General features: G+C 55.6%; 51 protein-coding genes. 31 read left to right on the top strand and 20 right to left on the bottom strand.

Translation table 11 applies throughout. The features are described from left to right. Window positions 1-379: 379 nt before the first annotated feature. A complete protein-coding gene (gene yoaE / locus JTA15_RS08855) occupies window positions 380-1,939 on the top strand; it encodes a CNNM family cation transport protein YoaE (protein WP_219373131.1) in 1,560 nt (519 codons plus the stop codon). 6 nt (window positions 1,940-1,945) lie between these two features. Here the strand turns inward: yoaE and JTA15_RS08850 are convergent, their stop codons facing one another. The 4 genes from JTA15_RS08850 to pabB all read right to left on the bottom strand — a co-directional run bounded on the left by JTA15_RS08850 (window position 1,946) and on the right by pabB (window position 7,165). After that, on the bottom strand, window positions 1,946-3,544 hold the full coding sequence (locus JTA15_RS08850) for an EAL domain-containing protein (protein WP_219373130.1): 1,599 nt from the start codon (window positions 3,542-3,544) through the stop codon (window positions 1,946-1,948). 140 nt (window positions 3,545-3,684) lie between these two features. Continuing rightward, the gene (gene sdaA, locus JTA15_RS08845; RefSeq protein WP_219373129.1) at window positions 3,685-5,049 is read right to left on the bottom strand and encodes an L-serine ammonia-lyase; all 1,365 of its coding nucleotides are present in this window, start codon (window positions 5,047-5,049) and stop codon (window positions 3,685-3,687) included. A 184-nt stretch (window positions 5,050-5,233) separates the two neighbouring features. After that, entirely contained in the window at window positions 5,234-5,812 is a 579-nt protein-coding gene (locus tag JTA15_RS08840) for a CoA pyrophosphatase (RefSeq protein ID WP_219373128.1), read from the bottom strand. 6 nt (window positions 5,813-5,818) lie between these two features. After that, on the bottom strand, window positions 5,819-7,165 hold the full coding sequence (gene pabB / locus JTA15_RS08835; RefSeq protein WP_219373127.1) for an aminodeoxychorismate synthase component 1: 1,347 nt from the start codon (window positions 7,163-7,165) through the stop codon (window positions 5,819-5,821). A gap of 61 nt (window positions 7,166-7,226) precedes the next feature. Between pabB and JTA15_RS08830 the strand changes: the two genes are divergently transcribed. Then, complete coding sequence (locus JTA15_RS08830; RefSeq protein WP_020883426.1) at window positions 7,227-7,409, top strand: YoaH family protein; 183 nt, start codon at window positions 7,227-7,229, stop codon at window positions 7,407-7,409. 6 nt (window positions 7,410-7,415) lie between these two features. Here JTA15_RS08830 and JTA15_RS08825 read toward each other — a convergent pair whose 3' ends face one another. Then, window positions 7,416-7,760, bottom strand: coding sequence for a RidA family protein (locus JTA15_RS08825; protein ID WP_047356847.1), 345 nt, complete (start codon window positions 7,758-7,760; stop codon window positions 7,416-7,418). 131 nt (window positions 7,761-7,891) lie between these two features. On the opposite strand from JTA15_RS08825, the gene JTA15_RS08820 reads away from it, so the two are divergent. The 5 genes from JTA15_RS08820 to rnd all read left to right on the top strand — a co-directional run bounded on the left by JTA15_RS08820 (window position 7,892) and on the right by rnd (window position 14,270). Further along, window positions 7,892-9,802, top strand: a complete 1,911-nt coding sequence (locus JTA15_RS08820) for an ATP-dependent DNA helicase (protein ID WP_044858395.1) — start codon at window positions 7,892-7,894, stop codon at window positions 9,800-9,802. A 66-nt stretch (window positions 9,803-9,868) separates the two neighbouring features. After that, window positions 9,869-10,564 (top strand): tRNA (adenosine(37)-N6)-threonylcarbamoyltransferase complex dimerization subunit type 1 TsaB, encoded by a 696-nt coding sequence (gene tsaB, locus JTA15_RS08815; protein WP_219373126.1) that lies wholly within the window; start codon window positions 9,869-9,871, stop codon window positions 10,562-10,564. Window positions 10,565-10,601: 37 nt separating this feature from the next. Next, window positions 10,602-11,183 carry a Slp family lipoprotein gene (locus tag JTA15_RS08810; protein ID WP_020883430.1) on the top strand — a complete coding sequence of 194 codons (582 nt, stop codon included), beginning with the start codon at window positions 10,602-10,604 and terminating at the stop codon, window positions 11,181-11,183. A gap of 202 nt (window positions 11,184-11,385) precedes the next feature. Continuing rightward, a complete protein-coding gene (gene fadD, locus JTA15_RS08805) occupies window positions 11,386-13,071 on the top strand; it encodes a long-chain-fatty-acid--CoA ligase FadD (RefSeq protein ID WP_032669980.1) in 1,686 nt (561 codons plus the stop codon). 83 nt (window positions 13,072-13,154) lie between these two features. Further along, window positions 13,155-14,270 (top strand): ribonuclease D, encoded by a 1,116-nt coding sequence (gene rnd / locus JTA15_RS08800; protein WP_219373243.1) that lies wholly within the window; start codon window positions 13,155-13,157, stop codon window positions 14,268-14,270. 78 nt (window positions 14,271-14,348) lie between these two features. Here rnd and minE read toward each other — a convergent pair whose 3' ends face one another. The 3 genes from minE to minC are packed head-to-tail and all read right to left on the bottom strand — an operon-like array spanning window position 14,349 to window position 16,165. Next, entirely contained in the window at window positions 14,349-14,618 is a 270-nt protein-coding gene (gene minE, locus JTA15_RS08795) for a cell division topological specificity factor MinE (RefSeq protein WP_008500504.1), read from the bottom strand. A gap of 3 nt (window positions 14,619-14,621) precedes the next feature. Then, the gene (gene minD / locus JTA15_RS08790) at window positions 14,622-15,434 is read right to left on the bottom strand and encodes a septum site-determining protein MinD (RefSeq protein ID WP_014170584.1); all 813 of its coding nucleotides are present in this window, start codon (window positions 15,432-15,434) and stop codon (window positions 14,622-14,624) included. A 23-nt stretch (window positions 15,435-15,457) separates the two neighbouring features. Continuing rightward, window positions 15,458-16,165: a septum site-determining protein MinC gene (minC, locus tag JTA15_RS08785; RefSeq protein ID WP_219373125.1), complete on the bottom strand. Its 708-nt coding sequence runs from the start codon at window positions 16,163-16,165 to the stop codon at window positions 15,458-15,460. Between the two features lie 124 nt (window positions 16,166-16,289). Between minC and JTA15_RS08780 the strand changes: the two genes are divergently transcribed. The 3 genes from JTA15_RS08780 (at window position 16,290) to JTA15_RS08770 (ending at window position 17,809) form a co-directional block, all read left to right on the top strand. Beyond that, the gene (locus JTA15_RS08780; RefSeq protein ID WP_020883434.1) at window positions 16,290-16,565 is read left to right on the top strand and encodes a YcgL domain-containing protein; all 276 of its coding nucleotides are present in this window, start codon (window positions 16,290-16,292) and stop codon (window positions 16,563-16,565) included. 47 nt (window positions 16,566-16,612) lie between these two features. Beyond that, entirely contained in the window at window positions 16,613-17,272 is a 660-nt protein-coding gene (locus tag JTA15_RS08775; protein ID WP_020883435.1) for a fumarylacetoacetate hydrolase family protein, read from the top strand. A 93-nt stretch (window positions 17,273-17,365) separates the two neighbouring features. Further along, on the top strand, window positions 17,366-17,809 hold the full coding sequence (locus tag JTA15_RS08770) for a YcgN family cysteine cluster protein (protein ID WP_219373124.1): 444 nt from the start codon (window positions 17,366-17,368) through the stop codon (window positions 17,807-17,809). 27 nt (window positions 17,810-17,836) lie between these two features. Here JTA15_RS08770 and dsbB read toward each other — a convergent pair whose 3' ends face one another. Both dsbB and nhaB read right to left on the bottom strand, forming a co-directional pair. After that, window positions 17,837-18,367 (bottom strand): disulfide bond formation protein DsbB, encoded by a 531-nt coding sequence (dsbB, locus tag JTA15_RS08765; protein WP_020883437.1) that lies wholly within the window; start codon window positions 18,365-18,367, stop codon window positions 17,837-17,839. Between the two features lie 143 nt (window positions 18,368-18,510). Then, window positions 18,511-20,049 (bottom strand): Na(+)/H(+) antiporter NhaB, encoded by a 1,539-nt coding sequence (nhaB, locus tag JTA15_RS08760; RefSeq protein ID WP_020883438.1) that lies wholly within the window; start codon window positions 20,047-20,049, stop codon window positions 18,511-18,513. 201 nt (window positions 20,050-20,250) lie between these two features. On the opposite strand from nhaB, the gene fadR reads away from it, so the two are divergent. Further along, window positions 20,251-20,970, top strand: coding sequence for a fatty acid metabolism transcriptional regulator FadR (gene fadR / locus JTA15_RS08755; RefSeq protein WP_025203875.1), 720 nt, complete (start codon window positions 20,251-20,253; stop codon window positions 20,968-20,970). Window positions 20,971-21,037: 67 nt separating this feature from the next. Here fadR and JTA15_RS08750 read toward each other — a convergent pair whose 3' ends face one another. Next, a complete protein-coding gene (locus JTA15_RS08750) occupies window positions 21,038-22,570 on the bottom strand; it encodes a SpoVR family protein (protein ID WP_020883440.1) in 1,533 nt (510 codons plus the stop codon). A gap of 321 nt (window positions 22,571-22,891) precedes the next feature. On the opposite strand from JTA15_RS08750, the gene JTA15_RS08745 reads away from it, so the two are divergent. Then, window positions 22,892-24,190 (top strand): D-amino acid dehydrogenase, encoded by a 1,299-nt coding sequence (locus JTA15_RS08745; protein ID WP_134178686.1) that lies wholly within the window; start codon window positions 22,892-22,894, stop codon window positions 24,188-24,190. Window positions 24,191-24,199: 9 nt separating this feature from the next. Next, window positions 24,200-25,270 (top strand): catabolic alanine racemase DadX, encoded by a 1,071-nt coding sequence (gene dadX / locus JTA15_RS08740; RefSeq protein ID WP_040017760.1) that lies wholly within the window; start codon window positions 24,200-24,202, stop codon window positions 25,268-25,270. A 61-nt stretch (window positions 25,271-25,331) separates the two neighbouring features. Here dadX and JTA15_RS08735 read toward each other — a convergent pair whose 3' ends face one another. Both JTA15_RS08735 and ldcA read right to left on the bottom strand, forming a co-directional pair. Continuing rightward, a complete protein-coding gene (locus JTA15_RS08735) occupies window positions 25,332-27,065 on the bottom strand; it encodes a potassium/proton antiporter (protein ID WP_014170573.1) in 1,734 nt (577 codons plus the stop codon). Window positions 27,066-27,161: 96 nt separating this feature from the next. Next, the gene (ldcA, locus tag JTA15_RS08730; protein ID WP_014170572.1) at window positions 27,162-28,076 is read right to left on the bottom strand and encodes a muramoyltetrapeptide carboxypeptidase; all 915 of its coding nucleotides are present in this window, start codon (window positions 28,074-28,076) and stop codon (window positions 27,162-27,164) included. Window positions 28,077-28,183: 107 nt separating this feature from the next. Here ldcA and emtA point away from each other — a divergent pair, with 107 nt between their 5' ends. Next, window positions 28,184-28,795 carry a membrane-bound lytic murein transglycosylase EmtA gene (gene emtA, locus JTA15_RS08725; RefSeq protein WP_014170571.1) on the top strand — a complete coding sequence of 204 codons (612 nt, stop codon included), beginning with the start codon at window positions 28,184-28,186 and terminating at the stop codon, window positions 28,793-28,795. 37 nt (window positions 28,796-28,832) lie between these two features. On the opposite strand, the gene JTA15_RS08720 is transcribed toward emtA, so the two are convergent. Further along, window positions 28,833-29,564: a flagellar brake protein gene (locus JTA15_RS08720; RefSeq protein ID WP_219373123.1), complete on the bottom strand. Its 732-nt coding sequence runs from the start codon at window positions 29,562-29,564 to the stop codon at window positions 28,833-28,835. A gap of 207 nt (window positions 29,565-29,771) precedes the next feature. Between JTA15_RS08720 and JTA15_RS08715 the strand changes: the two genes are divergently transcribed. Beyond that, window positions 29,772-30,026 carry a GlsB/YeaQ/YmgE family stress response membrane protein gene (locus JTA15_RS08715; protein ID WP_010432765.1) on the top strand — a complete coding sequence of 85 codons (255 nt, stop codon included), beginning with the start codon at window positions 29,772-29,774 and terminating at the stop codon, window positions 30,024-30,026. A 111-nt stretch (window positions 30,027-30,137) separates the two neighbouring features. Beyond that, window positions 30,138-32,240 (top strand): TonB-dependent siderophore receptor, encoded by a 2,103-nt coding sequence (locus tag JTA15_RS08710; protein WP_063924847.1) that lies wholly within the window; start codon window positions 30,138-30,140, stop codon window positions 32,238-32,240. Window positions 32,241-32,312: 72 nt separating this feature from the next. Here JTA15_RS08710 and JTA15_RS08705 read toward each other — a convergent pair whose 3' ends face one another. Then, the gene (locus tag JTA15_RS08705) at window positions 32,313-33,998 is read right to left on the bottom strand and encodes an alpha,alpha-trehalase (protein ID WP_219373122.1); all 1,686 of its coding nucleotides are present in this window, start codon (window positions 33,996-33,998) and stop codon (window positions 32,313-32,315) included. A gap of 362 nt (window positions 33,999-34,360) precedes the next feature. Continuing rightward, window positions 34,361-35,317 carry an AraC family transcriptional regulator gene (locus tag JTA15_RS08700; protein ID WP_219373121.1) on the bottom strand — a complete coding sequence of 319 codons (957 nt, stop codon included), beginning with the start codon at window positions 35,315-35,317 and terminating at the stop codon, window positions 34,361-34,363. Between the two features lie 115 nt (window positions 35,318-35,432). Between JTA15_RS08700 and JTA15_RS08695 the strand changes: the two genes are divergently transcribed. Next, complete coding sequence (locus JTA15_RS08695; RefSeq protein WP_106504240.1) at window positions 35,433-36,620, top strand: MFS transporter; 1,188 nt, start codon at window positions 35,433-35,435, stop codon at window positions 36,618-36,620. Between the two features lie 70 nt (window positions 36,621-36,690). On the opposite strand, the gene gap is transcribed toward JTA15_RS08695, so the two are convergent. Together gap and JTA15_RS08685 are read right to left on the bottom strand one after the other, a co-directional pair. Further along, on the bottom strand, window positions 36,691-37,701 hold the full coding sequence (gap, locus tag JTA15_RS08690; RefSeq protein ID WP_219373120.1) for a type I glyceraldehyde-3-phosphate dehydrogenase: 1,011 nt from the start codon (window positions 37,699-37,701) through the stop codon (window positions 36,691-36,693). A gap of 78 nt (window positions 37,702-37,779) precedes the next feature. Continuing rightward, window positions 37,780-38,760 carry a GlxA family transcriptional regulator gene (locus tag JTA15_RS08685; RefSeq protein WP_014170563.1) on the bottom strand — a complete coding sequence of 327 codons (981 nt, stop codon included), beginning with the start codon at window positions 38,758-38,760 and terminating at the stop codon, window positions 37,780-37,782. Between the two features lie 165 nt (window positions 38,761-38,925). Here JTA15_RS08685 and JTA15_RS08680 point away from each other — a divergent pair, with 165 nt between their 5' ends. Further along, on the top strand, window positions 38,926-39,897 hold the full coding sequence (locus JTA15_RS08680) for a fatty acid desaturase (protein ID WP_219373119.1): 972 nt from the start codon (window positions 38,926-38,928) through the stop codon (window positions 39,895-39,897). Continuing rightward, window positions 39,890-40,642: a phosphate/phosphite/phosphonate ABC transporter substrate-binding protein gene (locus JTA15_RS08675; RefSeq protein WP_063215232.1), complete on the top strand. Its 753-nt coding sequence runs from the start codon at window positions 39,890-39,892 to the stop codon at window positions 40,640-40,642. The genes JTA15_RS08680 and JTA15_RS08675 overlap by 8 nt, the downstream gene beginning before the upstream one ends. Before the next feature lie 17 nt (window positions 40,643-40,659). Here the strand turns inward: JTA15_RS08675 and JTA15_RS08670 are convergent, their stop codons facing one another. Together JTA15_RS08670 and JTA15_RS08665 are read right to left on the bottom strand one after the other, a co-directional pair. Further along, entirely contained in the window at window positions 40,660-41,562 is a 903-nt protein-coding gene (locus JTA15_RS08670; protein WP_020883452.1) for a LysR family transcriptional regulator, read from the bottom strand. Between the two features lie 23 nt (window positions 41,563-41,585). After that, a complete protein-coding gene (locus JTA15_RS08665) occupies window positions 41,586-43,874 on the bottom strand; it encodes an FdhF/YdeP family oxidoreductase (RefSeq protein WP_121339481.1) in 2,289 nt (762 codons plus the stop codon). 1,002 nt (window positions 43,875-44,876) lie between these two features. On the opposite strand from JTA15_RS08665, the gene JTA15_RS08660 reads away from it, so the two are divergent. The 12 genes from JTA15_RS08660 (at window position 44,877) to JTA15_RS08605 (ending at window position 57,670) form a co-directional block, all read left to right on the top strand. Continuing rightward, complete coding sequence (locus tag JTA15_RS08660; protein ID WP_014170557.1) at window positions 44,877-45,371, top strand: hypothetical protein; 495 nt, start codon at window positions 44,877-44,879, stop codon at window positions 45,369-45,371. Between the two features lie 23 nt (window positions 45,372-45,394). Continuing rightward, window positions 45,395-45,898, top strand: coding sequence for a type VI secretion system lipoprotein TssJ (gene tssJ / locus JTA15_RS08655; protein WP_014170556.1), 504 nt, complete (start codon window positions 45,395-45,397; stop codon window positions 45,896-45,898). A 28-nt stretch (window positions 45,899-45,926) separates the two neighbouring features. Beyond that, entirely contained in the window at window positions 45,927-47,270 is a 1,344-nt protein-coding gene (gene tssK / locus JTA15_RS08650) for a type VI secretion system baseplate subunit TssK (protein ID WP_020883454.1), read from the top strand. A 17-nt stretch (window positions 47,271-47,287) separates the two neighbouring features. Next, window positions 47,288-48,526 carry a DotU family type VI secretion system protein gene (locus JTA15_RS08645; protein WP_014170554.1) on the top strand — a complete coding sequence of 413 codons (1,239 nt, stop codon included), beginning with the start codon at window positions 47,288-47,290 and terminating at the stop codon, window positions 48,524-48,526. Window positions 48,527-48,528: 2 nt separating this feature from the next. After that, complete coding sequence (gene tssM, locus JTA15_RS08640) at window positions 48,529-52,149, top strand: type VI secretion system membrane subunit TssM (protein WP_014170553.1); 3,621 nt, start codon at window positions 48,529-48,531, stop codon at window positions 52,147-52,149. A gap of 16 nt (window positions 52,150-52,165) precedes the next feature. Continuing rightward, window positions 52,166-52,882, top strand: coding sequence for a type VI secretion system-associated protein TagF (gene tagF / locus JTA15_RS08635; protein WP_020883457.1), 717 nt, complete (start codon window positions 52,166-52,168; stop codon window positions 52,880-52,882). 11 nt (window positions 52,883-52,893) lie between these two features. Then, on the top strand, window positions 52,894-53,910 hold the full coding sequence (gene tssA, locus JTA15_RS08630; RefSeq protein ID WP_020883458.1) for a type VI secretion system protein TssA: 1,017 nt from the start codon (window positions 52,894-52,896) through the stop codon (window positions 53,908-53,910). A 75-nt stretch (window positions 53,911-53,985) separates the two neighbouring features. Continuing rightward, entirely contained in the window at window positions 53,986-54,510 is a 525-nt protein-coding gene (gene tssB, locus JTA15_RS08625) for a type VI secretion system contractile sheath small subunit (protein WP_008502644.1), read from the top strand. Window positions 54,511-54,513: 3 nt separating this feature from the next. Beyond that, entirely contained in the window at window positions 54,514-56,013 is a 1,500-nt protein-coding gene (tssC, locus tag JTA15_RS08620) for a type VI secretion system contractile sheath large subunit (RefSeq protein WP_014170549.1), read from the top strand. 65 nt (window positions 56,014-56,078) lie between these two features. Next, window positions 56,079-56,585, top strand: a complete 507-nt coding sequence (locus tag JTA15_RS08615) for a type VI secretion system amidase effector protein Tae4 (RefSeq protein ID WP_020883459.1) — start codon at window positions 56,079-56,081, stop codon at window positions 56,583-56,585. Beyond that, window positions 56,582-57,007 carry a T6SS amidase immunity protein Tai4 family protein gene (locus JTA15_RS08610; protein WP_047744820.1) on the top strand — a complete coding sequence of 142 codons (426 nt, stop codon included), beginning with the start codon at window positions 56,582-56,584 and terminating at the stop codon, window positions 57,005-57,007. The genes JTA15_RS08615 and JTA15_RS08610 overlap by 4 nt, the downstream gene beginning before the upstream one ends. A gap of 180 nt (window positions 57,008-57,187) precedes the next feature. Further along, entirely contained in the window at window positions 57,188-57,670 is a 483-nt protein-coding gene (locus JTA15_RS08605) for a type VI secretion system tube protein Hcp (RefSeq protein ID WP_014884229.1), read from the top strand. Window position 57,671: the final 1 nt, after the last annotated feature.

Genomic DNA, 57,671 nt, shown 5'->3' with positions numbered 1-57,671 from the left:
AAAGGGTTAGAGTTAAAAAACTAAGACTTCCGCGAATTATTTTAGATAGTGAAAAAATAATTTATGTGATGAAGATCCGTAATTTAGCTATGGGTTACAGAATTATCTGTAAGGTAAAGCAGCTGTGTTACAGATCTTTGCAAAGGAACGTAAATCTTTGCTAAAAACGCATTGTCTCTGATATGTTTAGCCTCCGTTTAATTATTCAGGAGTATAGGGCTACAGCCCACTATATGGACCGTCACCGACGTCAGTCATCCTCCAGGCCATTCCGCGCCTGTTTTACCGGCGATCCTCGCCACGTATCGACTCTGTCTGCCTCTGTTTTGCCCACGTTGAGTGGGGCACCGTTTGGTCATTCCGTTAGCAGGAGCGTTTCATGGAATTCTTAATGGACCCGTCAATCTGGGTGGGATTGCTCACGCTGGTCGTGCTTGAGATTGTTCTCGGCATTGATAACCTGGTGTTTATTGCCATCCTTGCGGACAAACTGCCGCCAAAACAACGTGATAAAGCGCGTTTGATCGGCCTCTCTCTGGCACTGGTCATGCGTCTGGCACTGCTGTCCGTGATTTCGTGGATGGTTACGCTGACGAAACCGCTTTTTTCCGTCATGGATTTCACCTTCTCCGGCCGTGATTTGATCATGCTGCTCGGGGGGATATTCCTGCTTTTCAAAGCGACGACAGAGCTTCACGAGCGGCTGGAAAATCGCCAGCACGATGATGGACACGGTAAAGGCTATGCCAGCTTTTGGGTCGTGGTACTGCAGATCGTGGTGCTTGATGCGGTCTTCTCACTGGATGCGGTGATCACGGCTGTCGGCATGGTGAACCACCTCCCGGTGATGATGGCTGCGGTGGTTATCGCGATGGCGGTGATGCTGCTGGCGTCTAAGCCACTGACGCGCTTTGTGAATCAGCATCCGACGGTCGTGGTGCTCTGCCTTAGCTTCCTGCTGATGATTGGTCTGAGCCTGGTGGCGGAAGGTTTTGGCTTCCATATACCAAAAGGCTACCTGTACGCAGCCATTGGCTTCTCGATCCTCATCGAGCTGTTTAACCAGATTGCACGACATAACTTTATCAAGCAGCAGTCTACCCAGCCGCTGCGTGCGCGTACGGCTGATGCGATTCTGCGTCTGATGGGCGGTCGCCGCCAGGTCAACGTGCAGAATGACAATGAAAGCCGTAACCCGGTTCCCGTCCCGGAAGGGGCATTTGTGGAAGAAGAGCGCTATATGATTAACGGCGTGCTCTCCCTGGCCTCCCGCTCGCTACGCGGCATCATGACCCCGCGCGGTGAAATCAGCTGGGTCGATTCCCGCCTGAGCGTTGATGAGATTCGCCAGCAGTTGCTCTCTTCACCGCATAGCCTGTTCCCGGTATGCCGGGGTGAACTGGACGAGATCATCGGCGTGGTGCGTGCGAAAGAGATGCTGGTGGCGCTGGAAGAGGGGATTAACGTCGAAGCCGTCGCCGCCGCATCACCGGCGATTGTGGTGCCGGAAACACTGGATCCTATCAACCTGCTTGGCGTCCTGCGCCGCGCACGCGGTAGCTTTGTTATCGTCACCAATGAATTTGGGGTGGTGCAGGGTCTGGTGACGCCGCTCGACGTGCTTGAAGCCATTGCCGGTGAATTCCCGGATGCGGATGAAACCCCGGAAATTGTCTCCGACGGTGACGGCTGGCTGGTGAAAGGCACCACCGATCTGCACGCGCTACAGCACACGCTGGGTCTGGAAAACATCATCAACGATGAAGAGGACATTGCGACCGTGGCTGGGCTGGTTATTGCCGTTAACGGACAAATCCCGCGGACCGGCGATATCATTGAACTGCCTCCGCTGCAGATCACGATAATCGAAGCGAATGACTATCGCGTCGATATGGTGCGCATTGTTAAAGAGCAGGCGGCCCACGACGAAGAAGAGTAACTGAGCCTAGCGTAACGGCATCAGCGGAACGATATGCCCGTTACGCGGTGCTGGCGGAGACGAACTCTCCGCCAGCCATTGCGGAAATTCCCTCAGCGGCATAGGCTGCGCAAACAAAAATCCCTGCAGTACCTCTACCCCGTGATGACGCAAATACCGCGCCTGCTCGGGCGTTTCTACCCCTTCAGCCACCAGCTCAATGCTAAGCCGTTGTCCGAGCGCAATGATGATGTCCGTCACCGTGGAGTTCACGGCATCAGTGCCGATAGCGCTGGTAAAGGACTTATCAATTTTCAGGACGTCCGGATGCAGCTTTTCCAGCCACGAGAGTGAGCTATTGCCGGTGCCAAAATCATCAATGGCCAGCTTCACGCCCTGACGGTGTAACTCTCTTACAATGCGATAATCCACGTCCTGCAGCGCGTCACGCTCCGTCAGCTCCACAATCAGCTGCTGGGTGGGATGCGCGCTGAACCAGTAGCGGTTCAGGTCCTGAATGAGCGTTCCATGTCGGAAATGGCTGGCGGCGGCGTTGATGCCAATGTGGAAGCCGGGCGTTGCCGGAAAATAGCCAATCTGACTCACCGTCTCGGTAATGACGTAACGTGTGAGAGGGATAATCAGGTTGTGCTCTTCGGCGAGCGGAATAAAAACGTCCGGGGAGATCCATCCCTGACGGGGGTTGTTCCAGCGCAGCAGGATCTCCACCCCCACGCATTTCTGCGTGCGGGCATTCAGCAGCGGCTGGCAAAACAGCTCGAATTCACGCGCGGCCAGGCCAAGGTTAATTTCCCAGGTAAAGCTCATGCGGTTCGCGGTCGCAAGCCAGGCGACGTAACCCATCAGGAGACTGAGCATCAGCGCCAGCGGCAGCTGAGAGGGCAAATATATCAACGCCAGCTCGCTGGCTCCCGGGCCACTAACGGTAATGGTGAACGGGAAATGGCTGGATTGCTGGCGCAGAACCCTCTCATCATCGTTTATTGTCAGCGAGTCGGAGACATTTTCACCGTAGCGCAGGTATTTATCCCCTACGGTCAGGGCCACGTCGGTGATAAGCGGGCGCTGTGGCTCCAGCATCAGGCGAGTGATGAGATCGATATTCACAATCTGCATCACCCCATCTTCTCCGCTATCAGAAACCGGATACCACTGGATCAGGATCGGGCTTCCCTTAAGCAAGGATTTGTCGGTGGAGAGCACCAGCTTTGTTTCGGCGGACGGCAGGGCAGGCTGAATCTCTCGCAACGGGACGTCGCGATTGCCGAAAATACTTGAACAGTAAAGGATACCGTCTTTGACCAGTGCAATTGAGCGCACCGTTTGCAGTGAGGCCGCCTGTTTTCGTAACACTAAATGCGCCTGAGAGCAGGGCGCTCCGACCAGCGCCAGAAGCGGACTGCGCCCTTTTTCCAGCGGCAATAAGACGTTATCAAGCACGTTGACGGAGTGCGCCGCAAAGTTCAGGGTGTTTTGCTGATTTACGTTACGCTGTGAAATAAAGCGTATACCCAGCGTAATGATGAGCGTAAGAAGCGCAACCATCACGCAGACGATGACGCGTTTTCGGCGATACTTTTTTATGATCCTCTGTGCTGTTTGCATGGGAGGCCGCCCAATACGCCTTCAGCACCAAAAGCCGAGGCAACACAGCAAGTGTAGTGGGGAAATAATAAGTCGACGAGAAAGGGATAAAAATTCGCCCATCGTGGAAGATGGGCGAGAGAGGCGTTGAGGCGAAACGGTTAGTCGCACTGCACCTTTATCGCCAGACCGCCGCGGGAGGTCTCACGATATTTGGCGTTCATGTCTTTACCGGTTTCGTACATGGTCTCGATAACCTTGTCCAGCGAAACGCGTGGCTCGCTGGTACGGCGCATGGCCATACGCGTGGCGTTGATCGCTTTTACCGACGCGATAGCGTTACGTTCAATGCACGGTACCTGCACCTGACCCGCAACCGGATCACAGGTGAGACCGAGGTTATGTTCCATACCGATTTCAGCCGCCACACAGACCTGCTCCGGGCTGGCGCCCAGCAGTTCTGCAAGACCGGCCGCGGCCATAGAACAGGCCACGCCCACTTCACCCTGACAGCCCACTTCAGCGCCAGAGATAGACGCATTCATCTTGTACAGCGCACCAATCGCCCCTGCTGCCAGGAAGTAGCGAATGTAGATATCAGGCGTTACGGGTTCAATAAAGTGATCGTAGTAGGCCAGTACCGCCGGAACGATACCGCACGCGCCGTTCGTTGGTGCAGTCACCACCCGGCCACCCGCGGCGTTTTCTTCGTTCACCGCCAGCGCAAACATGTTCACCCAGTCGACCACGTTCATCGGGTCGTTAGAGAATTTGTCTGTGGTGACCAGCATACGGCGCAGCGCAGAGGCGCGACGCGGTACGCGCAGTGGCCCAGGCAGTACGCCTTCGGTGTTCATGCCGCGATCGATACAGGCCTGCATGGTTTGCCACACGTTCGCAAAATAGTCTTCAATTTCTTTTTTGCTGTGCAGCGCCAGTTCGTTCTGCATCACCATGCCGGAAAGTGACAGACCGGTTTCATGGCAGTAGTCCAGCATCTCTTTGGCGGACTTGAACGGGTAAGGTACGTTCACATCACCCGTTGTATCTTTGCCGAAGTGTTCCTCATCAACGATAAAACCACCGCCAATGGAGTAATAGGTTTTGCTGTAGATCACTTTGTCGCCGCTAAAGGCGTGGATCTGCATACCGTTTTCATGCAGGGAGAGGTTATCGCTACGAAAACGCATGCCGTCATCATGCAGGAAATCCACTTCATGCTGACCGTTTGCCAGCAGCAGGCGGCCGCGCGCTTCCACGTCGCGGATAAATGCCGGAATGGCATCAATATCTACGGTATCCGGCATATTGCCCGCCAGACCCATAATAATGGCGATATCGGTGTGGTGGCCTTTACCCGTTAATGACAGTGAGCCGTAAACATCCACGGCGACACGGGTAACGCTTTCCAGTAATCCTTTTTCGACCAGATCATCGACGAACTGTTTACCGGCCTTCATCGGGCCAACAGTATGGGAAGACGAAGGGCCAATTCCCACTTTGAACATGTCGAATATACTAATCACTTTCACACTCCTGACAGGGTTACCGGGGTTCCAGTAACGATGTTATAACTGCGCATAGTGTAAGAGGGAAGACCGACCTCGGCTTAACTATTCACATGAATTAAACTAATGGTTAACGATGGTTTTGCTAATAGCGCGACGCCGATCGCAAACCTGGCAGAAGAGGGTGGAATGTAAAGTATAGTCAAGGCTTCAGGCCGATTTGCAGCGCCAGTTCACGAATGATGCCCGCCGTCATGCCCCAGACAAAATAATGCTGATACCAGGACAACCACACCCGGTGCGCATGACCCCGACGCTGGATATCCAGCGGATGATAACGCCCGAGCCGAAGGGCCTCTTCCAGCGGCATCTCAAACACCGCAGACACTTCATCGACGCTGGCGTGATATTGCAGATCCGGCGGGATAATGCCGACCACCGGTGTGACCTGAAAACCGGTCACGCTGTCGACCGGCGGCAGCACGCCAATGATCTCAACCGCTTCAGGCGGAATGGCGACCTCTTCCTGGGCTTCGCGCAGCGCGGCGGCAATCAGCGAGGCGTCAGAACTGTCCACGGCACCGCCCGGAAAGGCGACCTGACCGGCGTGCTTACGTAAATGTGGCGAACGCTGGGTGAGCAGCAGGCCCGGCTGCTCACGACGGACCACCGGGATCAACACCGCTGCCTGACGTTGATTGAGGGCTTCGCGGCTCACGTTGGGCCGCAAAAGCTGAAAGCGCGACAGAAAATCATCCAGCTTCAGGTTCTCTTTTTCCACCCGTCATTACTCCAGTTGTTTCAGGATACGGTTAACTTTATCAAAGGTTTCCTGATATTCCGCATCGACCTGGCTATCCGCAACAATTCCGCCCCCTGCAGAACAGTACAGATTCCCGTTACAGGCGGTCAGCGTTCGAATGGTGATGCTGGTATCCAGCGTACCGCAGAGACTGATATAGCCAATGCTGCCGCACCAGGCGTTTCGACGATGCGGTTCCAGCTCATCGATTATTTCCATTGCCCGCACTTTAGGCGCGCCGGTTATCGAGCCCCCCGGGAACGCGGCGCGAAGCAGATCGCAGGCCGTGCGCGAGGCGGGCAGTTGCGCGGTAATGGTGCTGACCAGGTGATGCACCGCGGGGAACGGCTCGACGACAAACAGTTCAGGGACACGCACGCTTCCCGGTACAGCGACCCGGCCAATGTCGTTACGCATGAGGTCGACAATCATCAGGTTTTCAGCGCGATCTTTTAACGAGGCCGCCAGTTTTTCCGCCTGCTGGCGGTCGGCAACAGGATCGGCCAGCCGGGGAAGCGTGCCTTTAATCGGTCGCGTCTGAATAGTGCCATCGGCAAGATGAATAAAACGCTCGGGCGAGAGGCTCAGGATAGCGCCCTGTTCCAGGCGCAGAAATGCACTGAACGGTGCCCGGTTACTGGCGTTGAGGCGGGTAAATGCCTGCCACTCATCGCCTTCACAGGTTGCCTGAAAACGCTGGGCAAGGTTGACCTGATAGCAATCACCGCTCTGCAGATAGCCCTGAACCCGCTCAAACTTCGCGGCGTACTCCTGCACGGTCATGTTGGCGCGCCACGCAGAGGTCAGGTGGAAATCCGCTGTTGCGACGGGGACCTGTGCCTCAAGCCAGGCAAGCCGGGCGGACACATCCTGATGGCTGAGCAGAGAGACCGCCTGCTTGTGGTGATCGACGATTATTGCCCAGTCATAAAGCCCCACCGCCATATCCGGCAGCGGAATGTCGTCCTGTGCAGTCTCCGGCAAGGTTTCGAAGCGGCGACCTAAATCATAGCCGAACAAGCCCAGCGCACCTCCCTGGAAGGGAAGGTCGGGATTTTGCGGGACGGTTAAGTCCAGCGCGTCCAGCGCCTGCTGAAGTAATGACAGCGGATCGTCCGTTGACTGCGTTTTGCCTGTCGTAGTCACATTCCCTTGTGTTATCAGGGTCTGCAGAGGGTCGGCAACCAGAATATCAAAGCGGCTATAGGGATGATCCGCATATCCGGAGTGCAGCAACATCGCAAAAGGAAGATGGCTGAGGCGGGCAAACCAGAATTCCGCGGCGTCTGAACGCCAGGGTAATGAAATGACTGTAGGGGGTAACGGGTTCATGTGTGGCATACTACCGGGCAGCGTGAAATAATTAGCGCGGATAATTTAGCAGGAGTTGACAATGTTTGCAGGTTTACCTTCTCTGAGCCATGACCAGCAGCAGAAAGCGGTTGAGCGTATTCAGGAACTGATGTCCCAGGGGATGAGCAGCGGACAGGCGATCACGCAAGTTGCTAATGAACTTCGCGCCACCCACACCGGCGAGCGGATCGTGGCGCGTTTCGAGGATGATGAAGAGGAGTAATCCGGCTTAAACCGCCGCGATAATCTTAATTTCGACTTTGTATTCCGGCTTCATCAGCGTCGCCTGCACGGTACACCGTACGGGCGCATGTCCCGCCACAACCCAGGCATCCCAGGCTTTATTCATCGCCGCAAAATCGTCTTTACTGGCAAGAAAAATGGTCGCATCCAGAATGCGTGATTTGTCGCTGCCTTGCTTTTTCAGCACGGCGTCAATCTGCGCCAGCGTATTCGCCGTCTGTTCGAAGGCATCTGCGTCGAGATTTTCCGGTACACCGGTGTAGTAAAGCGTCTGGTTATGGATGACCACATCAGACCAGCGTGCTTCGGCATCAATGCGCACAATTGTCATAAACGTTTCCTCGTTATTTTCATGTCAGTCGGCAAGACTGCCATATTGTGTTCCCCTCGTCACTATTTGGGGTGGCACTGGAGAGGATGGGCTGACATAATCCCTGTGCAAAAATACAGTGAGAGAGCAACGTGGCAGACGATTTTTCCCCAGAAGGTCAGTTAGCACAGGCGATTCCCGGTTTTAAACCGCGTGAACCCCAGCGGCAGATGGCGCATGCCGTGGCCCGCGCAATCGACACCGCGCAGCCGCTGGTGGTGGAAGCCGGTACCGGCACGGGCAAAACCTATGCCTACCTGGCGCCAGCGCTGCGGGCTAAAAAGAAAGTGATCATCTCCACCGGGTCTAAAGCGCTGCAGGACCAGCTTTACAGCCGCGATCTGCCCACGGTTGCCAACGCCCTGAAGTATAAAGGCCGCCTGGCGTTGCTGAAAGGCCGCTCCAACTACCTCTGCCTTGAACGGCTTGAGCAGCAGGCGCTGGCAGGCGGCGATCTGCCGGTGCAGACGCTCAGCGATGTCATTATTCTTCGCGCCTGGGCCAATCAGACGGAGGAGGGGGATATCAGCACCTGCGCGAGCGTGCCGGAAGACTCTCCCGCCTGGCCGCTGGTCACCAGTACCAACGACAACTGCCTGGGGAGCGACTGCCCGCTGTATAAAGATTGTTTTGTGGTGAAAGCGCGTAAAACCGCCATGGATGCGGATGTCGTGGTGGTCAACCACCATCTCTTCCTTGCCGATATGGTGGTTAAAGATAGCGGCTTTGGCGAACTGATCCCGGAAGCGGACGTGATGATCTTCGATGAAGCCCACCAGCTTCCTGACATCGCCAGCCAGTATTTTGGCCAGTCGCTCTCCAGCCGCCAGCTGCAGGACTTAGCGAAAGATTTCACCATTGCCTACCGCACCGAGTTAAAAGATACCCAACAGCTGCAGAAGTGTGCTGACCGCCTGGCGCAAAGTGCGCAGGATTTTCGCCTGCAACTGGGTGAGCCGGGCTATCGCGGTAATCTGCGTGAGCTGCTGGCAGACAAAAATATCCAGCGCGCGCTGTTGCTGCTCGATGATGCCCTTGAGCTTTGTTACGACGTGGCGAAACTATCGCTCGGCCGTTCCGCACTGCTGGATGCCGCCTTCGAGCGCGCCACGCTCTATCGGGCACGCCTCAAACGGCTGAAAGAGATAAACCAGCCGGGGTTCAGTTACTGGTATGAATGTACCTCCCGCCATTTCACACTGGCCCTGACGCCGCTGACGGTGGCGGATAAATTCAAAGAGGTGATGGCGCAAAAACCGGGAAGCTGGATCTTCACGTCGGCAACCCTTTCGGTGAATGACGATCTACACCACTTTACCTGGCGTCTGGGGATTGAACAGGCGGAGTCGCTGCTGCTGCCCAGTCCGTTTGATTATGAAAAACAGGCGTTGCTCTGCGTTCCGCGTAATCTGCCTCTGCCTAACCAGCCCGGCGCGGCGCGCCTGCTGGCGGCAATGCTCAGGCCGATGATCGAGGCCAACAACGGCCGCTGTTTTATGCTCTGCACCTCCCACGCGATGATGCGCGATCTGGCGGAGCAGTTCCGCGCCACCATGACTTTGCCGGTTCTGCTTCAGGGCGAGACCAGCAAAGGGCAACTGTTACAGCAGTTTGTCAGTGCCGGTAACGCCCTGCTGGTAGCCACCAGCAGCTTCTGGGAAGGGGTGGACGTGCGGGGAGATACCCTGTCGCTGGTGATCATCGATAAACTGCCGTTTACTTCGCCGGACGATCCGCTGCTGAAGGCACGTATGGAAGATTGCCGTTTGCGCGGCGGCGATCCTTTTGATGAGGTCCAGCTACCGGACGCGGTGATCACCCTTAAACAAGGGGTAGGACGCCTGATTCGCGACACAGACGACCGCGGCGTGCTGGTCATATGCGATAACCGGCTGGTGATGCGCCCTTACGGTGCGACCTTCCTTGCCAGCTTGCCGCCCGCGCCGCGCACGCGGGACATTAAACGCGCGGTTCGCTTCCTGGCAAACCCAACGGCGGAGTAATTTGCCCGTGAGTATGCTAAGATGCGCGCCATTTTGTGACTGACCATTGCGAGAGCGCGACGACTGATGCGAATTCTGGCTATTGATACCGCGACAGAGGCCTGTTCTGTTGCTCTGTTGAACGACGGTGCTATCTCTGCTCATTTCGAAGAGTGCCCACGAGAACACACCCAACGCATTCTGCCTCTGGTTAAAGAGATTTTAACCCGGGGCAACACCACCTTAACCGACCTCGACGCACTGGCCTTTGGCCGTGGCCCCGGCAGCTTTACGGGCGTACGCATTGGAATTGGTATTGCGCAGGGGCTGGCGCTGGGCGCAGAACTGCCGATGATTGGTGTTTCCACGCTGGCAACCATGGCGCAGGGCGCATGGCGCATGACCGGTGCAACGCGCGTTCTGGCGGCCATTGACGCCCGAATGGGAGAAGTTTACTGGGCAGAATACACCCGCGATGAAAACGGCATCTGGCACGGTGAAGAGACCGAGGCAGTCCTCAAGCCGGAAGCGGTGACCGAGCGGCTGAAACAGCTGTCCGGCGAGTGGGCGACAGTAGGCACCGGCTGGCCGGCATGGCCTGAGATGGCTAACGGCACCGGGATCACGCTGGCAGACGGCAACATGCTTCTGCCCGCCGCAGAGGATATGCTTCCCATCGCCTGTCAACTGCTTGAGGCGGGCAAAACCGTGGCCGTTGAACATGCGGAGCCGGTTTATTTGCGAAACACCGTCGCGTGGAAGAAACTTCCGGGCCGGGAATGAATCTCAGTAACAGGAACTGAGAAAAAGGAGTCGCATCATGGCGGTTCAGACTAAAGTTGTACGCCTTTTTATGGCAGGCGCAGTGGCCATAGCACTGAGCGGATGCGTTTCCGTTCCTGATGCGATTAAGGGCAGCAGCCCCACGCCACAGCAGGATCTGGTTCGCGTGATGAATGCGCCTGAGCTTTACGTCGGCCAGGAAGCGCGCTTCGGCGGCAAGGTTATCGAGGTGCAAAACCAGCAGGGGAAAACCCGCCTGGAGATTGCCACCGTTCCGCTGGATAGCGGTGCGCGGCCGATCCTTGGCGAACCTTCCCGCGGGCGTATTTATGCCGACGTTGGCGGTTTTCTCGACCCGGTCGATTTTCGCGGACAGCTGGTCACCGTCGTCGGCCCGATTACCGGTTCGGTAGAGGGCAAAGTCGGCAACACGCCGTATAAATTTATGACCATGCAGGTCAACGGGTATAAGCGCTGGCGGCTGACACAGCAGGTCATCATGCCACCTCAGCCGATGGATCCGTGGATGTGGGGTCCACATCCTTATCGGTATGGCTACCCGGGCTGGGGCTGGTATAACCCGGGGCCTGCACAGGTTCAGACAATCGTTACTGAGTAACTCCCTGTAATTGTTAGAAAAGAGACAGCGGCTCAGCCGCTGTCTCTGTTTTTTACGAATAAAACGAAAAAAAAGAGTGACGCGCTTCGCAACCTTAAATCTGAACAATTAATAAACTGGTACGCTGAGTTAATATAATGTTAACAAACTGTTTATTATCGGGGTTGTGATGACGACGAACACTCATTTCAGAGGTGATGCATTGAAGAAGGTTTGGCTTAACCGTTATCCCGCAGATGTTCCTGCCGAGATCAATCCTGACCGTTATCAATCCCTGGTTGAATTGTTTGAACACTCGGTGAGGCGTTACGCAGACCAGCCTGCTTTTGTGAATATGGGCGAGGTCATGACGTTCCGTAAACTTGAGGAGCGTAGTCGGGCGTTCGCCGCCTATCTGCAGGAAGGGCTGGGGCTGCAAAAAGGGGACCGCGTCGCGCTGATGATGCCGAACCTGCTGCAATACCCGGTGGCGCTGTTCGGTGTCCTGCGTGCCGGGATGATTGTTGTCAACGTTAACCCGCTGTATACGCCGCGGGAGCTGGAGCATCAGCTCAACGACAGCGGTGCCGCCGCCATTGTGATTGTCTCTAACTTTGCCCACACGCTGGAAAAAGTGGTCGACAAAACCCAGGTTAAACACGTCATCCTGACGCGCATGGGGGATCAACTCTCAACCGCCAAAGGGACACTGGTTAACTTTGTCGTCAAATACATCAAACGTCTGGTGCCGAAATACCACCTGCCGGACGCGATCTCCTTCCGCAGTGCGCTGCAGGCGGGCTACCGCATGCAATACGTTAAACCGGAAGTGGTATCAGAAGACCTCGCGTTTCTGCAGTACACCGGCGGCACAACGGGTGTGGCTAAAGGCGCCATGCTGACCCACCGTAACATGCTGGCAAACCTTGAACAGGTGAATGCCACCTACGGACCGTTGCTGCACCACGGAAAAGAGCTGGTGATCACCGCGCTTCCGCTTTATCACATCTTCGCGCTGACCATGAACTGTCTGCTGTTTATTGAGCTGGGTGGTCAAAACGTATTGATCACAAACCCGCGCGATATTCCGGGGCTGGTGAAAGAGCTGGCGAAATATCCGTTCACCGCCATGACTGGGGTGAATACGCTGTTTAACGCGCTGCTCAACAACAAAGAGTTCCAGAAGCTCGATTTCTCCACGCTGCACCTCTCTGCGGGTGGCGGTATGCCGGTTCAACAGGCCGTTGCCGAACGCTGGATGAAACTGACGGGTCAGTATTTGCTGGAAGGCTATGGCCTGACGGAATGCGCCCCGCTGGTCAGTGTGAATCCGCATGATATCGACTATCACAGCGGAAGCATTGGCCTGCCGGTTCCGTCGACCGAAGCCAAACTGGTTGATGATGACGATAACGAAGTGGCGCCAGGTGAACCGGGCGAACTCTGTGTCAAAGGGCCGCAGGTGATGCTGGGCTACTGGCAACGTCCCGATGCGACCGATGAAATTATCAAAGACGGCTGGCTGCACACCGGTGATATCGCCGTGATGGATGAAGAGGGCTTCCTGCGTATCGTCGATCGTAAGAAAGACATGATCCTGGTTTCCGGTTTCAACGTCTACCCGAATGAAATCGAAGATGTGGTGATGCAGCACAGCGGCGTGCTCGAAGTGGCTGCCGTAGGCGTCCCTTCCGGGAGCAGCGGCGAGGCGGTGAAGATTTTTGTGGTCAAAAAAGATCCTTCTCTTACGGAGGAGGCGCTGATCACCTTCTGTCGTCGTCAGCTGACCGGCTACAAGGTGCCGAAGCTGGTTGAGTTTCGCGAGGAACTGCCGAAATCGAATGTCGGAAAGATATTACGACGAGAATTACGTGACGAAGCCCGTGGCAAAGTAGACAATAAGGCCTGAGCTTCACGCTAATCGCCCAGACGCCGGTTAAGCCGGCGTTTTTTATGGGCGCAAACAAAAGAGAATCCGTTTTGAATTACCAGATGATCACGACCAACGACGAGCTGGCTTCGCTGTGCGAAGTGACGCGCGACTTTCCTGCCATTGCCCTGGATACCGAGTTTGTCCGCACCCGGACCTACTATCCGCAGCTGGGGTTGATTCAGATGTACGACGGTAAACACGTGTCGCTGATCGACCCGCTCGGCATTACCGACTGGACGCCGATGCGTGACCTGCTGCTCGATACTGCGGTAACGAAATACCTGCACGCAGGCAGTGAAGATCTGGAAGTCTTTCTGAATACTTTTGGCGTCATGCCACAACCGTTGATTGATACGCAGATCCTCGCGGCCTTCAGTAATCGACCGCTCTCATGGGGCTTTGCCGCCATGGTTGAGGAGTATACGGGCCTGACGCTGGATAAAAGCGAATCCCGCACCGACTGGCTGGCACGCCCATTAACCGAGCGTCAACTGGAATACGCGGCGGCAGACGTGTTTTACCTCCTGCCGATTGCTGGCCAGCTGATGAAAGAAGCGGAAGCGTCAGGCTGGTTGCCCGCCGCGCTGGATGAGTGCCGAATGACGCAGCAGCGTCGTCAGGAAGTGGTTGATCCGAAAGAGGCCTGGCGCGATATCAGTAACGCCTGGCAGCTGCGTACGCGTCAGCTGGCGTGTCTGCAGCTGTTAGCGGAGTGGCGTTTGCGTAAAGCACGCGAGCGCGATCTGGCCGTTAACTTTGTGGTACGCGAAGAACACCTCTGGGCGGTCGCGCGGTATATGCCGGGCAGCATGGGCGAACTGGACAGCATCGGGCTTTCCGGCAGCGAGATCCGTTTCCACGGTAAAACCCTGCTTGCGCTGGTGGCAAAAGCGCAGGAAATGCCGGACGAAGCACTGCCGGAGCCACTGCTGAATCTGATGGATATGCCGGGCTATCGCAAGGCGTTCAAGGATATCAAAGCGCTGGTGCAGGACGTCGCGACGCAAAGCAAACTGGGCGCGGAACTGCTGGCGTCACGCCGTCAGATTAACCAGCTGCTGAACTGGCACTGGAAGCTGAAACCTCAGAATGGTTTGCCGGAAATGATGGCGGGCTGGCGCGGGGAATTGATGGCCGATCGCCTGAATACGGTGCTGGAAGGTTATCCGCGATAATGAAAATGCCGGGTCATGCTGACATGCCCGGCACATTTCCCCGGCGGCATACGCTTACCGGGGATACACAATCCCGAACTACGGACGTGACTCTTCGGCTTCCGGGAGCGTAACGTTCAGCTCCAGAATCGAAATATCCCCGTCTTTTTGCTCCAGCTGCACCGTGACCATCTCCGGGTCAATCTGCACATACTTACAGATCACTTCCAGGATGTCCTTACGCAGCTGCGGCAGGTAGTGTGGCTCGGCGTCACTACGACGACGCTCCGCAACGATGATTTGCAGTCGTTCTTTTGCGATGTTGGCGGTGTTCTTTTTCCGCGAGAGAAAAAAGTCCAGTAATGCCATAACTTATCCTCCGAACAGGCGTTTGAGGAAACCTTTCTTCTCTTCTTCAATGAAGCGGAAAGGACGTTCTTCTCCCAGCAGACGGTCAACGGTATCCGCGTACGCTTTACCTGCATCTGCCATTGTATCCAGGATCACTGGCTCGCCCTGGTTAGAGGCGCGCAATACGGATTGATCTTCCGGGATCACGCCGACCAGTTTGATGCGCAGGATCTCCAGCACGTCTTCCATGCTAAGCATGTCACCTTTGTTCACGCGACCCGGGTTATAGCGGGTCAGCAGCAGGTGCTCTTTAATGGGTTCTTCGCCATTTTCCGCACGACGCGATTTGGAGGCGAGGATCCCCAGAATACGGTCTGAGTCACGCACGGATGAGACTTCAGGGTTGGTGGTGATGATGGCTTCATCAGCGAAGTAGAGTGCCATCAGGGCGCCCGTTTCGATGCCGGCAGGGGAGTCACAGACAACGAAGTCGAACTCCATTTTTTTCAGCTCGTCGAGCACCTTTTCCACTCCTTCACGGGTCAGGGCGTCTTTATCACGCGTCTGAGAAGCCGGAAGGATGTAGAGGTTTTCGGTGCGCTTGTCTTTAATCAGCGCCTGGTTCAGTGTGGCGTCGCCCTGAATGACGTTCACGAAGTCATAGACCACACGACGCTCACATCCCATGATCAGGTCGAGGTTACGCAGACCGATATCGAAATCGATAACGACGGTTTTCTTTCCCTTCTGGGCCAAACCAGTAGCGATGGCCGCGCTGGAGGTGGTCTTGCCAACGCCTCCTTTACCCGAAGTAACAACAATAATGCGTGCCATAGAAATTCCTTGTTAAAAAGGGATCAATTCAACGGTTGAACGGTCAACGCGTCGTCTGCCAGTCGCAGACGAGCCGCTTTGCCATAAAATTCGGCTGGGATCTTGTCGCTCAGCCAATATTCACCTGCGATGGACACCAGTTCCGCCGTCAGATGAGTACAAAATATTTGCGCATCTCTGTCACCACTTGCACCCGCGAGCGCACGCCCACGCATCATACCGTATACGTGAATATTGCCATCTGCAATCAGCTCTGCGCCAGCGCTGACGTGGCTTGTAACAATCAGATCACAGTTTGGTGCATAAATGCGCTGACCGGAACGAACCGGCACATCAATCAATCGCGTTTTTGTGACAGGTGTAACGTTTTGCACCGGAGGAGGGGGCGTTTGGACTGCCGAAGGGGCAGGACGCGCGGCTTTTTCTTTGCCTTCGGTCAGAATGGGCAGACCTGCCCGGTCAATTTCTGCTTTCAGCTCAGCATCTTTGCAGCCGCTGATACCGACGATACGCAGCCCGGTCGCGGCCACGGCTTGCTGGAGAAGTTTCCAGTTAACCGGTGCATCCAGACCACTGACATTCACGACGACGGGGGCATGTTTCAGAAAAGCGGGAGCCTGCGCAATTTTGTCTTCTAACGCCTGACGAATAACCTCGGGTTTTGCATCATGCAAATGTACCACTGATAAGGTGAAGCTACTGCCTTTAAGCTCGATTGGCGTGTTTGACATCCTGGCCTTACTCAATTTGCTATTAACCGCAACACCGCCGTTGCGATATTCCGAAGAGTATCAGGCATGTTATAGTCAGGAGTATATTGAGGCAAGCAACCACCCATTAATTCAGAGTAAAAACATGTTTTGTGTGATCTACAGAAGTACAAGTCGTGACCAGACCTATCTTTATGTCGAAAAGAAAGACGATTTTTCGCGCGTACCTGAAGAATTAATGAAGAACTTTGGCCGACCTCAGCTGGCGATGCTGCTGCCGCTGGATGGCCGTAAGAAACTGGTCAACGCCGATCTGGAAAAAGTGAAAACCGCATTAGCGGAGCAAGGCTATTATTTACAACTCCCGCCACCACCCGAGAATTTATTAAAACAGCATCTTGAGGTGAACGGGAAAAAATAGTCCCGGCTGTTTTCGGGGTTAACACATCAACCGTTTAGGGGTCGTACATGTATCAACATCATAACTGGCAAGGTGCATTACTGGATTATCCCGTCAGCAAAGTGGTCTGCGTAGGCAGTAACTATGCCAAACATATTCAGGAGATGGGCAGCGCGACGCCAGACGAGCCGGTCCTGTTCATCAAGCCAGAAACCGCGCTGTGCGACATTCGCCAGCCGCTGGCGCTGCCGCAGGGGTTGGGGTCGGTGCATCATGAAGTGGAACTGGCCGTGCTGATTGGCGCGACGCTGCGTCAGGCCTCCGAAGAGCATGTGCAAAAGGCGATTGCCGGATACGGTGTCGCGCTCGACCTGACCCTGCGTGATGTTCAGGGCAAAATGAAGAAAGCGGGGCAGCCGTGGGAAAAGGCCAAAGGGTTTGATAACGCTTGCCCGATCTCCGGTTTTATTCCGGTAAGTGAATTTACCGACGATCCGCAGAACACCCCGCTCAGCCTGAAGGTTAACGGCGAGATCCGCCAGCAGGGCACCACGGCAGATATGATCCATAAAATTGTGCCGCTGATTGCCTACATGAGCCGCTTCTTTACCCTGAAACCGGGCGATGTGATCCTCACCGGTACGCCAGAAGGTGTCGGCCCGCTGCAGGCCGGTGACGAACTGGACGTCAGTTTTAACGGTCTGTCACTGAAAACTCGCGTGCTGTAAAAGCATCTTGCCGCCTGAAGAGGGCGGCAAAACTTGCAACAACGTGCCAGACTCGTTATAAGGTGCGCTCTCTTTTGACGTGTGGACATCCTGATGAACAACATTCCTTTCTGGCAAAGCAAAACTCTCGACCAAATAACAGACGTGGAGTGGGAATCGTTGTGTGACGGTTGCGGGCAGTGCTGCCTGCATAAACTGATGGATGAAGATTCGGACGAAATCTATTTCACCAACGTTGCCTGCAAGCAGTTGAACATCAAAACCTGCCAGTGTCGCAACTATGAGCGTCGCTTCGAGTACGAGCCGGATTGCATCAAGCTAACCCGTGAGAACCTGCCCACCTTCGAATGGCTGCCGCATACCTGCGCCTATCGTCTGCTGGCGGAAGGCAAAGACCTGCCAAAATGGCACCCGCTGTTGACGGGCTCCAAAGCGGCGATGCACGGTGAACGCATCTCTGTGCGTCATATTGCGGTGAAAGAGTCAGAGGTGCAGGACTGGGAAGATCACATCATGAATCATCCCAACCGTGGATAAGAAAAAACCCGCCGAGGCGGGTTTTTTTTACCTGCCAAACAGGTCGCGTTTCTTGGGTTTGAACGGCTGTGCGATGAGCACCAGCAGCGCCACAATGAAGTAGGCCACAAAAATCCCCACCAGCCACTGCGGCATCTCAAGGCTCAGGAATTCCCACTGGCGCACAGAGCAGTCACCGGAAGCAACAAACACCTGCGGCAGCCATTTATCAAGCGGCAGCCAGCTCGGGAAGCGGGCGGCGAAATCACAGGTCATAAAAGGTGACGGATGCAGCTGCATCATGGTGTGCTGCCAGGAGAGCTCAATACCTTTCCAGGCGCTGTACAGCCAGATGGCAATTGCGGCATAGCGTAACGGCGATTTAGGGGCAATCGCGCCCACCAGACCCGCACCCATAATGCCGAACAATGCACAGCGTTCGTAAATACAGAGTACGCAAGGCTGAAGTCCCATCACATGCTGGAACCACAGCGCGACCATTTCCAGCGCAAAGGCGGTCAGGGCCATTAACAACCACGCTCCGCGACCGCGAGAGCACTGGTTTAAAAATCTCAACATAATCATTTCCCTGGAACATGCTTAGAAAGCGCAGTGTAAACGAATTCGTTTTTCGCGCCACCTGTACCTGACGAAATAAAACGTAATTGGATGTTTATCGTGCGAAAAGGTAAACGGGCAGCAAGCTGCCCGATATATCAGGTTTACTGCGCGGCAAGTATACCCGCTTGTATCAACCATTGCGTACAGGGAATAAGGGTAATTTTGACGCAAAGCAATCCTACAAGCGTGAGCACCAGCGTATAGGGAAGCGCCATCCAGACCATTCGCCCATAAGAAAGACGTATGAGTGGAGCCAGTGCAGAGGTCAGCAGGAACAGGAACGCCGCCTGACCGTTGGGCGTCGCCACCGACGGCAGGTTGGTCCCGGTGTTAATTGCCACCGCAAGCAGTTCGAACTGTCCGGCGCTGATGACACCTTGCTCCATGGCCGTTTTGGCCTCGTTGATGTAGACCGTGCCAACAAACACGTTATCCGAGATAGACGACAGCAGCCCGTTAAACAGATAAAACAGCGAAAGCTGAGCATCCGGTGCCGCCTGCAAGACAAAGGTAATGATCGGCGCGAAAAGCTTCTGGTCGATGATCACCGCGACGACCGCAAAAAAGACGGCCAGCAGGGCGGTAAAGGGCAGGGCTTCCGTAAAGGCTTTGCCAATCGCATGCTCATCCGTCACGCCGGTAAAACTGGTGGCGAGAATAATCACCGACAGGCCAATTAAACCGACTTCGGCAAGATGAAACGCCAGCGCGGCGATAAGCCAGACGCCGATGACGCCCTGTGCAATAAGACGCAGCGTCTCCTGACGCGTCCGCTGGCTACGGCTTTGCTGGTCGAATTTCTGCAGTTCCTGACGCACGGGCGCCGGAATATGCGCACCATAGCCAAAGAGGCTGAATTTCTCCACCACTACACAGGTCGCCAGACCGCACACCAGAACCGGTATGCTCACCGGTGCCATTCGCAGGAAGAAATCACCGAAATGCCAGCCCGCAGCTTTAGCAATGATCAGGTTTTGCGGTTCACCCACCATCGTCATCACGCCGCCCAGGGCGGTCCCGACGCCGGCATGCATCATCAGGCTGCGCAGGAAGGCGCGGAACTGTTCCAGTACCTCGCGGTGGTCATTATCCACCTGGCTGTCATCAAGCAGGTCATCGCCGGGACGTGAAGAGGCCACCCGGTGATAAATACCATAAAACCCGACCGCGACGCTTATCACCACGGCGACCACCGTCAGCGCATCCAGGAAGGCTGAAAGAAATGCCGCAGCCACGCAGAAAGCCAGCGACAAAAGCGTTTTTGAAGGAATGCTCAGCAGCAGGCGGGTAAAAATAAACAGCAGCAGCTGTTTCATAAAGTAGATGCCGGCCACCATAAACATCAGCAGCAGAAGCACTTCAAGGTTTGAGGCCAGTTCTGCTTTTACATGCTCGGCGCTGGTCATCCCAATGACAACCGCTTCAATGGCCAGCAAACCGCCAGGCAGCAGGGGATAGCACTTCAGCGCCATGGCCAGGGTGAAGATAAACTCCGCGACCAGCAGCCACCCGGCAATAAACGGGTGCACAATAAAGATGAGAGGATTAACAACCAGGAACACCAGAAGTATCAGCTTGTACCAGTCGGGAGACTGGCCTAAAAAATTGCGCCACAACGCGCGCCCAAAAGAAATTTCCACGACAGACGTTCTTCCCCGTGAAGTAAAACAAAACATCAGTATACGCAAAAATCACGGTCTGGAGGGGGATTCGGCTGCAATGTAAATTTCATAAAAATGAAACGGCGATCCCTCTTTTCTCTCACTGCTGCGCTATCTGCCTCTGCGAGCCTCTGGTATGATGAGTGCAATTTGCTAAAGCTGTGTAATGGAAATCTCACTATGGTCATTAAGGCGCAGAGCCCGGCGGGTTTCGCGGAAGAGTACATCATTGAAAGCATCTGGAATAATCGTTTCCCTGCAGGGTCCATTCTTCCGGCTGAACGCGAACTCTCTGAACTGATTGGCGTCACTCGCACCACGCTTCGGGAAGTGCTCCAGCGACTGGCGCGTGATGGGTGGTTGACGATTCAGCATGGCAAGCCAACAAAAGTAAACAATTTCTGGGAAACCTCCGGGCTGAATATTCTTGAAACGCTGGCGCGCCTCGATCATGAAAGCGTGCCGCAGCTGATTGATAATCTGCTCTCCGTGCGTACCAATATCGCCACCATCTTTATTCGTACGGCTTTCCGTCAGCACCCGGAAGATGCGCTCCAGGTTCTGGCCAGTGCCAACCAGGTGGAAGATCATGCGGATGCGTTTGCTACCCTCGATTACAACATCTTCCGCGGCCTGGCGTTTGCCTCCGGTAACCCGATTTACGGCCTCATCCTTAACGGCATGAAAGGGCTCTATACCCGTATCGGTCGTCACTACTTTGCCAATCCGGAAGCCCGCAGTCTGGCGCTGGGCTTTTACCACAAGCTGAGCGAGCTCTGTTCCACCGGTCAGCACGATCAGGTGTATGAAACCGTGCGCCGCTACGGCCGCGACTCCGGTGAAATCTGGCACCGGATGCAAAAAACGCTGCCGGGTGACCTGGCCATCCAGACCCGCTAAAAGAAAAAACCTCTCAGCTGAGAGGTTTTTTTTCGCCCTGACGCAGGCGTTTCGGTTCAGGCGGGCACTACAGCGTATTCATCCGCGTCGGGCAGCGCTCCAGCAGCTCCACACTACCGTCTTCATTCTGCTGCTCCAGCAGCACGTCAAAGCCCCACAGGCGATGCACATGCTTCAGCACCTCTTTACGCCCTTTATCCAGCGGGGCACGGTTGTGCGGGATGTAGCGCAGCGTCAGAGAGCGGTCACCGCGGAGATCCACGTTCCATACCTGAATATTGGGTTCAAGATTGCTCAGGTTGTACTGGGAAGAGAGGCGAGAGCGGATCTCCCGGTATCCCTCTTCATTATGAATCGCTGAAATTTCCAGGAAGTTGTTACGGTCATCATCCAGCACGGTGAAGAAGCGGAAATCGCGCATGATCTTCGGCGACATAAACTGGCTAATAAAGCTCTCATCCTTGAAATCGCGCATCGCAAAATGCAGCGTTTCCAGCCAGTCCGAACCGGCAATATCCGGGAACCAGTATTTGTCCTCTTCCGTTGGCGACTGACAGATACGTTTGATGTCCTGGAACATCGCAAAGCCGAGGGCATACGGGTTGATGCCGCTGTACCACGGGCTGTTGTAAGGCGGCTGGAACACCACGTTGGTATGGCTGTGGAGGAATTCCATCATAAACCGTTCGGTGACTTTCCCCTCGTCATACAGATGGTTGAGGATGGTGTAATGCCAGAATGTCGCCCAGCCTTCGTTCATCACCTGCGTCTGTTTTTGCGGATAGAAGTACTGGCTGACCTTACGCACAATGCGCAGGATCTCACGCTGCCATGACTCCAGCAGCGGCGCGTTCTTCTCCATAAAGTAGAGCAGGTTTTCCTGTGGCTCAGACGGGTAGCGGCGCGCCTCAGCGACAGCTTTCTCTTCTTCACGCTTAGGCAAGGTGCGCCACAGCATATTCACCTGGCTTTGCAGATACTCCTCGCGGCTTTTCTGCCGGGCTTTCTCCTCCTGCAGGGAAATTTTCTGCGGTCGTTTGTAGCGGTCTACGCCGTAGTTCATCAGCGCATGGCAGGAGTCGAGCAGTTTCTCCACTTCATCGACGCCGTAGCGCTCTTCGCAGTCGGTAATGTATTTACGGGCGAAGATCAGGTAATCGACGATCGAGCTGGCGTCCGTCCAGCTGCGGAAAAGATAGTTATTCTTGAAGAAAGAGTTGTGCCCGTAGCAGGCATGCGCCATCACCAGCGCCTGCATGGTAATGGTGTTCTCTTCCATCAGGTAAGCGATACACGGGTTGGAGTTGATGACGATTTCATACGCCAGCCCCTGCTGGCCGTGTTTATACAGCCGTTCTGTTTCAATAAATTTCTTACCAAACGACCAGTGCGGATAATTGATCGGCATCCCGACGCTGGAATAGGCATCCATCATCTGTTCGGAGGTTATGACTTCAATCTGGTGAGGATAGGTATCCAGGCGATAGAGTTTTGCTACCCGGTCGATTTCAGCGAGGTAGACATCCAGCAACTCAAAGGTCCAGTCGGGTCCATCGCTGAGACGTGTGTTGTCCTTGTTCAGGGAATCAATAGTAGCCATTAGCGCGCCCTCGTTGTGGGTGCTCTCTCTGTCTGGAGAGCCTCCTTTCAAGCATAGATCAACGTGTTAGAAAGCGTGCTGGAGCAGAAATTTTTTCTTTACGATTTCCCGTTTTCAATACGGTAAAAAAAGCGGTTCATGCAGAGTTTTATGCTGGTTAAAAATAACGCGCAGCAGGAGATCCCAAATAAGTCCTTTCCCCGCCAGTAGGGGAGGATGTGAGATAAGTCACCATAAAAAAGTCGTATGTTGAATAATATTTTCAACTAGGTTATCAATCTGTAATTAGAAGATTGTTCTTTTGCACATTATGGAGTGGCTATGCGTGTTGTCATACTGGGAAGTGGTGTGGTTGGCGTAACCAGCGCCTGGTATTTAAGTCAGGCGGGGCATGACGTAACCGTTATCGATCGTGAACCAGCCCCTGCGCTGGAAACCAGCGCGGCGAATGCCGGGCAAATCTCTCCGGGCTATGCGGCACCGTGGGCGGCTCCCGGCGTGCCACTGAAGGCGATTAAATGGATGTTCCAGCGCCATGCGCCGCTGGCCATTAGCCTCGACGGCACGCAGTTCCAGCTTAAGTGGATGTGGCAGATGCTGCGCAATTGCGACACCCGCCATTACATGGAAAACAAAGGGCGTATGGTGCGTCTGGCGGAATACAGCCGTGACTGCCTGAAAACCTTGCGCGCCACCACCGGCATTGAGTACGAAGGCCGTCAGGGCGGTACGCTGCAGCTGTTCCGCACGGCGCAACAGTACGAAAACGCCACCCGCGATATCGCCGTGCTGGAAGATGCCGGTGTTCCGTACCAACTCCTCGAGGCCAGTCAGCTGGGACAGGTTGAACCGGCGCTGGCGGAGGTGTCCCACAAACTGACGGGCGGCCTGCGTTTACCCAACGATGAAACCGGCGACTGTCAGCTCTTTACCCAGCGTCTGGCGCAGATGTGCGAGCAGGCAGGGGTAACATTCCGCTTTAACACGCCCGTCGATAAATTGCTGTCGGAAGGCGGTAATATTTACGGCGTGAAGTGCGGCGAAGAGGTGATCAAAGCGGATGCCTACGTCATGGCCTTTGGCTCTTACTCCACCGCCATGCTGAAGGGCATTCTGGACATTCCGGTCTATCCGCTGAAGGGGTACTCCCTGACCATCCCGGTGAAAGAGGACAGCGGTGCACCCGTCTCCACCATTCTGGATGAAACCTATAAAATCGCCATTACCCGTTTCGACAACCGTATCCGCGTAGGTGGCATGGCGGAGATTGTCGGCTTCAACACCGAGCTGCTGCAGCCGCGTCGTGAAACGCTGGAGATGGTCGTGGGCGATCTCTTCCCGCGCGGCGGTTTTGTCGAGCAGGCCACGTTCTGGACCGGTCTGCGTCCAATGACGCCAGACGGCACGCCGATTGTGGGCCGCACCCCGTTCAAAAACCTGTGGACGAATACCGGACACGGCACCCTCGGCTGGACAATGGCCTGTGGCTCAGGGCAGCTGTTGAGCGACTTGATTTCCGGGCGCACCCCGGCAATTCCGTTTGACGATTTAAGTGCCGCGCGCTATCAATCTGGGTTCACCCCCTCGCGTCCACAGCACCTGCACGGCGCGCATAACTAAGGAGTTGTCATGTCCCGTCCTGTTCTGGCTCAGCTGGACTTGCAGGCCCTGAAGGATAACCTGCAGATTGTTCGCCGTGCTGCGCCAGGTTCACGTGTCTGGTCGGTGGTGAAAGCGAACGCCTACGGCCACGGTATTGACCGCATCTGGAGCGCGCTCAGCGCGACCGACGGTTTTGCGTTACTGAATCTGGAAGAGGCCATTTTGCTGCGCGAGCGCGGCTGGAAAGGCCCTATCTTATTGCTGGAAGGGTTCTTCCATGCCGACGATCTGCCGTTGCTGGATAAGTACCGGCTGACCACCAGCATTCACAGCAACTGGCAGGTTAAAGCCCTGCAGGACGCCAGACTGCATGCTCCGCTCGACATTTATCTCAAGGTGAACAGCGGCATGAACCGCCTGGGCTTCCAGCCCGAGCGGGTACATACGGTATGGCAACAGCTGCGCGGCATCAGGAATGTGGGCGAAATGACGCTGATGGCGCACTTTGCCGACGCGGAAAAGCCCGATGGCATCGCCGAGGCGATGGTGCGGATTGAGCAGGCGGCTGAAGGTCTGGCGTGTTCGCGCTCGCTCTCTAACTCGGCGGCCACGCTGTGGCACCCGGAGGCGCACTACAGCTGGGTACGCCCGGGGATCATTCTGTACGGCGCGTCACCGTCAGGGCAGTGGCAGGATATCGCTAACAGCGGCCTGAAACCGGTGATGACCCTGCGCAGCGAAATCATCGGCGTACAAACGCTGAAGGCCGGTTCCACGGTGGGCTACGGCAGCCGTTACCGGGCGACAGGCGAACAGCGAATTGGCATTGTGGCGGGAGGCTATGCCGACGGCTACCCGCGTATCGCTCCGACCGGCACGCCGGTGTGGGTGGATGGTGTTCGCACGGGTACCGTGGGGACGGTCTCAATGGATATGCTCGCGGTAGACCTCACGCCGTGCCCGCAGGCGGGGATTGGTTCACCGGTTGAGCTGTGGGGAAATGAAATTAAAATTGACGATGTGGCCGCTGCTGCAGGAACCGTTGGCTATGAGCTGATGTGCGCTCTGGCGCCGCGCGTACCGGTTGTGACGGTGTAACTATGCGATGTGCCGGGGGGGCGATAACGCCTTCCCCGGCCAGTAAGACACGAAACCTAAACTACTCTGACTCTTCTTCCATCGGCCTTACGCCGACTTTGCGTACCGCGTTATCTTCTTTCTCGGCCACCGTCCAGATCATCCCGGCAAACTCGACCTGGTCACCGACAACGGGTGCTGCGCCAAGCAGTTGCTGGATAATTTCCCCCAGCGTTTGCTGCTTATCGCGATACTCCAGCCCTTCATCCAGACCGTAAATCAAGGCAACATCTGCAAATTTGGCGCTCGCTTCCAGAATAAAATCGCCGAAGAAACGCTGATCCAGCGCCACCGGTGGCGACTGGCTGAACAATTTACCCAGCGCGGGCAGGTCGCGCTCGCGGCCAATCACGCACAAAATATCCCCTTCACGCAGACGGGTGCTGCCGGTAGGGTGAAGCAGAACATTGTCGCGGAACAACGCGGCAATCCGCGTTTCGGCGGGCATATGCAGATCGCGCAGCGACGCGCCCACGCACCATTTGTCTTCGCTAAGCTGATACACAAACTGTTCCCACGGGTTTTCCGGATGAATATCCAATCCGACGCGGGAGACGGGCCAGCCAACGGGGGGGATCACCACTTTTGCCTTTTTCGCCGCCCAGCCGAGTGACGTGCCCTGGAACAGGAGTGAAATCAAAACAACGAAGAATGCGACGTTGAAGAACAGTCGGGCGTTATCCAGACCCGCCATCATCGGGAACACGGCAAGGATAATCGGCACCGCGCCGCGCAAACCCACCCAACTGATAAAGATACGCTCGCGCAGGTTAAAGCCGCGAAACGGCAGCAGGCCTGCAAACACCGACAGTGGACGGGCGAAGAAGATCATCCACGCCGACAGCATCAGCGCCGGCACGGCGATAGGCAGCAGGTCTGAAGGGGTAACCAGCAAGCCAAGCACCAGGAACATGCCAATCTGCGCCAGCCAGGCCAGTCCGTCGAAGTTCTGCAAAATGGCGTGACGGTTGCGAATAGGGCGATTACCCATCAGGAAGCCACAGAGGTAAACGGCAAGAATGCCGCTGCCATCCAGCGCGGTGGTGACGGCAAAAATCAGAATGCCGCCGCTCAGCGCCAGCAGAGGGTAAAGCCCGGCGGGAAGTGAAATCCGGTTGATCATCTGCTGCAGCAGATAGCCGCCGCCGAGGCCAAGAATAATCCCCAGACCAAACTGCTGCAGGATATGCCAGGCAAACATCCAGCTCAGCCCGCTTTCGTGCTGCTGGATCATCTCAATCAGCGTGATGGTGAGAAACACCGCCATGGGATCGTTACTGCCGGATTCAATCTCAAGCGTGGAGCCAACACGTTCGTTAAGCCCTTTACCGCCAAGCAGGGAAAAGACCGCCGCCGCATCGGTTGAACCGACAATAGCGCCAATCAGCAAGCCTTCCATGATATTGAGATGGAACAGCCAGGCGGCCATCATCCCGGTCAGGCCGGATGTGATTAATACGCCTACGGTCGCGAGCGACAGCGCCGGCCCTAAGGCGACGCGGAACGAGCTCGCCTGAGTGCGCATCCCGCCGTCCAGCAGGATCACTGCCAGCGCGAGGTTACTCACCATGTAGGCGAAAGGGTAGTTATCGAAAGGGATACCGCCGATGCCATCGATGCCAGCCAGCATGCCGATAGCAAGGAAAATAACGAGAATAGGTATGCCGAGACGCGATGAAAATGAACTTAATAATATACTACAGGTTACAAGCACAGAACCCAGAATGAAAAGGCTGATTATCGCTGCGGCATCCAATGTTGTCTTACTCCCACCTCAATGTTAACGCTGTTACTAAAACCCTAACATATTAACCACGGCAACAGCGTTTTATTAAGGGGTTTAACGGCTTTTTTATGCCTTTATGACCGGATGACCGCTTATTGTTAACCGACTGCCTGAATCATCATGTATCAGGGACGCATGTGCCCCCAGCGCAAGGGTTACGGTTTGTTGCTCATGGCCAAAATCCAGACCAGTGATAACCGGGATATCGAGACGGGAACGGATGAAATCAACCATCGTTTCTAGGGAGTAACCGGCGTCGTAATCATTGGGTGCCGCACCGCTAAAACTGCCCAGCACGATTGCTGACTGACGTTCAAGGATCCCGGCATGATAAAGCTGCAATAACATGCGCTCGACGCGGAACGGATGTTCGTTAATATCTTCCAGCACCAGAATACCGTCTTCGATGTCCGGCAGCCACGGCGTACCGATGAGCGAGACCAGCATTGCCAGGTTACCACCCCAGAGTTGGCCTTCACAGGCCCAGTGCGGCCCCTGGCCTTGCCACGTAATGCTGTAGGTTGGGTTTCGCAAGGCGCGCCAGAAATGCTCAAGGGTAAATGCATCGAGCGCCGGCGCACCAAAATTTCCGGCCAGCATCGGGCCGCTGAAGGTTATGACGTTATGCAGCGCCAGCAGCCCAAGCTGGATGACCGTGAAATCGCTGTGGCCGCATATCAGCAGCGGGTCCTGCTGTTGACGCTGTGCCAGACCTTGCCAGTCAATGCTCTCCAGTAACCGGCTCGCGCCGTAGCCCCCCCGCACCGCAAGCACGATCCGATCCTCACCCTTCAGGTTCACCAGGCTGTTGATATCATTCAGTCTCTGGGCCTCGGTTCCGGCAAAACGCTGCTGGCGGCGAGGGATAATCGTCTGATTTTCTACCTGGTGGCCGAAGCCCAGTAAGCGCTGAACGCCCCGTTGTGCCGCGTCCTGATTGATGCAGTAGCCCGACGGTGCGATAAGATGAAACTGAGACATGGCAATTCCTTGCTGAATGAGAAACTAATTGTCTATATCATGCCGCTTATACGCTGCCCGCTTCAAGGGGCGGCGCACTGCGATGACCGGCTATAAGGATAGATGACGTGAAATTGAGATGGTTTGCTTTTTTGATTGTGTTGCTTGCGGGCTGTAGTTCCAGACATGACTATCAAAATCCGCCCTGGAACCCGGAAGTGCCGGTGAAACGGGCCATGCAGTGGATGCCGATCAGCGAGCAAGCCGGGAAGGCGTGGGGCGTCAGTCCGCGTCTTATCACCGCAATCATTGCCGTTGAATCCGGCGGTAATCCCACGCTTGTCAGCAAATCAAACGCAGTGGGGCTGATGCAGCTTAAAGCGTCTACCGCAGGTAAAGAGGTCTACCGCTACATGGGCTGGAGCGGTCAGCCGTCGACCAGCGAGCTGAAGAACCCGGAGCGTAATATCTCCATGGGGACAGCCTATCTCAGCATTCTGGAGCATGGCGTACTGAAGGGCATCGACGACCCGGAAGTGATGCAATACGCGCTGGTGGTCTCTTACGTCAACGGGGCCGGGGCGCTGTTGCGAACCTTCTCCTCTGACCGTAAAGAGGCGATAGAAGAGATTAACGGCATGGACAAAGATGAATTCGTTGAACATGTGGCGAAAAATCATCCGGCACCACAGGCTCCGCGTTACATCTGGAAAGTACAGAAAGCGATGGATGCCATGTAATGCCGCAGGCGGGCGGCGGTCACGCTGCCCGTTTTCCTCACAGAACTTTATTCGCACGTTCCCGTGCTTCGCGCTCCAGTGCAAAGATAATGCGCTGCAGTTCGCGCTCTGAACCGGGTCCGACGTTCAGGAAGCGGAAACTCAAACGTGGCGTGGTAATCGTTTCGTTTTTGCTGTCCACCACCTTCCGCTCGCTGATGGCAATCAACTGGGCATCAAAATAAAACCGTCCCCAGCCGGCCATATCCAGTTCAATTTGCGAGAATCGCATGCCTTCGACCAGTCCGTCAGGTTTCGGCGTATCCATCAGCGCGCCCATACCGCCCAGCGACAGGTCGAAGAGGCGGAAGCGGAGCTCTTTTTTGTCCGGCATTTTAGCCTTACAAAAATAGGCAGGGTGAAGGGGGGCGCTGATGCGGAAATATTCCCGGCGCTGCACAAACCACAGGTTGGCAGGCAGCGGTGTGACAAACGCGGGAAGACCCTGGTATTCGCTCATCTCAAGGCGCGGGAGCACAAATTCCACTTTTGCACCGTGGGTCTCTGCCATCACCGCGAGTTTCTCTGCTTTCAGTGCGACGCGGTTTTCATACTCCTGACTGCCCAGATCGATAACCAGTCGCTCCTGCGAGACGTCGAGGATCTTGCTGATGAACTGATTGTTTGACCAGCTGATGCGCAGCGGCACTTCACCTTTTTGCAGGTCACGCAATACCCCTAATACAGCCAGCGGATTTTGCTTGAGGAACTGCTCACTGTAATTACTCACGCCGGATGGCTCCTTGATAGATGACAGACTGTCTTTGCGTTATCGGCACTGCACAATGAAACTTAATACAAACCGATGAGTTTTTTTTCAGATTGCAGAGAAGATAAGTCGGTGAGATGAAATTAGTTTTCCAGGGATGACCTATACTTAAGTTACCTGCGCAGAAGGTTTTCTGCGCATGCATTAAACCTGCAAGAGGGCATCGCTATGGGTATTATCGCCTGGATTATCTTTGGTCTAATTGCTGGCGCTATCGCTAAACTTATCATGCCGGGAAATGATGGCGGCGGCTTCATACTGACGTGTGTGCTCGGTGTCGTGGGGGCGGTTGTAGGCGGCTGGCTGGCGACGATGTTTGGCTTTGGTGGCAGCATCAGCGGTTTTGACCTGCACAGTTTCCTGGTGGCTGTTGTGGGTGCCATTGTGGTGCTGGGCATTTTCAGGTTACTGCGACGGGCATAACTTCACTAAAACGGCTCTCAAGGAGGGCCGTTTTTTTACGTGCATATTGATTTGCTAATCGAAATGATAATAATTGTCGTTCCTGATTACACTTAATCACAAGACGACTTTATGAACCCCTCTCGTTTCACGTTATGCGCGTTGGCAGGAGCCGTGACGCTGGCATTGCAGGTACAGGCGTTTGCCGAAGAATCAACCATCGTAGTTACGGGCTCAGAGCAGGGCAGCGTACTGCCCGACTGGACGAACAGCGCAACCAAATCAGCCGTTGCCGAGAGTAAAACCCCGCAGGTGATCAATACCCTGTCGGCGCAGGAAATCGATAAACGTCACGCGAACTCCGTGAATGAGATCCTGCGCTATGCACCGGGTGTGTCGACCGAGGTGCGCGGAAACACCTCCTACATGAGCGAATATAAAATTCGTGGATTTACCGTCGATCAGGAGTTCTACAACGGGCTGCAGTTACCCTATAACGTTACCGGCAATACCAAAGCCCGCATCGATCCGCTGTTGGTTGAGAGCGTTGATATCCTCAAAGGTCCCTCATCGGTACTGTACGGCGGTGCCTCGCCGGGTGGGCTGGTGAATATTCAGAGTAAAAAACCGCAACAAGCCGCCCGGACCGAACTGGGCTTTAACACCGGCAACCGTAACCTGAAAGAGGGGTATCTGGATTCGACCGGGCAAATTGCCGATAGCGACTGGAACTACCGTCTGCTGGGGAAAGCGACGGAGAGTGACGATCAGCCGCACACCTCCCGGTATGAAAACTACCTGGTTGCGCCGTCTGTCACCTGGCAACCGGACAACAAAACGCGCCTCACCCTTGATGCGCTGGCGCAAAACTCCCCAAGCCTGACGCCGTCTAATCCGCTGCCGCTCGCCTGGCTGCGTTCGAAATATGCGGGCAAGCGGGATTATGCCGGCGACGAATGGAGCGGGTTTAAACAGCGCCAGTGGATGCTGGGTTACAGCTTTGAACATGAGTTTGACAGCGGCTGGGGCTTTAACCAGAAGGCGCGCTATTTTGACATCGATACCCACCAGCGCAGTATTTATGCAACCGGGCCGGGCAGTGAAGTCAATCAGCTTAACCGCTTTGCCTACACCACGGATGAAGATCTCCGGAGCTTCAACATTGATAATCAGGTGACCAAAACCGTTGCGCTGGGTGAGTGGAAACACCATCTGCTGGCCGGGTTTGACTACCAGAAGTTGAATTCCCACTTCCACTACCGCTATGCCTCGACAACACCGGGGATTGATATGCGCAATCCGGACTATTCACAGGTCCATGAGGATGCGCTGGGGCTGTATACCGCGCAGAAAAACCGTCTGAGCTATCAGCAGAATGGGTATTACCTGCAGGATCAGGTGGAGTTTGGCGGCTTAAATCTGTTGGGCAGCCTGCGCTATGATGATTATCGCTCCGTCACCACCGATTATCTGCATAACGGCGACAAGGCGTGGGTATCGCAGGATCGCGTTACCAAACGACTGGGCGCGCTCTACGCCTTCGACAACGGTCTCTCTCCGTTTATCAGCTATTCAGAAGGGTTTGCCCCGGTCTCGCCGCAGGGAACCCTGACGGCGAAAGAGGTCAAGCCGACCACCAGCAAGCAGGTGGAGGGCGGGGTGAAATATCTGCTGGCAGAATACGCCACCACCTTTACCGCCTCAGTGTTTAGTATTCGCCAGAAGAATGTCGTCACTTCCGATCCCGGCTTCCTGAACTATCGTCAGACCGGCGAAGTGGAGTCTAAAGGAGCGGAGTTGTCTGTGATTGGCCGTCCGACAGACAATCTGAACCTGATTGCCAACTACGCATACACCCACGCCATCAATACGCAGGACGATAAGTATCAGGGCAAACGCCCTACGCAGGTGCCGGAAAATGCATTCAACCTGTGGGGGGATTACACCTTTGAGAATACGCCACTGAAAGGATTGATGCTGGGGGCCGGGGCGCGCTACACCGGGCCGATGGAGATTTCACCAGCGAACGACGCGGGTAAACTTGGTGGCACCACGCAGTACGATCTGGCGGCATCCTATCGGATGGGCGAAATTCTGCCTTCGCTCGAAGGGCTGACCCTGAAAGCGAGCGCGCAGAACATCACCAATAAAGAGACGTTGACCTGTTACGATGCGACCAACTGCTGGATTGGACGTGACCGAACCTATCAGTTAGGCGCGAGCTACAGCTTCTGATGCCCTGTTAAACCCCGTAAGACGGTCCATTCACCCTCTCCTGGCGGGAGAGGGTGAGGGAATGAGGCCGCTTTATTGCGCCGTACTTTTCGCCGGTGCGACAGCATCGTTTGCCGCCGGCTGATTCTCCGGCACGCTGTCGCACGGTTTCTCTTTCGGACAGACCAGATCCAGCATTTTCAGCGTCACGCCGTTGCTCCAGCCGAAGCCATCCTGCAGCGGATATTCACCGCCACCGCCCCCTGTACCGGTACTCGAAACGTCATACTTCTCTACCAGCTTCTGTTCGCGGTCATAGGTATGCTGAACATTTTTCAGGAAGCGCCAGGTCACATCCATTGCCACCTTATCCTGTCCGTAATTCTGCAACCCTTCCGTCGCCACCCATTGCAGCGGTGCCCAGCCGTTAGGTGCATCCCACTGCTGGCCGCTGTTGATGGTGGTGGTGGAAATGCCGCCCGGTTTGAGCAGGCGTGACGATGCCGCTGCAGCGACTTTATCAGCGCGATCCTGCGAAGCCGCCTTCACATAGAGCGGATAAAGTGCGGCTGCCGTAAGCTGATTACGCACCTTTTTACTCTTAAGATCGTAATCCGCGTACCAGCCCTCTTTATCACTCCACAGATGGCTCTCGATCGCTTTCTGACGCGCGGTCGCCAGCGCGTCATACTTGCTGGCAGCGGAGGTATCGCCGGATGCCTGGCTTGCCCTGGCCAGCAATTTTTCCATCTTAAACATCAGGGCGTTAAGATCGACAGGCACAATGCTGGTGGTGCGGATCGTGCCCAGTTTTTGCGGATCGTCCATCCAGCGGGAGCTAAAGTCCCACCCTGAGGCGGCCGCTGAGCGTAAATCGCGGTAGATCTCCGTGGCCGGTCGGTTAGGATTGCTTTTAGCGGTGGTCATATCATCGAGCCAGGATTCAGGACGCGGCGTATCGCGGTCATCCCAGTAGCGGTTGAGCACTGAGCCATCGTCCAGCTTCACCACACGTTTGTTGGCTTGTCCGGCCTGCAGCGTGTCGGCCCCCTCCATCCAGTAGGCGTACTCTTTCTCCATTTGCGGACGGTATTTCTTCAGCGCATCGCTGTCATGGGTCGCCAGCAACTCGACCATCAGCGCGAAGAACGGAGGCTGGGAGCGGCTCAGGTAGTAGCTGCGGTTGCCGTTCGGGATATGTCCCCAGCTGTCCAGCTCGTAAGCGAAGTTGTCCACCATATCGCTGATTTTGTCCCAGTGGCCACTCTCAGCCAGCCCTAACATGGTGAAATAACTGTCCCAGTAGTAGACCTCGCGAAAACGTCCACCAGGCACGACATAGGGTTTAGGCAGCGGCAGAAGGGAATCCCACTTATTACTCGCTTTATCGGTGGTGCGGGTCAGTACGGGCCAGAGGTCATCAATGTGCGCGCGTAAACTTTGCCCGGCAGGCGGGACGTATTTTTCACCCTCCGCTGGCAGCGTAAAGTTCATTTCCACAAAGTGCTTCAGATCGAAGCCAGACTGGGTGCGCTGCATACGATAATCCGCCAGAATCATCAGCGGATCGCTTTTCGGCACGGCGTCAGCAAAGGTCTTTTGATCGGGAAACAGTTTGGCACTTTGCACATCATTAAAGAGAGGACCAAGTAAAATATCGGGGGAGCTTGTCTGGGTGGTGAGTTGTTCTTCCGCATAACCCCATGTTGTCACACCGAGTAACGCGCCGCCCAAAGCCAGGTGCAAAAGAGCAGGGCGTAGTGTACGAGGTCTTATCATCGGTTCATCTCCTGTATTCGCTGAGCAGCGTTGCCGCTGTTATCAATCACCTGAAAACCTTAGACGAATATTGGCCGCTTCGCGTGTCGAATATCCCATTTTGCGCATAACCAGACAATTTACCGTCTGGTTATGCGCCGGAAGGGAATGGGAGAATTTGCTATCTCGATGAAAGATAATTCTTTTTTATGATAAATAATTATATTGCTTTTAATTTAATCAACGGGCGCAAATCATGGCGCGATAATAATATGCGCGGAATGCTCTTTTATTCCGTAATAGCGCAAGGTGCTCCCTTAGCACGCCCCATAATTAAATCGCGAAAGGCGACTGGCAAAAAATACGCAGCGCTAACGCCTGGCTCAGACCTCTTCCGGGGTCTGGCTGGTCTCGCGCAATGTGCCCGGTGCATGCCCAATAATGCGCTTAAATGCCCGACTGAACGCGGCCAGTGAACCGTACCCCAGACGCAACGCGACGGTTTCAATGGGCTGATTTTCGTGGCGGATGTACTGAATGGCCAGCCGCATCCTCAGTTCGCTGAGATATTTTGCCGGTGTGGTTCCCGTGGCCGCCAGAAAACGTTCAGCAAACACGGAGCGGGAAGTGCCCGCTTCTTTCGCCAGATCCGCCACGCTCCAGTTCAGGCCTGGCTGCTGATGCATGGCGTAAATGGCCCGGCTCAAACGCGGGTCGCGCAATACCTGCACCCAGCCGGTAGCTTTGCCGCAGCCTCCTTCAACCCAGCCACGCACGATCAACGCGGCCACCACGTCGGCAAGTCGCGCGAGGATCCCGGCGAATCCGGCCTGGCGGGTCATTGATTCCCGCTCCATCGCTGCCAGCAGCGGATGAATTTCCGGCCATGTGGACATCAGCCGGCTCACCATCATCACTTCCGGCATCGCCTTGATCAGCGGCTGCATCCCGCCCAGTTCAAAATCCATGCATCCACTGAAGATGATGGTGTTCTCGCTTTCCTGACACGGCTCACAGGTGATCGCGCAGACCGAACCGCAGATAGGCTCGCTGGGGAATGCACTGACCGGGGTAATGCTGGCGTGCTCGTCAGAGAGCAGGGCATGGGCGTTGCCGTTCGGGATAAAAAGGGCGTCGCCGCCATTCAGCGTGAAGGTGGCGCCACTCTCCATACGCAACAGGGCGCTGCCGTGGCTGACAAAATGGAACTGGGCTTTGCCGGGCGCCTGGTGAAACGCCACGCCAAACGGCGCGCTGGCCTCAATCCGACGGTATTTCACGCCCGACAGGCGCATGCCGCGCAAAAGTTCGCTGATCAAATCGGGTGACTGAACGGTCATGACGCAACTCCGGACGAATAATCAATAAGTGGAGATTATATGTCATAGATCGTCCAGGGTGAACCCACTATGCTTTTGCGACAGTTGTCACATTTTTATAACGGGAGAACAACAGATGAATTCATGTGTCGTGGCGAGAGAGGCGGTCACGCCTGCAAAACCCGCCTGGCGAGCCGTCTACTCACTGGGGCTCGGCGTATTCGGCCTGATCACAGCAGAATTCCTGCCCGCCAGTTTGCTGACGCCGATGGCCGCGAGTCTGGGGGTGTCCGAGGGGATGGCCGGACAAGCGGTGACGGCCACTGCGCTGGTGGCGCTGGTCACCGGGTTGCTCATCACGCCGGCCACCAAAAATATCGACCGTCGCTGGGTATTGATGTTCTTCTCGGTGCTGCAGATCATCTCCAGCCTGCTGGTGGCCTTTGCGCCCACGCTGCACGTCCTGCTGATGGGCCGGCTGTTGTTGGGTGTGGCGATCGGGGGATTCTGGGCGATGTCGACCGCCACGGCGATGCGCCTGGTGCCCGCCGATAAAGTGCCGAAAGCGCTGGCGGTGATCTTCTCCAGCGTCTCGATTGCGACGGTGGTGGCGGCGCCGCTGGGAAGCTATCTGGGTAGCCTGATTGGCTGGCGTAACGTCTTTATTCTCTGCATTCTGCCGAGCATGCTGGCGCTGCTGTGGCAGCTCTGGGTACTGCCGTCCATGAAGCCGGAAAGCAGCGGTAGCCTGAGTACGCTGTTCCGCGTGCTGCGTCGTCCGGGGATGATTGGCGGCATGCTGGCGACCATTCTTATCTTCAGCGGCCACTTTGCCTTCTTTACCTACCTGCGTCCGTTCCTTGAAACGGTGGGGCAGGCGAGCGTGGAGAGCATCTCGCTGATCCTGCTGGGCTTTGGGATTGCCAACTTCATCGGCACCTCCGTCGCCGGGCATCTGCTGGCGCGTAACCTGCGCCTGACGCTGGCACTGGTACCGTTCGTGATGGGCGTGCTTGCTCTCACCATGGTGGCGTTTGGTCATCTGGCGATGCTGGACGGTTTACTGGTTGCGCTGTGGGGCTTTGCGTTTGGTCTGGTACCGGTGGGCTGGTCAACGTGGCTTGCCACCACCGTGCCGGATGAAGCCGAAAGTGCGGGTGGTTTGCTGGTGGCCTCTATCCAGCTGGCGATAAGCGCCGGTGCGGCAGTGGGTGGTGCTGTATTCGACCTCAACGGTGCCAGCGGCGTCTTCGCGGGCAGCGGTTTCCTGCTGGTGACGGCCATGGTAATTGTGTTTATGGGCGTGAAAGTCAAAGCAGAGTGACGAACGCGTGCCCGGTCAGCGAAAGGCTACCGGGCAGCGATACCCACTCAGAGTGGGAACGGGGGGAAGGTTACAACCCTTTCTTATCCATCAGCACCGCCAGATCCACCAGACGGTTTGAGAATCCCCATTCGTTGTCATACCACGCCAGGATCTTCACCATTTTGCCGCCAATCACGAGGGTGGAGAGCCCGTCGATAATTGACGAGCGCGGGTCGCCCTGATAATCACTGGAAACCAGCGGTTCATCGCTGTAACCCAGAATGCCTTTCAGGGGGCCACTGGCAGCGGCTTTCCGGAAGGCGTCATTCACCTCCTCGGCGGTAACGTCACGGCTCAGGGTTACCGTCAAATCCACAATCGACACCACCGGAACCGGCACGCGCAGGGAATACCCGGTCAGTTTACCGTCAAGTGAGGGGATCACTTTCCCCAGCGCTTTCGCCGCACCGCTGGAGTAAGGCACAATCGACAGCGCTGCCGCACGTGCACCGCGCAGATCCTTCTCTGGCTGATCGTGCAGTGCCTGACTGTTGGTATAAGCGTGCGTGGTATTCATCAGGCCATGCTCAATACCGAACTGCTGATGCAAAACCTGAGCGGCGGGGGCCAGACCATTGGTCGTACAACTGCCGTTACTCACTACGTAATGCTGAGCCGGATCGTACTGTTCATGGTTGACGCCCATGACCACCGTCAGGTCATCGTTTTTGCCGGGGGCAGAGATGATGACGCGCTTAGCCCCACCGTGCGTGATATGCACGGCTGCTTTTTCCCGCTCCGTAAAGAAGCCTGTGGCTTCTATAACCACGTCAACGCCGGCATCACGCCACGCGATATTCGCCGGATCGCGTTCGCTAAAGACGACGATCCGCTGGCCATCGACCTGCAGCGCACCGTCCGAGGCTTCAACGGGAGCCGGCAGCGTGCCGAGAAGGGAATCATGTTTGAGCAGATGGGCGAGGGTTTTGCTGTCCGTCAGATCGTTAATTGCCACAATCTGCACATCCGGGTTACCCAGCGCCGCGCGCAGGAAATTACGTCCGATACGGCCGAAACCGTTAATGCCGACCTTAACCATAGTGCACTCCTTATCTCTGTTGTCTGGCGTCACTGTAGGCGTCAGGCCGGATGGCGTAAACGACAAAAAAGGATCACATTATGCCATTTTGCGACAGTGGAAGCGCTGACGATACTCGCCAGGCGTGAGGTGGAGTTGTTTCTCAAAGACGCGACGCAAATTGATGCTGCTGCCAAACCCGCTCTGCTCAGCAATGCGTTCGAGAGGGTCGCTGGTCTGTTCAAGCAGTTGCCGGGCGGCGGCAAGGCGTGCTTCGGTGACATAACGCGCCGGAGAGGCGCCTGTTTCACGGGTGAACACGCGGGTGAAATTGCGCGGGCTCATCGCCGCTTTTTGCGCCAGATTTTCCACGCACAGGTCAGCGGTCAGGTTCTCCAGGATCCAGGTTTGCAGGTCGCTTATCGGGCCGGATGTGCCGGGCTGCTGAAGATTATAGCGACTGAACTGGAGCTGCCCGCCGGGGCGGCGCAGATACATCACCATATCCTGCGCCACCTCGCGAGCGAGGGTAAAACCGTAATCGTCTTCCACCAGCGCCAGGGTCAAATCAAACCCGGAGCTAACCCCACCGGAGGTCCAGATGGGACCGTCCTGAATATACAGCGGGCCACCTTCCACATGGATGGCCGGGTACTGGGTTTGTAGGGTCTCCAGCAGCCGCCAGTGGGTGGTCGCCCGGCGTCCATCAAGCAGGCCAGTCTGGGCCAGCAGCATCGCGCCGCCGCAAATGGAGGCTATCCGCCGCGCGTGTGGCGCAGCCAGGTGCAGCCAGTCCACCACCGCCGTGCTCTCCTGCTCGTTCATTCCGCGGCCGGTGATAATAATCGTATCAAGCGGTTCACGCGGATCCAGCTCCGGCAGGCGATAATCCGCCAGCAGATTGAGGCCGGACTGGCCGTGGATCACCTGGTGAGGCTGGGTGGTGGCGATGATAATGCGGTAACAGGGATGGGCTAGGCCTTCCGGATGCAGCCGGTTCGCCTGCATCAGAATGTCTGCGATACCGGCGGCTTCAAACAGCATGCCGCCGTCAGGGACGATAATCAGAATCTTCTTCATGTCCTGAAAAGTACCTTTATTGCAAAATAAGTCAAGCTGCGAACGAGAGGGATATCTCGCGCTGCCCGCGTTTCTGGCAAAGCAAAGCGATATAAGTTCTTTGTTATTTCAAGCGTTTTCCCCGATCGTCAGGGCATTCTCTCTGGCGAAACGGCGTCTGAAGGCATGGGTAAACGAAGCTCCCTCTATTTACATCCGCAACAACGCGATCAAATTCACCACCTCGCCTCGGGTTTTTTGTGGCGAAGCGAACTGCCCACGTGGATCGTCATCATCTCCCTTTACAGTGGCTGGTTTGCCACGCTGGCGTACTGGAAAACGCTGGGATTGCTGCCCGCCACGCTGCTGCTCATCGGATTTACCACCTGGTATATGTCACTCCAGCATGAACTGATCCACGGCCATCCCACGCGGTTTGCCTGGCTTAACGCGCTGTTTGGCACGCTTCCGCTGGCGGTGTGGTATCCGTATGGTCTGTACCGGGACTCTCATCTTGCCCATCATCGCCATGATAGCCTGACGATCCCAGTGGATGACCCGGAGTCGTACTATTTTACTGAGGAGAGCTGGGCACGCTTTTCGCCCTGGCACAAGCGCGTGATCCATGCACGGAATACCTTCTGCGGCCGGCTGTTGCTGGCACCGCTGCTGGATATCCTGCAGACGCTGGCCAGCGTCGTGACGGCGTTTCGCCATCTTCACCTGCGCGCAATGGCAATGTGGCTCGTCCACGCGTCGCTGCTGGCAGCGCTGTTTGCCTGGATGATGCACAACGGTTTCTCGCCCGTCTGGTTTGTGCTGGCGGTAAGTTATCCGGCGCTGGCGCTGACCAAAGTGCGCTCCTTTTATGAACATCGCGCGGCGGATGATCCGCTGGCGCGTTCTGTCATCAACGAAGCAGGGCTGTTCTGGCGGGTGCTGTTTTTAAATCTTAACTACCATTCAGTCCATCACGATTTACCGGGTGTTCCGTGGTATGGGCTAAAAAGCGTCTATCTGCAAAACCGGGCGGCGTACCAGAAGCGTAACCATGGTTTTCTGGTCAGGGGTTATAGTGAATGGATGCGACAGTTTTGGGGGCGGGCGGTCAACGTCACCGCTCACCCAGGGCGTCAACACGAGGGAAGTCATGAGTAACCCGCTGGCGTTTCCGATGTATGCCATCAATCGCGCCGACACCGATGCCCTCTGGCGAGCGGTACAGCACCTGCTTGCTGAACGCGGCGTGCCGGTGAGCGAGGGCGTACCCGATGATTCTCTGCTGGCCCACTGGCAGCAGCCCGGGCTTGTCCTCAGCCAGACCTGCGGCTACCCGCTGATGACGCAATTGCCGGACGTACAGGTCGTGGGCTGTTTTCACTACCAGGCGCCGGGCTGCGAAGCGTTTTATTACCGTAGCCTTCTGGTGACGCGCGCCCAGAAGCGTACCCGGACACTGGCTGATTTTCGCGGCCGATGGGCGGTATGCAATTCTGCGGATTCGCAGTCCGGTTATCACGCCCTGCGAAAAAAAGTGGCACCACTTGCACCCGATGGCCATTATTTTGCCCGGACGACCTTTAGCGGCAGCCATCGCCAGTCGCTGATTGATCTAAAAGAGGGTAAGGGCGATATCGCCGCTATCGACTGCGTGACGTACGCGCTACTGCAGCGTCATGAACCGGCGTTGCTCGACGGGCTGGCGGCGATCGACAGTACTCCCCTGACACCCGGGTTACCGCTGATTACCGCGCACAACACATCCCCTGAAACGCTTAACGCTCTCCGTGATGCGCTGAACACGCTGGTGAATGCCCCGCAATACCGGGACGTTTGCAAGGCGGTGCTGATCGGCGGGTTCAGTGTGGTGACGCGTCAGTCTTATTCGGTGTTGCTCGACTGACGCGTTATCACATGACCTCACTCAATGCCGTTGTTCTCCGCAAGATAAAGCGCCTGCGCGTCGGTGAAACAGCGCAGTGCCAGTGAGGAGACGGGAGCCTGTCGACGCATGATCAGGCCGATCGGGGCTTCGATGTTCGAGTCGGTTATGGGAGTTATCCGGAAGTGGCTGTTCAGGTTCTCCAGCCCGTTGTTCAGCGGCATCACGGCACAGCACACGCCGCTTTGTACCGCCTGAATGATCTGGAAAGTGGAATCGCTTTCGAAGACAGACTCGGGATTAATGCCGGCAGATTTAAAGCTCACCTCCATATGCTCGCGATAATGCATCCCCTTGGTCAGAAACCCCAGCGGAAATGCCATCAGTTCCTGCCAGGTCAGCGTCTCCTGATCCAGCTGGAAATGGCGGATATCGTGCAGCAATCCCATTTCGGTTTTTGGCAGCTGGATAATGTCAAACGGACGGGTGTCAATGCTGTTCAGGTAGCAAATCCCCAGTTCAAGCTGATTCCGGCTGACGCCGTCGGCAATTTGTTGCGAGGACATTGAGTAGAGGCTGTAGGTCAGCTCCGGGTATTTTTGCGTCAGCTGGCGGATAAAGATCATCGGATCCACGCTGGCCAGCGGCACCATTCCCAGACGCAATTCACCCACCACTTGCCCTTTGCACAGCGAGGCTTCGGCCTGCAGGCCGTCGTGAGCGGCCAGCACCGCGCGCGCCCATGCCAGAATGCGTTCGCCTTCGGGCGTAAAGCCTTCAAAACGTTGCCCGCGAGTAATCAGCACCAGCCCCAGCTCCTCTTCCAGGCTGCGAATACGCATGGAGAGGGTCGGCTGGGTGATGTTGCACTGCGAGGCTGCTTTACCAAAATGCCGGGTCTGATCGAGTGCGATTAAGTACTTTAGCTGTTTTATATCCATCGTATTTCTCTGCGTTGAAAGCCTTACAGCATGCGGATCTCTTTCGAACGCAGGATGAGGCGGACCGGAACCGATTTATAAGACGGCGTACCGCTGTCCTTATCCAGATAATCAAGCGGAACCAGTACGTTGGCCTCCGGGTAGTAGGCTCCGACGGAACCCGGCGCAATGCTGTAGGCCACAACGGTAATGTCTTCCAGACGCTGAACGCTCCCCGGCAGGGCGGTTTCGATATCCACGCGATCGCCATGCTCCAGGCCTGACTGCGCCATATCGTCTTCATTCATAAACAGCACATCGCGACGGCCAAAGACGCCGCGGTAGCGGTCATCAAGGGCGTAAATGGTGGTGTTGTACTGGTCGTGGCTGCGCAGCGTGATCAGGCGCAGCACATTATCGCCTTCACCACTGGCGTTCTCATTGACGCCGTCGAAAACCGAAAACATCGCTTTGCCCGTCGCCGTTGGCCAGATACGTTCTGTGGGCGGCAGAGGCATGCGAAAACCACCAGGAATGCGGATCCGTTCATTGTAATTCTCGAAGCCTGGAATGGTCTGCTCAATCAGGTTGCGGATACGGTCATAATCCTCAACCAGCGTCATCCAGTCCACGCGGGTCTCCCGCAGGGTGGCTTGCGCCATTCCGGCGACAATGGCCGGCTCAGCGCGCAGGCGCGGAGAGGCGGGTTTCAGCTTACCGGAAGAGGCATGCACCATCGACATAGAGTCCTCCACGGTAATGGACTGGCGTCCGGTGGCCTGGACATCCAGCTCGGTACGACCGAGGCACGGCAAAATAAAGGTCTCTTTCCCCACCAGCAAATGGGTGCGGTTGAGCTTGGTACCGATGTGAACGCTCAAATCCAGCGCATTCATTGCCGGAAAACCGTTCTCGTGATCGGGCATCGCCACCGCAAAATTTCCCCCCAGACAGATCAGCGCTTTTGCACGTCCGTCGATCATGGCCTGCGTTGCCTGCACCGCATCATGGCCGTGGTGAGCAGGGGGCTCAAAACCGAATACCTCCTTCAGGCGGTTGAGAAATGCCGGTGTCGGTTTCTCGCTTATGCCCACGGTGCGGTTACCCTGAACGTTCGAGTGGCCGCGCAGAGGGCATATCCCCGCGCCGGGTTTGCCAATGTTACCGCGCAGCAGCAACAGATCAGCGATCAGGCGGACATTCGCGGTGCCTTTATTATGCTGGGTGATGCCCATCCCGTAGGTGATGATGGTGGCATTCGATTTTGCGTAGGCCTCGGCCACGGATTTGAGCGCTGCCCGGCTCAACCCGGATTCACGCTCAATGGCCTCCCAGTCGGTTTGCGCAATATCCGCAGTAAACGCCTCAACGCCCAGGGTGTGTTCAGCAATAAAGGCGCGATCGAGCACGTTTCCGCGTTCGTTCTCCATCTCCAGCAGGTGTTTTGCGATCCCTTTTAACGCAGCGGCATCGCCCCCGGCTTTCACCTGGAAATAGGTGGAGGCGATATCGGTAGAGCTGTAGGTTGCCATCTCAATAACGCTTTGCGGATCCGCGAAACGTTCCAGCGCGCGCTCGCGCAGGGGATTAAAGACGATAATCGGTACGTTGCGGCGAGCCAGCTCATGCAGCGTGCCCATCATCCGCGGATGGTTGGTACCAGGGTTATGACCAATGGAGATAACCAGCTCCGTTTTATCGAAGTCATCAAGTGAGACGGTCCCTTTCCCGATACCAATGGAACGGGGTAAACCGACGCTGGTGGCTTCATGGCACATATTCGAGCAGTCGGGGAAGTTATTGGTACCGTACTCGCGGGCGAACAGCTGGAACAGATACGCGGCTTCGTTCGAGGCTCTGCCGGAGGTATAAAATTCGACCTGGTCAGGCTCAAGCCCGCGCAGCACCTCACCGATACGCTGGAAAGCGTCGTCCCATTCCACTGGCTGGAAGGTATCACTTGCCCGGTCATAGCGCAGGGGATGGGTCAGACGACCGTAACCTTCCAGCTCAAAGTCAGATTTAGCCAGCAGCGAGGACACGCTGTTTTTGGCGAGAAAATCCGTAGTGACGCGTTTATTGGTGGCTTCCCAGGTGACGGCTTTCGCCCCGTTCTCACAGAACTGGAACGTGGATTTGTGTTCTTTATCGGGCCACGCACAGCCAGGGCAGTCAAAACCGTCAGGCTGGTTTGTGCGCAGCAGAGTTGCGGGGGCATCCAGCGTATCCATTTGGGTACGTACCGCAATGGCCGTCGCCTTTAACGCCCCCCAGCCACCGGCTGGGCCGTCATAGTGCCTGATACCGGGAACTGAACGTCTTTTCTTATTCATACCAACTCCTGACTTGTGCGGTCATGACATCACCTGCGCCCATAAACCACCGGGTTTGCCAATAAGCGAAAACAATGATGGCGTCTGTTACCAGAGGCCAGAGCAAAGTTAAATGCATTGAATTTAATGGCGATATTTTACAGTGGCTTACATGCTAATCGGTGTAAACTTTTAAAGAAATTATAACGAAATTTTATCATTTTTATAATAAATCTTATCTATCACCTGTTCACTCTGCGCTATGGCGAAAGCGAAGCGATGATGAAGTCAGCGTTAAATTTCAGATGAAGGTAGCTGAAGGGCAGGGCGACGAAGACCCCTGCAGACAGGAGGAATCGGTGCAAATTAATCGTCGCTTTAACCAGGAATATGTAGCTGTGCTTAATTGTTAATAGCGGAAAATTACCCGATTAAATCCGAAAGGGAGATTAAAAGACAAACTTATTTTGAGGTGTAAAATTAACTTTTCTCAGTTTCCCTGAAACAATTTCATATATTGAGACAGGTCTGGCTGAAATTGAAAGTTATCTCGATAATGCAACAAATAATTCATATTGGATATATTTTCTTCGCCCCGCATAAAGCCAGATTCTACTAATTATGGTAGTAGCAGTAATAGGATTATTGCGTTAATGAAAGTGATTCTCTTTTGTGGAATTTCATTTTAAATCAGATGGATATGTGATTTTGGCTTGAGGGGAATAGACGATTTTAGCTAAATCGTATTTTTTTCTCAGATTAATCCTATAATGTCTCGAGTGCTTCATTAACCATCAGTTATGAAGCGGTAAATATTGAATTGGTGGCAAGCTCATGTAAACTTGCTTACCGTTTGTCAAAATATGTCAGGAAGACGCTGGGCCTTATTCTGAAGGGCTCGTGCGGTAGCTATGCCCTTAAATAGTAACGCCCCGAAAATATACTGACTATTTTAACAATAGCACCTAAGTCAAACTTCATCCCCTTTATCTCCATCATCGAAATATCGCTACGGAAAAGCATATGAAAATGCGCGTACTGTTTTCACTTCTGTTTGTAATGGCGGTGGCGGGCTGTAAAGCGCCGCAGAAACCTGTGATCAACGACGACACGATCGTGACCAGCCAGGTCAATGGCGTCACGTTAACCCACCGTCATGCTGTTTTACCTCCAGCAGAGTTTACTCAGCTCAATGAGCCGTATCGTGCCATGTATCCGGCCTCGCTGATGAGCCGTCCTGACTTCGGCGGAAAGGTTATCCGTACCCTGGAAACCGGTAAAACGTATGTGGTCCTGGGTCAGGTTGAGCACTACTGGATGGCGCTTGCCGATGAGGGAAATGATCAACTGATTGGCTACGTCCCGATGCGTGCAGTGATCAAAGCCGATCAGTACGAAGCGACCGTCCGTAAGCAGGCCCAGCGTGCGAAAGTGCGTAAGAAGGCAACCTGTGTTGATGTGGACGGTAACAGCAAAGCCTGCAAAGACAGCGCTAACGGTACCTGGATCCTGAACTAAACCGCGTCCCTGAGCGTATTTTTATGAATAATAAAAATTTTCATTGGTTGTGGTCCGTCTTTTACGCGGCGATTTTCGCCCTTGTCAGTGGTTGTACGTCGTCTTCACACAGCGACCCTTCCCGCTACAATCTGCAGTTTCAGGCTCATCCACAAATCAATGAATCTGCGCCGCTAAAAGTCAGAGTGCTGTTGCTGAAATCCGATGCGGATTTCATGTCCAGCGACTTCTATTCCCTGCAGAACAACGCGTCAGCCACGCTTGGCGCGAATCTGCTGAACAGCGATGTTTTCTTCCTGATGCCGGGTCAGCTCTCGAAAACTCTGAGTGGACAGAGCTCTCCCGACGCCCGCTACATTGGTGTGATGGCGGAATATCAGATGCTGGATGGCAAAAAATGGCGCGTTTCACTCCCTCTGCCTGTGCCAGGCGAAAACCATATCTACCAGTTCTGGAAATGGTCAGCGGATGAACTCCAGGCCAACGTGTTTCTCGACGTGAATGGCATCCGGGTCATCAGCCAGTAACGCGCTTCATAACAGGAATTACATCATCATGACGAAAGCAGAAAAGGTCGTCTGGACCGAAGGCATGTTCCTGCGCCCACACCATTTTCAGCGGACTGAAAGCTATCTGCTCAACCACGTTCGTGAATGGGGTGCGCTGCAGCGTTCATACCTTTGGGGCTTTCTCGACGTTGAGCTGGACGAAGCGATGCTGCGCCAGGGATGCATTGCCCTGAGCTACTGCAGTGGACTGCTGCCTGACGGAACCTTTTTCCAGGTGCGCAACGGCCGCAATGGTCCGGTGCCGCTGAAAATCCCTGACAATCTCACCAATGAAAAGGTGGTGCTCGCACTGCCGGTTCGCCGTGGAGAGAGAGAAGAGGTGATCTTCAGTGAAGAGCCGGCCTCGCTGGCGCGCTTCATCGCCTTTGAGCAAGAGGTGGAAGACGACAACGCCATGTCGGTAGGCGATGCCACCGTACAGTTTGGCCGCCTGCGTCTGACCCTGATGCTGGAAAAAGATGTAACGGCAGAGTGGACCGCTATCGGTGTGGCGTTTGTGACCGAGAAACGCAACGATAACCACGTGCGTCTCGATAGCAGCTACATTCCGCCGATGCTGAATGCCAATAACAGCCCGCAGATCTACAGCATGATTAACGATCTGCACGGCTTACTGGTGCAGCGCAGCCAGCAAATTGGCGGTCGTCTGCGCCAGCCTGGCCGCTTTAATACCTCGGAACTGATTGAATTCACGCTGCTCTCACTGGTGAACCGCCATCTGGGAGAGGTTTCGCATTTAAAAACGCTTCCGCTGCTGCATCCGGAAACGCTCTGGCGCAGCTGGCTGCCGTTTGCGACCGAGCTCGCCACCTGGGCGTCTCAGCGTACCGCTGAAAGCGTGCTGCCAATTTACGATCACGACGACCTCGCGGGTTGCTTCAGCAAACTGATGATGCTGCTGCGTCAGGGGCTGTCTCTGGTGATGGAAGACCATGCCATTCAGCTGCCGCTTAACGAGCGTTCCCACGGTCTGAACATCGCGACCGTGCCGGAAACCAGCATGGTGCGTGAGTTCGGTTTCGTGCTGGCGGTCAAAGCCAACGTGCCGGGCGAACACCTGCAAACCCATTTCCCTGCCCAGATGAAAGTGGCGCCAGTCTCGAAAATTCGCGATCTGGTTCAGCTGCAACTGCCTGGCATTATGCTGCGCGCCATGCCGGTCGCACCGCCGCAGATCCCCTGGCATGCAGGCTACAGCTACTTCGAACTGGAGAAGGGGAGCGAGCTGTGGCACGAGATGGATAAGTCCGGCGCTTTCGCCCTGCATCTCGCAGGCGAGTTCCCGGGACTTGATATGGAGTTTTGGGCCATCCGTAGCCCGACTGAATAATAAAGCGAGCGCTTAATATGCAGGAACGACAGGATACCGGCAGTGATGCCGCGTTTACCGGAGCCAGTAGCAACAATCAGCTGGTGGCGGCCGCCAATCCGCTGCTCAATGCGATTCCGCAAATCCGTCATTCGGTATCACATGACGATCAGGTGGCGTTGCGCCAGCGCCTGATCGATGAGATCCGCCGGTTCGAAGTGCGCTGTCAGCAGGCCGGTCTGGCCTATGAGGTGATCGTCGGGGCACGTTACTGCCTCTGTACGGCACTTGATGAGGCTGCCGCGCTCACCCCCTGGGGCAGCAGCGGCGTCTGGTCCAGCAATGGTCTGCTGGTGACGTTTCATAACGAAACCTGGGGCGGCGAAAAGTTCTTCCAGCTGCTGGCGCGTCTGTCGCAAAACCCGCGCGAACATATTCTGCTGCTGGAGATGATCAACTACTGCCTGCTGCTCGGCTTCGAGGGGCGCTATCGGGTGCTGGATAATGGCCGCACCCAGCTTGAAACCATCAAGCAACGGCTGTGGCAGATGATTCGCGGCGTGCGTGGCAGTTACCCGCCACAGCTCTCTCCGCATCCGGAAGATCGTCCGGTACTGCGCAAGCTATGGCGACCTATGGTACCTCTGTGGGCCTGTGTGGCGCTGGCCGGGTTTATCGCCTGCCTGTTCTATATCGTGCTTAACTGGCGGCTTGGCGATAGCACCAACCCGGTATTAGCAAAAATTTATCAGTCACAGCTTCCCGAAACGACTATCCAGCAACCTGCCCGCCAGCTGCCTGCTGTGCTGAACCTGCGTGGTTTCCTGAAGCCGGAAATTGAAGCCGGTCTGGTTGCGGTAAAAGATGAAGCGGACCGTAGCGTGGTGATCCTGAAAGGGGACGGCCTGTTTGCTTCCGCCTCAACCGTGGTACGTGACCGTTATGAGCCGGTGATAAACCGTATTGCACAGGCCATGAATAACGTCAGCGGTAAAATTCTGGTGGTGGGCTACAGCGACAACGTGCCAATTCGCAGCGCGCGCTTTGCCTCTAACTATGAACTGTCGCTGGAACGTGCCCGGTCAGTTCAGAAAATGCTGCAGGGAAGCCTCTCTCAACCTGAACGTGTGAAAGCGGAAGGCCGCGGCGAGATTAATCCAGTGGCACCTAACAATACGCCGGAAAACCGTGCCCGTAACCGCCGGGTGGAAATTACTCTGCTGGTGTCGCCTGAAAATACCCAGGCTGAGCTGAACGGATTGCCGCAAGGAAACTAAGGATGCTGACTACTCTTCTTTCCATTTTGACCAATCGCATTCTGTGGAGCTTCCTGGGCGTCACTGCGCTTGCGGCGGTTATCTGGATGATTGGCCCATTGTTGTCCATCGTGGACACCCGACCGCTCGAATCTGAACAGAACCGCATCATCAGTATTGCGGTGGTTTATCTGCTCTGGGCGCAGGGCCACATTCTGCCGCGGCTGTACAATGCCTGGCTGAACCGCAAGCTGATGGACAAACTCAATGAGAACACCACCAGCCCGGAAGCAGCGGATCCGCAGAAGCGACTGAACAACGAGGAGCAGATCCTCGCCAGCCGTTTTGACGAAGCCGCACAGATGCTGAAAAAAGCGCACTTCAGCAAAGCGGGACAGGGTGCCCAGTGGACGCAGCGCTTTAGCACGCAATATTTGTATCAACTGCCGTGGTACGTCATCATCGGCGCGCCGGGCAGCGGTAAAACCACGGCGCTGGTCAACTCCGGGCTGCAATTCCCGCTGGCCGACCGTTTCGGTAAGACCGCGCTGCGCGGGATCGGCGGCACGCGTAACTGCGACTGGTGGTTCACCAACGAGGCCGTACTGCTGGACACCGCGGGTCGCTATACCACCCAGGAGAGCGAACAGGTTCAGGACGCCGGTGAATGGCTTGAGTTTATGGGGTTACTGCGTAAGTATCGCCGTCGCCAGCCGATCAACGGTGTGATTATTACCATCAGCATTTCTGACCTGCTGACGCTCTCGCCTGAAGCGTCACGCCAGCAGGCGGTCAACCTGCGCCAGCGTCTCTCTGAGCTGCATGAGCAGCTGGGTATTCGCTTCCCGGTGTATGTCATGGTGACCAAAGCTGACCTGCTTAAAGGCTTCCGTGCCTGGTTTGCCGATTACGACAAAGCGCAGCGCGACCAGATCTGGGGCTTCACGCTGCCGTGGGAGCAAACCAAACACGCTGATTACGACCTGATGGGTAACTTCCAGCAGGAATTTTCCCTCTTACAGCAGCGCCTGGATGCCGGACTGCCGGAAACCCTGCTGCAGGAGCATGATGCAAAAGCGCGCGCGGAAGCGTATCTCTTCCCGCAGGAGTTTGCCGCACTGCGTCCGCTGCTGGCTGACTACCTGAGCACGGTCTTTGCCCGCTCTAACTTTGAAACCGAATTCTCCCCGCGCGGGATCTATTTCGCCAGTGGTACCCAGGAAGGCATGCCGTTTGACCGGGTGATGGGCGAACTTAACCGTGCGCTCTCCTTGCCGGAAGGTGAAGAGGGAAATCGCTGGGACTCCGTCAGCAAAGAGGCTCCGATTCCGGGGGCGAAAGGGCAGAGCTTCTTCATCAAGAACCTGCTGCAAAACGTCATTTTCCAGGAAGCCGGCATCGCCGGGGAAAACCGCTGGTGGGAACTGCGTAACCGCGCCGTCATTTGGTCCGGCTATGCGGCGCTGCTGGCCCTGCTGGTGATCCTCGGTGGACTGTGGCTGACCAGCTATGCCAGGAACAAGGCTTATCTGGAAGAGGTGGACGCAAAGGTGCCGCTGCTGGATCAGCAGAGCAAGGCGCTGCAGAATCAGCCTCAGCGCGATCTGTTTGACCTTCTGCCCTTGCTGAATGGCCTGGTCGATCTGCCGAAAAGTGACGCGTTTGATGTTAACGATCCGCCTGTCTCACGCCGTATGGGGCTCTATCGTGGGGATGACGTCAGCGATGCATCGCAGTCTCTGTACCAGAAAGCGCTGGACCAGATGCTGCTCCCTGCCGTGGCGATGCATATCACCACCTGGCTGCGCAACGATAACGGCAGCGATGTGGAATACAGCTATGAAGCGCTGAAGGCCTACCAGATGCTCTATCAGCCGAAGCACTATGACGGCAAATTCCTGCACTCCTGGGTAATGCTCAATCTGCAGCGCAACCTGCCGCAGAACGTGACTCAGGCGCAGCTTCAGCAGCTTGAGTGGCACCTGACTCAGCTGCTTGAACCGAAAATTCAGGCCTCGCCGTACGCGCAGGATGAATCCCTTGTCGCGCGTGAAAGGGCGCTAATCAACCAGCAGCCACTTTCCACCCGGGTGTATGGTCGTCTGAAGCGTCTGCTGGAGCATGATGAAAACCTGAAACCGGTGTCGCTCTCCGACCTGGGCGGTCCGCAGAGCGAGCTGGTGTTTTCACGCAAAAGCGGCAAGCCGGTGAGTGAAGGCGTACCGGGTCTTTATACCCCGGACGGTTACTGGAAAAGCTTCAACGGCCAGATTGACAGCGTCACCACTGCCCTGCATGAAGACGATGCGTGGGTGCTGGGGGCGACCTCAGCCCAGGAAGATAAACAGCAGATCGATAACGCCGTGCGCCAGCTCTACATGCGCGACTTTATCGCCAACTGGGATCGCTTCCTCGCCGACATTCAGCTTAATAACAGCGCCGATCTCTCCCAGCGCATCAATACCGCGCGTCTGCTCTCCGGGGCAAACTCGCCGCTGCGCCGTCTGGTGCTGAACCTGAGCCAGGTCCTGACGCTTTCACGTAATGCGCCAGCCCCGGATGATGCCGGTAAAGCGCAAGCGCAAAGCAACCGTGCCACCCGCACGCTCGAAGCGTTATTCAGTAATAATGACAATGCCCCGACGCAGGCCGCGGTGGTCACTCAGGCACCTGAACAGCTGGTAACCGATCACTATGCTCCAATGATTGAGCTGGCGCAGCCGCTGGAGAAAGGCGGGAAGACCATCGTCTTTGATGATTTTCTCAAGCAGGTTGATGAACTTTACCGCTACCTGACTGCCGTTCAGGACGCGGCCAACAGCGGCATGCCTGCTCCGGGAGGCGAGGCGATTAGCCGTCTGCAGGCCAGTGCCGGTCGTCTGCCGGGCGGTCTGCAAACCATGTTCAGCAATATGGCGGTGGGGGCCAGCAGTGATACCCAGCGTCGCGACCTCGAAAACGTGCGTAAGCGGATTAACGTCGAAGTCGGTGGTTTCTGCCGTCAGGCAATCGCTGGCCGTTACCCGCTGGTGCGCAGCGCCAGTACGGAGGTCACGCCGGACGATCTCGCGCGCATGTTTGCGCCAGGCACCGGGCTGATGGACACCTTCTTTCGTGACAACCTGACCAATAAAGTCGATACCACGCAGGCGAACTGGCGCTTTATGCCGGGCATTGATGGAAAAACGCTGCCGGGAAGTGAAGGGCTCCTGAGACCGTTCCAACAGGCGCAGTCCATTCGCGATGCTTTCTTTGCTAACGGTGCTACCACGCCTTCTTACAAAGTGACGGTGCGCACCGTCAGAATGGATAACACGATCCTTAACCTGACGCTGGATGTTGACGGTCAACTGCTGCGCTACAGCCACGGTCCACAGGCTGTGCAGATCATGAACTGGCCGGGGCCGGGCGGGACTAACCAGGTGCGTATGCAGTTGGGTCTGGCTAACGGCAGCACGGCTACGCTGGTGACGAACGGTTCCTGGGCGCTGAACCGCTTTTTCGATAAAGCGCGTACCAGCCCGGGGGCGGGAAGTCTGAGTCGCCAGGCGACCTTCAACGTAGACGGACATCAGGTTACGCTGGAATTTGCGCCAAACAGTATTCGTAACCCGTTCCAGCTTCCCCGTTTCTCATGCCCATAACCGCAAGGACAGCCGTATGACGAATACCCCTGCGATGAACCGCTACAGCTGGTATGGCAAACTGCCCAGCGCCGGAGATTTTTTGCAGCGTCGCTTTCCTGACACCCTGCAACGCCAGTGGTCACACTGGTTCCAGGTCGGCCTGCTGGCCTGGCAGCAGGAAGAGCAGCGCAGCGGTGAGCGCCCGTTTAACAAAGCGCCGGTCTGGAATTTTGTTGTACCGCCGATGCTGGGCAGCCAGATGATTCAGATGGGCTGCCTGCTGCCGGGACGTGACAGCGTTGGTCGACAATATCCGGTCTGCATTCAGCTCAGCTTTGCCCCCGCGGACTGGTCGTCACGCCTGCTCAGTCAGGCTGAAAGCTGGTATCAGCAGATTGGCCGTCTGGGCCTGCATGCGGTACGTAACAGTTTTTCTGCCTCACAGCTCGATGACATGCTGATGTCCATTCCGGCACCGCAGCCCGTTGAGCCGCAAAAGCGCTCAGATATTCTCGATGTGATTGGTTATGACGAAGACGGCCAGAGCACGCTGGGCTGGCCTCAGGCAGCAGAGTGCTTTGACCCGCTTCGCCAGACCAGCTACTGGTGGACCAACCGCTGCGACGGCTACCCGCTCTACACCCATGTTCACAGCGGCAACTTCACCGGGCAGCTCTTTACGCTGCTGTTCGACCCGGCAGGTGGCGCCCGCCCGGGCCGTCACGGTCTCTATCCGCCTATGTTTGAATAAGCAGGGATCTTATGAATATCGAAGAATTTCTCGCGCCAATAAGCCCCGACAAGCCCTGTGGCGAAAACCTGGAGTATGACGCTGATTTCCAGCTCATGAATCAGGCCAGCCAGGGCAAAGCAGAGCAGCAGTTTGGCGACACCATCATTCCGGCAGAACCTGCTGACTGGAATACGGTGGAAAAATTCGCCACCAGCCTGCTGAGCCGCACCAAAGATCTGCGCGTCATGCTGGCGTTAACGCATGCATGGACACGTCGCCGCGGCCTTGCGGGCTACGCCGACGGGCTGTTACTGGTGCAGGAGGCGATCACGCGTTACTGGGAGCCGCTCTATCCGCTGCTGGAAGAGTATGGCGAAACCGACCCGTTTTACCGCATTAACGCCCTGGCCGGGCTGAGTGATAAGTCTGACCTGACCGTCGCCGTGCGTAACGCCTCGCTGCTGCGATCAAATGGCGATGAAATTTCACTTCGCGACGCTCAGGCACTGCTGGATGGCAGTAAAACCGAATGTCCGGATTACCCCGGTGGCCGTCCAAGACTGATTGACGAGCTGGCCCGCGGCGATCAGCCGGGCACGTCGGCGGTGATAGTGATTAACGAACGGCTGCTGGCCATTCGCGAGTTGCTCACTGGCCATCTTGGTGAAAGCGGCGTTCCGGAGATGGAACAGCTGCTGAAAACCGTCGGGCTGGTCGCCAGCGCCTGTCAGGTGACCGACATCAGCAAGCTGCTACCCAACCGGGAGGCACAGGCTGAGCTCAGCGCTGAACCTCAACCGGCGGTCGCACAACCCGTTCAGCAGGTTACAGACTGGCGCAGCGTGCAGGTCACCAGCCGCGCCGATGCACAGCTGATGCTGGAGAAAGCCAAACAGTATTTTGCGCAGTACGAACCGAGCCACCCCGCACCGTTGATGATTGAACGGGTGCAGCGGCTGTCAGAACTTAACTTTATGGACATTATTCGCGACCTGGCGCCAGACGGCGTTAACCAACTGGAAAACATCTTTGGACGCCGCGAATAACGCGTCCTGGCATTATGACGACAGGCATGGAGCCTGCCGTTTCACCTTCACCGCGCATCTTTGATGGAGAACATCATGGCAATGAGTAACAGTGGGCAGAAATTCATCGCACGTAACCGTGCCCCCCGCGTGCAGATCGAGTACGACGTAGAGATCTACGGTGCAGAACGTAAAATTCAGCTGCCGTTTGTGATGGGCGTCATGGCCGATCTGGTCGGCAAACCGGTGGAAAACCTGCCGGCAGTCGACGAGCGTAAATTCCTCGAAATCGACATTGATAACTTTGACGAGCGCATGAAAGCGCTGAAACCTCGCGTGGCGTTCCAGGTGGATAACACGCTGACCGGCGAAGGTAAGCTCAACGTTGATCTGACCTTCGACAGCATGGACGATTTCCTGCCGGACGCGGTAGCCCGCAAGGTTGAGCCGTTGAACAAGCTGCTGGAAGCACGTACTCAACTTTCCAACCTGCTGACCTATATGGATGGCAAAAACGGCGCGGAAGAGCTGATCGCTAAAATTCTGCAGGATCCGACGCTGCTCAAATCTCTGAGCCAGTTGCCGAAAAATGACGAAAGCGCGAAAGGTAGCGAGGAATAATCGATGAGCAACCAGACTCAACAACACGAGCAGCAGAGTGGTCAGGCGTTCAGCCAGGATGAATTCAGCGCGCTGCTGAACAAAGAGTTCCGCCCGAAAACCGATCAGGCGCGCTCCGCGGTGGAAAGTGCGGTAAAAACGCTGGCGCAGCAGGCGCTGGAAAATACCGTTACCTTCTCCAGTGACACCTACCGCACCATTCAGAACCTGATTGCCGGTATCGACGAGCAGCTGTCTCAGCAGGTGAACCAGATTATTCACCATGAAGAGTTCCAGAAGCTGGAGAGCGCCTGGCGCGGTCTGAGCTACCTGGTGAACAACACTGAAACCGACGAGATGCTGAAGATCCGCTTTATGAGCATCTCCAAGCAGGAGCTGGGTCGTACCCTGAAACGCTTTAAGGGCGTGGGCTGGGACCAGAGCCCAATCTTCAAGAAAATCTACGAGCAGGAGTACGGTCAGTTTGGTGGCGAGCCGTTTGGCTGCATCGTTGGCGACTACTACTTCGACCACAGTCCGCAGGACGTTGAACTGCTGGGCGAGATGGCGCGTATCGGCTCGGCGGCACACTGTCCGTTTATCACCGGTACCGCACCGGGCGTGATGCAGATGGAGTCCTGGCAGGAACTCGCGAACCCGCGCGACCTGACCAAAATCTTCCAGAACACCGAGTATGCCGCGTGGCGTTCACTGCGTGAATCCGAAGATGCACGCTACCTTGGCCTGGTAATGCCGCGCTTCCTGTCGCGCCTGCCGTATGGTATTCGCACTAACCCGGTCGACAGCTTCGATTTCGAAGAGCAGACCGATGGCGCGAACCACAACAGCTACTCCTGGGCGAACGCCGCGTATGCCATGGCTGCCAACATCAACCGCTCCTTTAAAGAGTACGGCTGGTGTACCTCAATCCGCGGCGTGGAGTCCGGCGGGGCGGTTGAAAACCTGCCATGTCACACCTTCCCGAGCGACGACGGCGGCGTGGACATGAAATGCCCGACCGAGATCGCCATCAGCGATCGCCGTGAAGCCGAGCTGGCGAAGAACGGCTTTATGCCGCTGGTTCACCGCAAAAACTCTGACTTTGCCGCCTTCATCGGCGCGCAGTCTCTGCAGAAACCGGCTGAGTACCACGACCCGGATGCGACCGCTAACGCGCGTCTGGCATCCCGTCTGCCGTACCTGTTCGCCTGCTGCCGCTTTGCCCACTACCTGAAGTGCATCGTGCGCGACAAAATTGGCTCCTTCCGTGAACGTGAAGAGATGGAACGCTGGCTGAACGACTGGGTGATGAACTATGTGGACGGCGACCCGGCTAACTCCTCACAGGAGACCAAGTCACGTAAACCGCTGGCGGCTGCCGAAGTGCAGGTGCAGGAAATTGAAGATAACCCGGGCTATTACGCCGCGAAATTCTTCCTGCGTCCACACTACCAGCTGGAAGGTCTGACCGTTTCTCTGCGTCTGGTTTCTAAACTGCCGTCACTGAAGACGAAAGACGCGTGATGATGATTGCCGCCGGGAGGCCTTACCCGGCGCCTGCTTTATAGCATGGAAATGTGAGAGGAAATATGACCGCGAGACCTTCGTTTGTTGCTGCCTGGGCGGCGGCAACACGTATTTACGATGCAAATGATTCTATCGGCAAAGTTAAGCAAATTATCGGCGGCAAGGTTAAGCACAACTTCGAAATACCGCAAGATCAGGGTGGGTGGTCAAATAGTTGTGCCGTACGCATGAGTTATGTTCTGAACTATACCGGGCATCCCGTCCCGCGTATTGCAAATCTCACGGTATCCGGTGCTGATAATAAATGGTACTTCTATCGGGTAAAGGATGTTATTGCCTGGTTGACGCGTCAGTGGGGTAAACCTGACATGGTCGTGAGTTATCCTTCCTTACCCGTTCAACAATTAGCCAACAAAAAGGGCGTAATTCTGTTTGAGGTACAGGGCTGGAGTGACGCCGCAGGTCATGCCACATTCTGGAATGGTTTAACCTGTTCGGATCATTGTTATTTCAATGCACCGGAGACGAATTACACGACGACCAAAGCCAATTTTTGGGAGTTGCCATGAAAAAAATAATTGCCAGTCTACTGTTGCTCACCAGTTCCGCCTCTGTTTATGCAACTAACGATCCGGTGATGTTTGTCAAAAAAATGCCTTATAAGCAAGTTGTTAAAGACGTTGTTTTTTCTCGCTGTCTGGCACAAGTTTCAGATGATAAAAGCCAGTTTTCTCTGGATGCAGCCCGTAGCAGTAGTGCATTACTGGAATGGGTGCCTTTCGATATTGAAAATGGCAATGACAAAATTAATGCCCTTATTGATAAATATAAAGGCGCAACCAATGCCTTTCATTCTGAGATAAAACCCGATGTCAAAGGCGTAACGTTAAACTGTCTACGTCTTTATCATAGTGACGAACTTAATAAACTTGTACCTCAATTAATTATCGGCAATCCTGACCGTACCTGGCTTCAGGATAATCCGCAGTAGTAAAGACTTCACATTCTTTCCTTTCATTCAGGGGGAATGTCAAGACTGTCAAATGACACGGGTCATTTGATATGAGGCAGAGGTAAAATATGGACGGTTTTATTCAGCCCCATGCTTTCCTGTTTGCCATATAAGTGCTTTTTCGAAAGCAATATTGTTCATCCACGAAGAGTAGATATTATGGCTATTGATATGTTTCTGAAGGTCGAGGGTGTTACGGGCGAATCTAAAGATTCTAACCACACCGGCTGGACTGATATTACCTCCTTCTCCTGGGGCGCTTCCCAGCCAGGTAATATGAGTGTTGGTGGCGGCGGCGGTGCCGGTAAAGTTAACTTTAACGATCTGCACGTTAACGCTCTGATCGACAAATCCACTACAGCAATTCTCAAACACTGCGCAAGCGGTAAGCACCTGACTAAAGTTGAACTGTCCGTGTGCAAAGCGGGTGGTCAGCAAGTTGAATATACCCGCATCACGCTGGAAGATGTGCTGGTAACTTCTGTTCAGTACACCGGTGCGGACAACGGCGACACCGTTGGTGTGACCTATGCATTCCAGGCTGCGAAAGTGAAACAGCAGTACTGGGAGCAGACCACTGCTGGTGGTAAAGGTGCGGAAAGCAGCGCTGGCTGGAACATTAAAGAAAACAAAGAAGCGTAAT

Origin of the sequence: Enterobacter sp. BIDMC 29 (genome assembly GCF_019378755.1) — a bacterium.
Classification (GTDB): Bacteria; Pseudomonadota; Gammaproteobacteria; order Enterobacterales; family Enterobacteriaceae; genus Enterobacter; species Enterobacter ludwigii.
The sequence above is the reverse complement of the archived record's forward strand: the minus strand, read 5'-3'. Positions and strand labels throughout refer to the sequence as shown.

Bases quoted from the DNA above. Each gene is read 5' to 3' on its own strand.
- JTA15_RS08750 (WP_020883440.1), bottom strand. From the start codon at position 22,570: ATGGCTACTATTGATTCCCTGAACAAGGACAACACACGTCTCAGCGAT.
- JTA15_RS08705 (WP_219373122.1), bottom strand. From the start codon at position 33,998: ATGATAAGACCTCGTACACTACGCCCTGCTCTTTTGCACCTGGCTTTG.
- tsaB (WP_219373126.1), top strand. From the start codon at position 9,869: ATGCGAATTCTGGCTATTGATACCGCGACAGAGGCCTGTTCTGTTGCT.
- tssC (WP_014170549.1), top strand. From the start codon at position 54,514: ATGAGCAACCAGACTCAACAACACGAGCAGCAGAGTGGTCAGGCGTTC.
- pabB (WP_219373127.1), bottom strand. From the start codon at position 7,165: ATGAACCCGTTACCCCCTACAGTCATTTCATTACCCTGGCGTTCAGAC.
- JTA15_RS08700 (WP_219373121.1), bottom strand. From the start codon at position 35,317: ATGACCGTTCAGTCACCCGATTTGATCAGCGAACTTTTGCGCGGCATG.
- JTA15_RS08770 (WP_219373124.1), top strand. From the start codon at position 17,366: ATGAACAACATTCCTTTCTGGCAAAGCAAAACTCTCGACCAAATAACA.
- JTA15_RS08810 (WP_020883430.1), top strand. From the start codon at position 10,602: ATGGCGGTTCAGACTAAAGTTGTACGCCTTTTTATGGCAGGCGCAGTG.
- JTA15_RS08660 (WP_014170557.1), top strand. From the start codon at position 44,877: ATGAAAATGCGCGTACTGTTTTCACTTCTGTTTGTAATGGCGGTGGCG.
- tagF (WP_020883457.1), top strand. From the start codon at position 52,166: ATGACGAATACCCCTGCGATGAACCGCTACAGCTGGTATGGCAAACTG.
- JTA15_RS08685 (WP_014170563.1), bottom strand. From the start codon at position 38,760: ATGAAGAAGATTCTGATTATCGTCCCTGACGGCGGCATGCTGTTTGAA.
- JTA15_RS08780 (WP_020883434.1), top strand. From the start codon at position 16,290: ATGTTTTGTGTGATCTACAGAAGTACAAGTCGTGACCAGACCTATCTT.
- JTA15_RS08605 (WP_014884229.1), top strand. From the start codon at position 57,188: ATGGCTATTGATATGTTTCTGAAGGTCGAGGGTGTTACGGGCGAATCT.
- JTA15_RS08645 (WP_014170554.1), top strand. From the start codon at position 47,288: ATGCAGGAACGACAGGATACCGGCAGTGATGCCGCGTTTACCGGAGCC.
- minD (WP_014170584.1), bottom strand. From the start codon at position 15,434: ATGGCACGCATTATTGTTGTTACTTCGGGTAAAGGAGGCGTTGGCAAG.
- JTA15_RS08715 (WP_010432765.1), top strand. From the start codon at position 29,772: ATGGGTATTATCGCCTGGATTATCTTTGGTCTAATTGCTGGCGCTATC.
- ldcA (WP_014170572.1), bottom strand. From the start codon at position 28,076: ATGTCTCAGTTTCATCTTATCGCACCGTCGGGCTACTGCATCAATCAG.
- tssA (WP_020883458.1), top strand. From the start codon at position 52,894: ATGAATATCGAAGAATTTCTCGCGCCAATAAGCCCCGACAAGCCCTGT.
- JTA15_RS08775 (WP_020883435.1), top strand. From the start codon at position 16,613: ATGTATCAACATCATAACTGGCAAGGTGCATTACTGGATTATCCCGTC.
- dadX (WP_040017760.1), top strand. From the start codon at position 24,200: ATGTCCCGTCCTGTTCTGGCTCAGCTGGACTTGCAGGCCCTGAAGGAT.
- tssB (WP_008502644.1), top strand. From the start codon at position 53,986: ATGGCAATGAGTAACAGTGGGCAGAAATTCATCGCACGTAACCGTGCC.
- JTA15_RS08830 (WP_020883426.1), top strand. From the start codon at position 7,227: ATGTTTGCAGGTTTACCTTCTCTGAGCCATGACCAGCAGCAGAAAGCG.
- JTA15_RS08710 (WP_063924847.1), top strand. From the start codon at position 30,138: ATGAACCCCTCTCGTTTCACGTTATGCGCGTTGGCAGGAGCCGTGACG.
- tssJ (WP_014170556.1), top strand. From the start codon at position 45,395: ATGAATAATAAAAATTTTCATTGGTTGTGGTCCGTCTTTTACGCGGCG.
- JTA15_RS08675 (WP_063215232.1), top strand. From the start codon at position 39,890: ATGAGTAACCCGCTGGCGTTTCCGATGTATGCCATCAATCGCGCCGAC.
- JTA15_RS08680 (WP_219373119.1), top strand. From the start codon at position 38,926: ATGGGTAAACGAAGCTCCCTCTATTTACATCCGCAACAACGCGATCAA.
- JTA15_RS08610 (WP_047744820.1), top strand. From the start codon at position 56,582: ATGAAAAAAATAATTGCCAGTCTACTGTTGCTCACCAGTTCCGCCTCT.
- fadR (WP_025203875.1), top strand. From the start codon at position 20,251: ATGGTCATTAAGGCGCAGAGCCCGGCGGGTTTCGCGGAAGAGTACATC.
- gap (WP_219373120.1), bottom strand. From the start codon at position 37,701: ATGGTTAAGGTCGGCATTAACGGTTTCGGCCGTATCGGACGTAATTTC.
- JTA15_RS08825 (WP_047356847.1), bottom strand. From the start codon at position 7,760: ATGACAATTGTGCGCATTGATGCCGAAGCACGCTGGTCTGATGTGGTC.
- minC (WP_219373125.1), bottom strand. From the start codon at position 16,165: ATGTCAAACACGCCAATCGAGCTTAAAGGCAGTAGCTTCACCTTATCA.
- JTA15_RS08695 (WP_106504240.1), top strand. From the start codon at position 35,433: ATGAATTCATGTGTCGTGGCGAGAGAGGCGGTCACGCCTGCAAAACCC.
- rnd (WP_219373243.1), top strand. From the start codon at position 13,155: ATGATCACGACCAACGACGAGCTGGCTTCGCTGTGCGAAGTGACGCGC.
- JTA15_RS08665 (WP_121339481.1), bottom strand. From the start codon at position 43,874: ATGAATAAGAAAAGACGTTCAGTTCCCGGTATCAGGCACTATGACGGC.
- dsbB (WP_020883437.1), bottom strand. From the start codon at position 18,367: ATGTTGAGATTTTTAAACCAGTGCTCTCGCGGTCGCGGAGCGTGGTTG.
- yoaE (WP_219373131.1), top strand. From the start codon at position 380: ATGGAATTCTTAATGGACCCGTCAATCTGGGTGGGATTGCTCACGCTG.
- minE (WP_008500504.1), bottom strand. From the start codon at position 14,618: ATGGCATTACTGGACTTTTTTCTCTCGCGGAAAAAGAACACCGCCAAC.
- JTA15_RS08850 (WP_219373130.1), bottom strand. From the start codon at position 3,544: ATGCAAACAGCACAGAGGATCATAAAAAAGTATCGCCGAAAACGCGTC.
- JTA15_RS08745 (WP_134178686.1), top strand. From the start codon at position 22,892: ATGCGTGTTGTCATACTGGGAAGTGGTGTGGTTGGCGTAACCAGCGCC.
- tssM (WP_014170553.1), top strand. From the start codon at position 48,529: ATGCTGACTACTCTTCTTTCCATTTTGACCAATCGCATTCTGTGGAGC.
- JTA15_RS08670 (WP_020883452.1), bottom strand. From the start codon at position 41,562: ATGGATATAAAACAGCTAAAGTACTTAATCGCACTCGATCAGACCCGG.
- JTA15_RS08615 (WP_020883459.1), top strand. From the start codon at position 56,079: ATGACCGCGAGACCTTCGTTTGTTGCTGCCTGGGCGGCGGCAACACGT.
- tssK (WP_020883454.1), top strand. From the start codon at position 45,927: ATGACGAAAGCAGAAAAGGTCGTCTGGACCGAAGGCATGTTCCTGCGC.